The sequence below is a fragment of the Pseudoduganella sp. R-34 genome (genome assembly GCF_049904655.1).
Classification (GTDB): domain Bacteria; phylum Pseudomonadota; class Gammaproteobacteria; order Burkholderiales; family Burkholderiaceae_D; genus Rugamonas.
On the sequence record NZ_CP184573.1, the window covers coordinates 108881 to 165614 of the forward strand.

At 57.1% G+C, this 56734-nt stretch carries 54 protein-coding genes (2 of these 54 cut by a window edge); 15 read left to right on the top strand and 39 right to left on the bottom strand.

The window, feature by feature from the left end:
- Positions 1-257, bottom strand: the beginning of a protein-coding gene (gene dsr1, locus ACN9MW_RS31755) for an anti-phage defense-associated sirtuin Dsr1 (RefSeq protein ID WP_426172415.1). 3574 nt of this gene lie to the left of the window's left edge; only the first 257 of its 3831 coding nucleotides appear in the window; it begins with the start codon at positions 255-257; its stop codon lies beyond the left edge, outside the window.
- A gap of 243 nt (positions 258-500) precedes the next feature.
- Here dsr1 and ACN9MW_RS31760 point away from each other — a divergent pair, with 243 nt between their 5' ends.
- Positions 501-1901, top strand: a complete 1401-nt coding sequence (locus ACN9MW_RS31760) for an Eco57I restriction-modification methylase domain-containing protein (protein WP_426172416.1) — start codon at positions 501-503, stop codon at positions 1899-1901.
- Between the two features lie 526 nt (positions 1902-2427).
- Here the strand turns inward: ACN9MW_RS31760 and ACN9MW_RS31765 are convergent.
- Complete coding sequence (locus tag ACN9MW_RS31765) at positions 2428-2643, bottom strand: hypothetical protein (RefSeq protein ID WP_426172418.1); 216 nt, start codon at positions 2641-2643, stop codon at positions 2428-2430.
- Between the two features lie 347 nt (positions 2644-2990).
- Between ACN9MW_RS31765 and ACN9MW_RS31770 the strand changes: the two genes are divergently transcribed.
- Positions 2991-3134 carry a hypothetical protein gene (locus tag ACN9MW_RS31770; RefSeq protein WP_426172420.1) on the top strand — a complete coding sequence of 48 codons (144 nt, stop codon included), beginning with the start codon at positions 2991-2993 and terminating at the stop codon, positions 3132-3134.
- Positions 3135-3217: 83 nt separating this feature from the next.
- Here the strand turns inward: ACN9MW_RS31770 and ACN9MW_RS31775 are convergent, their stop codons facing one another.
- Positions 3218-3679, bottom strand: coding sequence for a hypothetical protein (locus tag ACN9MW_RS31775; protein ID WP_426172422.1), 462 nt, complete (start codon positions 3677-3679; stop codon positions 3218-3220).
- Between the two features lie 277 nt (positions 3680-3956).
- Between ACN9MW_RS31775 and ACN9MW_RS31780 the strand changes: the two genes are divergently transcribed.
- Together ACN9MW_RS31780 and ACN9MW_RS31785 are read left to right on the top strand one after the other, a co-directional pair.
- Positions 3957-9323, top strand: a complete 5367-nt coding sequence (locus ACN9MW_RS31780) for a hypothetical protein (protein WP_426172424.1) — start codon at positions 3957-3959, stop codon at positions 9321-9323.
- Positions 9324-9330: 7 nt separating this feature from the next.
- On the top strand, positions 9331-14523 hold the full coding sequence (locus ACN9MW_RS31785) for a hypothetical protein (RefSeq protein WP_426172426.1): 5193 nt from the start codon (positions 9331-9333) through the stop codon (positions 14521-14523).
- Positions 14524-14823: 300 nt separating this feature from the next.
- Here the strand turns inward: ACN9MW_RS31785 and ACN9MW_RS31790 are convergent, their stop codons facing one another.
- The 6 genes from ACN9MW_RS31790 to ACN9MW_RS31815 form a co-directional block, all read right to left on the bottom strand.
- Positions 14824-16044 (bottom strand): hypothetical protein, encoded by a 1221-nt coding sequence (locus ACN9MW_RS31790; RefSeq protein WP_426172428.1) that lies wholly within the window; start codon positions 16042-16044, stop codon positions 14824-14826.
- Positions 16045-16236: 192 nt separating this feature from the next.
- The gene (locus ACN9MW_RS31795; RefSeq protein WP_426172430.1) at positions 16237-16638 is read right to left on the bottom strand and encodes a hypothetical protein; all 402 of its coding nucleotides are present in this window, start codon (positions 16636-16638) and stop codon (positions 16237-16239) included.
- Positions 16639-16801: 163 nt separating this feature from the next.
- Positions 16802-17473, bottom strand: a complete 672-nt coding sequence (locus ACN9MW_RS31800) for a hypothetical protein (protein WP_426172431.1) — start codon at positions 17471-17473, stop codon at positions 16802-16804.
- Positions 17474-17684: 211 nt separating this feature from the next.
- Positions 17685-17918, bottom strand: coding sequence for a hypothetical protein (locus ACN9MW_RS31805; protein WP_426172433.1), 234 nt, complete (start codon positions 17916-17918; stop codon positions 17685-17687).
- Positions 17919-18240: 322 nt separating this feature from the next.
- Positions 18241-19155, bottom strand: a complete 915-nt coding sequence (locus ACN9MW_RS31810) for a hypothetical protein (RefSeq protein WP_426172434.1) — start codon at positions 19153-19155, stop codon at positions 18241-18243.
- A 131-nt stretch (positions 19156-19286) separates the two neighbouring features.
- Entirely contained in the window at positions 19287-20537 is a 1251-nt protein-coding gene (locus ACN9MW_RS31815) for a tyrosine-type recombinase/integrase (RefSeq protein WP_426172435.1), read from the bottom strand.
- A 1072-nt stretch (positions 20538-21609) separates the two neighbouring features.
- On the opposite strand from ACN9MW_RS31815, the gene ACN9MW_RS31820 reads away from it, so the two are divergent.
- From ACN9MW_RS31820 to ACN9MW_RS31840, 5 genes are read left to right on the top strand one after another with little or no spacing between them, the layout of a single operon-like run.
- On the top strand, positions 21610-22005 hold the full coding sequence (locus ACN9MW_RS31820; protein WP_426172436.1) for a hypothetical protein: 396 nt from the start codon (positions 21610-21612) through the stop codon (positions 22003-22005).
- Between the two features lie 22 nt (positions 22006-22027).
- Positions 22028-22747, top strand: a complete 720-nt coding sequence (locus ACN9MW_RS31825) for a conjugal transfer protein TraL (protein ID WP_426172438.1) — start codon at positions 22028-22030, stop codon at positions 22745-22747.
- Positions 22744-23298 carry a hypothetical protein gene (locus tag ACN9MW_RS31830; protein WP_426172440.1) on the top strand — a complete coding sequence of 185 codons (555 nt, stop codon included), beginning with the start codon at positions 22744-22746 and terminating at the stop codon, positions 23296-23298. The genes ACN9MW_RS31825 and ACN9MW_RS31830 overlap by 4 nt, the downstream gene beginning before the upstream one ends.
- Positions 23295-23939 (top strand): hypothetical protein, encoded by a 645-nt coding sequence (locus ACN9MW_RS31835; protein ID WP_426172441.1) that lies wholly within the window; start codon positions 23295-23297, stop codon positions 23937-23939. Before ACN9MW_RS31830 ends, ACN9MW_RS31835 begins: the two co-directional genes overlap by 4 nt.
- Positions 23896-24288, top strand: coding sequence for a hypothetical protein (locus ACN9MW_RS31840; protein ID WP_426172443.1), 393 nt, complete (start codon positions 23896-23898; stop codon positions 24286-24288). The genes ACN9MW_RS31835 and ACN9MW_RS31840 overlap by 44 nt, the downstream gene beginning before the upstream one ends.
- A gap of 215 nt (positions 24289-24503) precedes the next feature.
- Here the strand turns inward: ACN9MW_RS31840 and ACN9MW_RS31845 are convergent, their stop codons facing one another.
- Entirely contained in the window at positions 24504-24866 is a 363-nt protein-coding gene (locus ACN9MW_RS31845; protein WP_426172445.1) for a hypothetical protein, read from the bottom strand.
- A gap of 473 nt (positions 24867-25339) precedes the next feature.
- Here ACN9MW_RS31845 and ACN9MW_RS31850 point away from each other — a divergent pair, with 473 nt between their 5' ends.
- Complete coding sequence (locus tag ACN9MW_RS31850; RefSeq protein WP_426172447.1) at positions 25340-25585, top strand: helix-turn-helix domain-containing protein; 246 nt, start codon at positions 25340-25342, stop codon at positions 25583-25585.
- A gap of 128 nt (positions 25586-25713) precedes the next feature.
- Here ACN9MW_RS31850 and imuA read toward each other — a convergent pair whose 3' ends face one another.
- From imuA to ACN9MW_RS31870, 4 genes are all read right to left on the bottom strand, one after another.
- Positions 25714-26400, bottom strand: a complete 687-nt coding sequence (imuA, locus tag ACN9MW_RS31855; RefSeq protein WP_426172449.1) for a translesion DNA synthesis-associated protein ImuA — start codon at positions 26398-26400, stop codon at positions 25714-25716.
- A gap of 173 nt (positions 26401-26573) precedes the next feature.
- Entirely contained in the window at positions 26574-26825 is a 252-nt protein-coding gene (locus ACN9MW_RS31860) for a hypothetical protein (protein ID WP_426172450.1), read from the bottom strand.
- The gene (locus ACN9MW_RS31865) at positions 26818-27606 is read right to left on the bottom strand and encodes a hypothetical protein (protein WP_426172451.1); all 789 of its coding nucleotides are present in this window, start codon (positions 27604-27606) and stop codon (positions 26818-26820) included. Before ACN9MW_RS31865 ends, ACN9MW_RS31860 begins: the two co-directional genes overlap by 8 nt.
- A 74-nt stretch (positions 27607-27680) precedes the next feature.
- Entirely contained in the window at positions 27681-28196 is a 516-nt protein-coding gene (locus ACN9MW_RS31870; RefSeq protein WP_426172452.1) for a YfbU family protein, read from the bottom strand.
- Positions 28197-28400: 204 nt separating this feature from the next.
- Between ACN9MW_RS31870 and ACN9MW_RS31875 the strand changes: the two genes are divergently transcribed.
- The 3 genes from ACN9MW_RS31875 to ACN9MW_RS31885 are packed head-to-tail and all read left to right on the top strand — an operon-like array spanning position 28401 to position 29592.
- The gene (locus tag ACN9MW_RS31875) at positions 28401-28652 is read left to right on the top strand and encodes a hypothetical protein (protein ID WP_426172454.1); all 252 of its coding nucleotides are present in this window, start codon (positions 28401-28403) and stop codon (positions 28650-28652) included.
- A complete protein-coding gene (locus ACN9MW_RS31880; protein WP_426172455.1) occupies positions 28649-28900 on the top strand; it encodes a hypothetical protein in 252 nt (83 codons plus the stop codon). Before ACN9MW_RS31875 ends, ACN9MW_RS31880 begins: the two co-directional genes overlap by 4 nt.
- Positions 28897-29592, top strand: a complete 696-nt coding sequence (locus ACN9MW_RS31885) for a DUF7673 family protein (RefSeq protein ID WP_426172457.1) — start codon at positions 28897-28899, stop codon at positions 29590-29592. Before ACN9MW_RS31880 ends, ACN9MW_RS31885 begins: the two co-directional genes overlap by 4 nt.
- Positions 29593-29799: 207 nt before the next feature.
- On the opposite strand, the gene ACN9MW_RS31890 is transcribed toward ACN9MW_RS31885, so the two are convergent.
- Entirely contained in the window at positions 29800-29955 is a 156-nt protein-coding gene (locus ACN9MW_RS31890) for a hypothetical protein (protein WP_426172458.1), read from the bottom strand.
- Between the two features lie 271 nt (positions 29956-30226).
- A complete protein-coding gene (locus ACN9MW_RS31895) occupies positions 30227-30391 on the bottom strand; it encodes a hypothetical protein (RefSeq protein WP_426172460.1) in 165 nt (54 codons plus the stop codon).
- 297 nt (positions 30392-30688) lie between these two features.
- Between ACN9MW_RS31895 and ACN9MW_RS31900 the strand changes: the two genes are divergently transcribed.
- Positions 30689-31303: a hypothetical protein gene (locus ACN9MW_RS31900; protein WP_426172462.1), complete on the top strand. Its 615-nt coding sequence runs from the start codon at positions 30689-30691 to the stop codon at positions 31301-31303.
- 339 nt (positions 31304-31642) lie between these two features.
- On the opposite strand, the gene ACN9MW_RS31905 is transcribed toward ACN9MW_RS31900, so the two are convergent.
- From ACN9MW_RS31905 to ACN9MW_RS31985, 17 genes are all read right to left on the bottom strand, one after another.
- On the bottom strand, positions 31643-32569 hold the full coding sequence (locus ACN9MW_RS31905; RefSeq protein WP_426172464.1) for a hypothetical protein: 927 nt from the start codon (positions 32567-32569) through the stop codon (positions 31643-31645).
- A 188-nt stretch (positions 32570-32757) separates the two neighbouring features.
- Positions 32758-33084 carry a hypothetical protein gene (locus ACN9MW_RS31910; protein WP_426172466.1) on the bottom strand — a complete coding sequence of 109 codons (327 nt, stop codon included), beginning with the start codon at positions 33082-33084 and terminating at the stop codon, positions 32758-32760.
- A gap of 113 nt (positions 33085-33197) precedes the next feature.
- Complete coding sequence (locus tag ACN9MW_RS31915) at positions 33198-34274, bottom strand: CAP domain-containing protein (protein WP_426172468.1); 1077 nt, start codon at positions 34272-34274, stop codon at positions 33198-33200.
- A 243-nt stretch (positions 34275-34517) separates the two neighbouring features.
- Positions 34518-35006: a lytic transglycosylase domain-containing protein gene (locus ACN9MW_RS31920; protein ID WP_426172470.1), complete on the bottom strand. Its 489-nt coding sequence runs from the start codon at positions 35004-35006 to the stop codon at positions 34518-34520.
- 644 nt (positions 35007-35650) lie between these two features.
- Positions 35651-36928, bottom strand: coding sequence for a PulJ/GspJ family protein (locus ACN9MW_RS31925; RefSeq protein ID WP_426172471.1), 1278 nt, complete (start codon positions 36926-36928; stop codon positions 35651-35653).
- An 8-nt stretch (positions 36929-36936) separates the two neighbouring features.
- Positions 36937-37500 (bottom strand): type 4 pilus major pilin, encoded by a 564-nt coding sequence (locus tag ACN9MW_RS31930; protein ID WP_426172473.1) that lies wholly within the window; start codon positions 37498-37500, stop codon positions 36937-36939.
- A gap of 44 nt (positions 37501-37544) precedes the next feature.
- Positions 37545-38717 (bottom strand): type II secretion system F family protein, encoded by a 1173-nt coding sequence (locus ACN9MW_RS31935; protein ID WP_426172475.1) that lies wholly within the window; start codon positions 38715-38717, stop codon positions 37545-37547.
- An 11-nt stretch (positions 38718-38728) separates the two neighbouring features.
- The gene (locus tag ACN9MW_RS31940) at positions 38729-40543 is read right to left on the bottom strand and encodes a GspE/PulE family protein (RefSeq protein WP_426172476.1); all 1815 of its coding nucleotides are present in this window, start codon (positions 40541-40543) and stop codon (positions 38729-38731) included.
- A gap of 21 nt (positions 40544-40564) precedes the next feature.
- Entirely contained in the window at positions 40565-41173 is a 609-nt protein-coding gene (locus ACN9MW_RS31945) for a hypothetical protein (protein WP_426172478.1), read from the bottom strand.
- The gene (locus ACN9MW_RS31950; RefSeq protein WP_426172480.1) at positions 41163-42491 is read right to left on the bottom strand and encodes a hypothetical protein; all 1329 of its coding nucleotides are present in this window, start codon (positions 42489-42491) and stop codon (positions 41163-41165) included. Before ACN9MW_RS31950 ends, ACN9MW_RS31945 begins: the two co-directional genes overlap by 11 nt.
- Before the next feature lie 9 nt (positions 42492-42500).
- The gene (locus ACN9MW_RS31955; RefSeq protein WP_426172482.1) at positions 42501-44183 is read right to left on the bottom strand and encodes a type II secretion system protein GspD; all 1683 of its coding nucleotides are present in this window, start codon (positions 44181-44183) and stop codon (positions 42501-42503) included.
- Between the two features lie 12 nt (positions 44184-44195).
- Positions 44196-44969: a TcpQ domain-containing protein gene (locus ACN9MW_RS31960; RefSeq protein ID WP_426172483.1), complete on the bottom strand. Its 774-nt coding sequence runs from the start codon at positions 44967-44969 to the stop codon at positions 44196-44198.
- A 215-nt stretch (positions 44970-45184) separates the two neighbouring features.
- Positions 45185-46558, bottom strand: a complete 1374-nt coding sequence (locus tag ACN9MW_RS31965; RefSeq protein ID WP_426172485.1) for a TrbI/VirB10 family protein — start codon at positions 46556-46558, stop codon at positions 45185-45187.
- A 4-nt stretch (positions 46559-46562) separates the two neighbouring features.
- Positions 46563-47393, bottom strand: coding sequence for a TrbG/VirB9 family P-type conjugative transfer protein (locus tag ACN9MW_RS31970; protein ID WP_426172486.1), 831 nt, complete (start codon positions 47391-47393; stop codon positions 46563-46565).
- On the bottom strand, positions 47390-48073 hold the full coding sequence (locus ACN9MW_RS31975; RefSeq protein ID WP_426172488.1) for a type IV secretion system protein: 684 nt from the start codon (positions 48071-48073) through the stop codon (positions 47390-47392). Before ACN9MW_RS31975 ends, ACN9MW_RS31970 begins: the two co-directional genes overlap by 4 nt.
- A gap of 124 nt (positions 48074-48197) precedes the next feature.
- Positions 48198-49067: an OmpA family protein gene (locus tag ACN9MW_RS31980; protein WP_426172490.1), complete on the bottom strand. Its 870-nt coding sequence runs from the start codon at positions 49065-49067 to the stop codon at positions 48198-48200.
- 199 nt (positions 49068-49266) lie between these two features.
- Positions 49267-50466 (bottom strand): type IV secretion system protein, encoded by a 1200-nt coding sequence (locus ACN9MW_RS31985; RefSeq protein WP_426172492.1) that lies wholly within the window; start codon positions 50464-50466, stop codon positions 49267-49269.
- 59 nt (positions 50467-50525) lie between these two features.
- On the opposite strand from ACN9MW_RS31985, the gene ACN9MW_RS31990 reads away from it, so the two are divergent.
- Positions 50526-50738 (top strand): hypothetical protein, encoded by a 213-nt coding sequence (locus tag ACN9MW_RS31990; protein ID WP_426172493.1) that lies wholly within the window; start codon positions 50526-50528, stop codon positions 50736-50738.
- On the opposite strand, the gene ACN9MW_RS31995 is transcribed toward ACN9MW_RS31990, so the two are convergent.
- From ACN9MW_RS31995 to ACN9MW_RS32020, 6 genes are all read right to left on the bottom strand, one after another.
- Positions 50739-51479, bottom strand: a complete 741-nt coding sequence (locus tag ACN9MW_RS31995) for a hypothetical protein (RefSeq protein ID WP_426172494.1) — start codon at positions 51477-51479, stop codon at positions 50739-50741.
- A gap of 18 nt (positions 51480-51497) precedes the next feature.
- On the bottom strand, positions 51498-53990 hold the full coding sequence (locus tag ACN9MW_RS32000) for a VirB4 family type IV secretion system protein (protein WP_426172496.1): 2493 nt from the start codon (positions 53988-53990) through the stop codon (positions 51498-51500).
- A 6-nt stretch (positions 53991-53996) separates the two neighbouring features.
- On the bottom strand, positions 53997-54335 hold the full coding sequence (locus tag ACN9MW_RS32005; protein WP_426172497.1) for a VirB3 family type IV secretion system protein: 339 nt from the start codon (positions 54333-54335) through the stop codon (positions 53997-53999).
- A 4-nt stretch (positions 54336-54339) separates the two neighbouring features.
- Positions 54340-54723 (bottom strand): hypothetical protein, encoded by a 384-nt coding sequence (locus ACN9MW_RS32010; RefSeq protein ID WP_426172499.1) that lies wholly within the window; start codon positions 54721-54723, stop codon positions 54340-54342.
- Complete coding sequence (locus ACN9MW_RS32015; protein WP_426172500.1) at positions 54692-55678, bottom strand: ATPase, T2SS/T4P/T4SS family; 987 nt, start codon at positions 55676-55678, stop codon at positions 54692-54694. The genes ACN9MW_RS32010 and ACN9MW_RS32015 overlap by 32 nt, the downstream gene beginning before the upstream one ends.
- A gap of 208 nt (positions 55679-55886) precedes the next feature.
- Positions 55887-56734 carry the 3' portion of an ATP-dependent helicase gene (locus tag ACN9MW_RS32020; protein ID WP_426172501.1) on the bottom strand. It continues 982 nt past the right edge of the window, so 848 of the gene's 1830 nt are visible here — the last part of the coding sequence; the start codon falls outside the window, past its right edge; its stop codon occupies positions 55887-55889.

Genomic DNA, 56734 nt, shown 5'->3' on the forward strand with positions numbered 1-56734 from the left:
ACATCGCGACGTTGCCCTGGCAACCGACGTTCAAGGAGATCGAGCGTGGCATCGTACCGGCAGTTATCGAAAGCCACCTGCTCCAACTTGTCGAATTCTGCGCCGTTCAGCTTGTAGATGTCTGTCACGAGACCTTTGAAGTCCTTCAGTCCAGCGGGGTAAGAAATGCCCGCGCCGCAAAAGAACACCACCCTGCCTTCTTCGTGAGCTTGCAGGAGTTCGTCCGGGATGTCCGGACCGTCGACTACGAACTGCATCTTATTGCCTTTCTACGGGAGCTACCTTCAACAACGCCGTCGGAAGCGCGATGCCGGGGAGTTTGAACAATGAACTCCAAGTCACTTGGACTCAATGTTTGGAGCTGCATATGACAAATTGTCAGAAATTCTAGCAGCTTGATAGTTCAGCAAGCAATGCCTTGAACTGCAGCTTCGCGTGCCTTGCAATCGATGAGGTCTCATCCATCATTAACCATCTACGTATTCCAGAGAAATGACCCGATGTCCCAGTTCGAATCAAACTTCCTGTTTGCCAATGACGAAGTGCACGCCGCGCGAATCGACGCGATAGACCGACTTCATGCAGCTACCGCTTTGTACACATCCGAACCGGTAGTAGACCAACTGCTGGCCCGGTTGCGCTGGCCGGAGGGGAACGGTAAGCTTGCGGACACCAGCGCCGGTGATGGCCAGTTCCTTGGAAAGGCCTTGCAAAAGTTGCTGGCCGCCGGCCGCAGTGACCAGGAGCTTCTGGAGCTCCTCGAGGGATGGGAGATTCACCCTCATGCATGCGCACAGGCTCGCGCGCGCTTAACCGAAATACTGGTGGGCGCCGGTCGCAGCCGAGCGACCGCATCAACGCTGGCTGCGCGGATCGTACACAACTCGGATTTCCTGACCCAGGGCCCGACGTCTCCGCGCTACGATACGATCGTCGGAAATCCACCGTTCCTGCGCTGGACGAACGTCCCAGAGGTCCTGAGAGACGAGTATGCAAACCATGTTCCAGACTACGCCACCGGTTGCTTACTCCATAGTTTCTTGGATCGATGTAATCGGACGTTGAATGCGGGTGGCGAGATGGTACTGGTGTCTAACGACCGCTGGCTGTTCAATACCGGCGCCGCAAGGTTGCGGGCGGAGCTCGGACGTAGGCTGGGCATCCAGCACGTGGAGCGGCTGGATCCGAAGTCTTCTTTCTACCGACCCAAGAATAGGAAGGCCGGCACTCCGCCTCGCATCACGCCGATTGCTGTTCACCTCACAGACGGTGGTGGCCGCCAGCTCACGAGTGCCGCGATCTATCCCGACGCCGATCTCGCAAGCTACGAAGGACTGCCGCTGCTTGGAGATTTGGCAGAAGTTAGGCTTGCGCCTTGGCTCGGCCCCGAAGGGATCTTCTTTTTTTCGATGGAGGAGGCGCACGCCAAACATTTGCCGCTCGATTCGCTTGTGCCTGTCTTTGACACCGACGACACGAAGGATGGAATATTCCGGTACCCGACCAGGTATGCGATCCGCACCGATCCCAAAAAGGAGCCCTGCGATGCCATCATGTCCCACCTTAAGAGCCGTTACGGGAAAATGCCCGCTGGTGCCCGTATGAGCAAGCTTTGGATGCCGCCCGAAGCGCATTGGCATTGGGATTTGGATCAGCCGTCTTTGTTCCTCTCACGCATTGCTCAGTCGCCCTCACCGGTGCGGGTGCCGGCAGGAGTGCTCCCAATGAACCATCATCTCCGCATCGCCTGCCGCAACCGGGAGCTGCTGGAGAAAATCGCTCGCGCGATGAGCGGCGAACTGGCGGCTAAATGGTTCGCTGCCCACGGGTGCCCGCTCGAAGGCGGCTTCTGGTCAATGAGTGCGCCACTGCTTCGGAAGATGCCTTTGCAGCTCGACTAAACCGCGAATTTAAGTAGTCCACAAAACAATATAGAAATTGCATCGACGACTTCGCATGCGAAGGTGTGTACTTCATGTTCACTCGTACACACCGAACAAAATGCCAAATTCAATCCAATTGAGAGACGCGCACCTAGTCGTTGTCCCAATGCAGGACGGGACGAGCATCACTTTGTCTGAGAGAAAAGCGACCCATGGAAAGGGGCCGCTCTTGCGACACTTCAGGCTCACGAGGACAGCCGCGCACACAATAGCCATCCAACATCTGGACTTCACTGGTGCTCAGTACGAATTCTCGTTGAACATCACTGATGGAAAAGCCACGTTGGTCCGGCCCTGTCTGGCGGCGAATGAGGAGGGAGAACTCTTGATACGGGTACTCTGGAAGGCGCTTTTGGAAACCCAAGCTTTGACGTTTGGCCTGGCGGTTTGTAACGGTTAAGAGAGAGGCGACAAGCTTAGAGCCTGCCCGGAGGCGGAGGGGCAAAGCGAAGCGCGGATATTTCAGCGCGCTCAGCTGCTCGATCTATGGGCTACCCCAGATCATCCTCACTACCGGTTGGCCCATTTGCAGAGTGATCGATACGGACAGCTCAGAGCCGTCTGCGTAGCGCATGATGGTGGATCCGTCCTTCTCTTCTGTCGCTACATTCCCCTTCGAAGTCGCGACGATTTTGTCGGCGTCGTGCAGTTTGGCGCCGGCGTTCTTCCAGTCACGAAAAGTCTGTTCAGCTTGATACATTGTGCTCTACCGGTTCAAGTTTGTCGCGGCGCCGGCCAGGTTTGAGCCTCCGACACCGCCTCGCGAAATTTTGGATAGCAGAAGAGTACCAACCTTTCCAGATCGGGCAAGTTTGAAAGCGTCGTCAGAAGGCACCGTATTCGATGACTGGGTATCTCGCGAGGGTCCATCCAGCCAAGGGCCGTGGCGACTGACATGGGCGCCGCTGCGTGATCTCGCCGAGATCGTGGAGTCGACCAAGCGCTGACGGGCCGCTTCGACCAGTTGGAATGCGCGCGGCCGCGATCCGGACCGGGCTGCGCCGTCGGCGCTGCGCAAGGACAACCAGCTGCAGGGCGTAGGCGAGCGTGACTCAGACCAACATCGTCAAGTACATCGCAGACGAAGAGCCGTTGGGCGATCGCGCTCGAGGATCCGACGCCAGCGAGCGGCTGCGCATGGGAATAGCGGCCACAGTGCTTGGGCGGGCGCGCGATACCGTGACCTCGTAAGACCTACATCTACTCGGCACAATCACACCGGCGTTCACCAGGGTAGTGGCCGCAACTTCTGCTTCAAGTATGAGCGTGGCGATCTACTCGCAGCTCAGCGCCGTCGACTTGTTCATCTTCAATGTCGTGTCGTAATCGGCGCGGTCTTCCGGTTGGGTACCGCCACAACAAACGAAGGCGGTACGCGTGAGCATGACGTAGCAGACTTTCAGCGTACCTGCACGCACCGCAGCCGCGTCGTTCCGTTCGTTTTCTTCGGTCCAGCCGTCGACGGTGATCGTGCCGTCATTCTCCTGGCGCAGGATATTGAATGCGTCCGGGCTCATGCGAATGCTGGCTACACAGTGGTCGAGTTTGTCGTAGAGCGCCACCAGCCGTGGCGGGGCGCCGTTCGCGTTGGCGGCCGCCTTCTTACTAGCCAGTTCGCTTCGGTAAGCTGCGGTATCGGGACAATAGTCCGGGCCGCAACTGCAGGCGGCCATAGCCTGTCCAACCGCTGCAAGCCCCGATGCGCAAAGCGCTGCCACCATCAAGCACTTCATCATGATTCCTCCGTCCAAGTGATGGTACTTTCAGTATTAAATGCGCAGCCCTAGGCGTACCCGTATCCAATTTATCCTCCACTTTGGTTGACGAGTACACACCTTTCCGGTCCCGTCGTTGTTTTTATACCAGTGCGAATAATTACACGGAAGACATTTCCCACCCCGTGGTAAGCTAGCACTAATTGCAATCATTGCAATTTCTTTTGGTAAGCTTTCGCTTGCCCGCGATTCCTCCCGGTTTGTCAAATTTTGGTAGCGCTTTCTTTCGGAGAATGCGATGTCTAATTTCGAAGGGCAGTGGAACACGCATATTCAGGATATCGAAGAAGGCTGGCTGCGCGCGCGTCGGAGCAACCGCGTCAGCCTGCTGCCGGAGCTATGGTATGCGGAAGGTTATTCGCGCGAAATTGACCTGAAATTCGACGTCGCTCTGAAACCGAGAAATGTCGTCAAGCTCACGCTACATGCGCAGGACGAAGAAGATTTCGCGCCGACGCTGGCGGACGGGTGGTATACGTTGACAGAGCCGGACCTCGAGATCGACGAGCCGGCGCCCGTGTATTTCGACGGCTTGTCGCTGATGCCGGACAGGAAGGGACATATCGCTGTCCTCAAGAAAGCCCGGCGCGGCTTCGACTTCAGTTACACCATCACCTTGGCGATCAAAAGGGCCACGCTATCACCCGTGCTGGCCGAATCGAGCCTGCTGCGTTCGTCGCAGCGCGATCTGTCGTCCGCTGAAGTGGCCATTGAGTCGGAGTACTTCAGCGCCACTTGCGGACCGGATGCCATCGTCATCGCCGATACCGACTCCAAGGCGAAGCTTGAGATTCACTGCGAGGGGGCCCAGCCCGGCCGCGATGCGGTATGGATTGCGACGCTCAAAGTCGACAATCGGTTTGGGGCATCCAATGACGAGCAAGTTAGTGTCCAAGTCAACCATTCGCCGTTCGCCGTCGCGCAGATGCTAGCGCCGGACTTCGTCCCTGAGGCCGGCACCATCCTCGCCCAGTGGAGCAGCGATGACCCGGACGGTCAGCAATGGCGTTTCGGGGTTGAGTTGGTCAAACTGAATCTGCCTCCACAAGCGGTGGGCGAGGCCATGGTGCGCGGAAGCCGCTTTCGCCCGGCCGGCAGCGACAGCCCGCTGCCATCCGACAGGCCAGTTGGGTACCGCTTTTCCCGGCGCACCGAACTGACCGTGCGGCCATCGCGCCTTGACCGACGCTATACAGTTCATCCCGGCGATCTGCTGTCGGTGCTGCGCGACGCCGAACTTGAACGCATGGTAACCGAACTGGCCTATCCGCTCGAAGTGACTTATCAGCGCACCCCGGACCTGCAACGCACCGTGATCGTGTCGGAAGTGGGCAAGACGCTGGGCAAGCCAGGTGTCGCCTTGCCCGACCAGAACCCGGAAAGCGCTTTCAGTCCGATGCTCGCCCAGTACTACAATCAGGTAAAGCTTAATCTGTCCAAGACTGTCGTCTCCCAGCGCTTGCGTCATCTGGCTGCGCGTGCCAGTTTTCGCCACCGCGTGGCCCAGTTCCCGCTGGCCGACGCCAACTACCCGCTGCGCCGGCTAGATTTGCGCGAAGGCCTGTCAGCGCGCCTACGCAGCACAAGGGATGGCATCAAAGCGCACGCACCACCCATCTATCCGTTTGCGGACGGCGTGGTCCCGTCTCAGGACCAACTGGCCGGTCTCGATGGCTACCTGGCCGCCGCCCCTTCGGATGCGAAGCTTCCGGCCGGACTGTTGTATTCGGTCGAGTTCGCATCCGAGCTGGGGGCCATCCTGCGCACGCCCGTCACGCGCGACGTGCAGCTGATGGACATGACTCTGTCCGTGCTGGGGGCGAGCGGCGCCATGCAGGCCGCGTTCGACGAAGGAAGGACGGTGTTCGATGTGACGGTGGAAAATGGCCAACTGTCGCGCCTCGTAAAGACGCGCTACGGCCGCATCGCGGCCACGTGGAACAAGGCCCGTCATGTGGTGATCTACGAACGAAGTACCGCGCCGGGGGCGCAATTCCAGGCGGAACAATCGGACGAATGGTTCCCTGGTCGCCCGCTGCTGCGCAAGATGGAGGAGTTCGTGGAAATCCTCGAGCCAAACCGCCTGTTCGGCGCAGAAGCCAGCGCCAGCCAGAACCGCGCCGGTTGCCTGCATGCGTTCCACTTCGCCACTCGCACCATCTACGTCAACAGTGCGTGGGGCCGCGATGTGCCGTCGGGGTATGAAATTCCCCTCTACAATGAACTCGATACGAGTGGCTTTTACGTTAAGCCTTGGGTGGGGCCGGTCGCGAGAGGCGGCGGGGAGGAGCTGACACAGCACTGGCACCGGCAGCCGGAGCATTTGTATTTCTACACCAACACCGAGTCCGGCAAGGGCTCCGATACCGACCTGTGGTATGCGCAGGCACACATCGATTTCAACGGCCACCCGGACCTCGGCGCCATTGCCGGACCAGAACGGGTACCGGGCGATCGGATCATCGACCAGCGCTGGGTACCAAGCTACACCCTGGAAGCGGCCGCCAATCCTCGCTTCGCCATGGCGGTCGATGCTGACGGCACCTCGAACCTGATGCACGGGCGCGGTGCCGAAGAACTGGTCGCCAGCGTACGTACGATGCAGATCGAACGCACCATGGCCACGTCGCGGATCGATCTCAGCGCAAGCAGCGTGCTGGCCAAGCACACGGATGTCGCCACGCATGCCAGCAAGCTCTGGGAATCGGCCAAGGCCGCCGCCGAACTCAAGAGCATCGACTCCACCATTGGCTCGATCTTGAGTGACGCGAAAACGCTATGGAAAACCTTCGGCGCGGGAGGGAGCTGCGAGCAGCTGCGTGAGCAGCTCAAAGCGCGTGTCACGGCTGCGTTTGACGAGTCGCACAAACGCCTTGAGGACACCCCCTTGGCAGCCTTGCCGGCCACTCAGGCCGAGCTCACGAACAATATTACCGAGGGTTTCAAGCTGGTACAGCGCCTGCCCGATGCCGTGATCGACAACGCCTGCGAACAGGGCGATCGTGCCCTTAAAGAACTGCGTAGCTGGATGACGCAGCTCATCAGCGATGCCGGCCAGATAAAACTGCGCTGGCGCCAGATCGAAGAAAGCTATCTGGTCTTGCCGTTACGAACGATGCTACTCCGCGGTGTCACGGCATTGTCCGGCCCGATCTCGCTGCTCGATCGGATCATTGCGGACCTCGATCGGCTGGTGCTGGGAATCAACCATGACCAGAACGACTTCATGCAGGCGCTCGGCAACGTCAAGGCCGACGCAGATGAGCTTTTGGACAGTGTACCAGCCGCCGACTTTCAGCAAAAAGTACTTGCGTGCATCGCAGACGCCCTTACCAAGGTCACGACCCACGCCACCCAGCTGGAAACTACCCGCCCCCAAATCGACAAGCTGACATTCCCACAGCAGGTGCAGGGCCTGCAGCACTGGCGCCAGGAAACGCGGTTCTTGCTGCTGGCACCGGCCCGGCTGCTTAAGGACGCAGTCGCGACGCTGAAAAAAGCGCACACTGATGTGGCCGCCATCGATCCGGGCCAGTTCGATGCCATCAAAACGCTATTACGCGATGCCATGGCAGGCGCTGTCGATACGCTCGCCGACCAGGTCGGTACACTTATGGCCGGCATCACCCAATGGCTTGGCAAGCCTCGGGTTGAACTGGGCGGTCTGAGGGAGGATCTGAATGGCCAGCGGACCAGCCTCGCCAACGGCGCCTTTACTGCTGAAGTCCAAGACGCGTTCAAAAACGAACTGAGTGCCTATCAGACCCTGAAAACCGCCATCGACACCAATGTGGTTGATCTGAGCGCGCACGTGAAGGCGTTCGATGCCGCGCTCGAAGCTCTGCGCCTTCTGGCCGCGCGTCCACGACCCGACCAGCGCGCCGCCCTTGCCGTCGCAGCCAGTGCCAGTCTGGGCGACTTCACCGGCATGATCGATGCACGGGTCCACACGATGGCAAACGTCATCGGCGACATCAGCGAAGATGTCAAGGTGCGACTCGCGGCTGGTCAGGGCGCGGCCCTGGCGGAACTCGAGGCCAGAAAGGCCGAGGTGCTGGCAATGGTCAGCGAGCTTGAACATGACTGTACCGAATGGGACCGCTTCGCAGGACAACTGAAGGACAAGGTCGATGAGGTCGTTAGCGGACTGCGCGATGAATTCACGGCCCAAGCGGCGCGCCTGTTCGACCAGCAGACCGTCGAGAGCGCCATCGCGGTCCGGGACGCTGTAAACGAAATCATCAGGAAGGCCGAAGGAGGTGCGGACGCACTGCTGCAGAAGGCGTGCGCCAGCGTGGCACCTAAGGCCAGCCAAGCTATCAAGCTGGCACGACTGCTGACCGATCCGCCCCAGCTGCCCCAGCTCACCATCCGCACCGACCGACTCGAATGTGTCTTCGACGACCTGAAAGACCAGATCGAGACCTCACCTTTCGTGGCGCGTTTGCGCGAGCTCGATGCTGGCATCAAAGAACTGGGCCTGGCCCTGCCGTCACGCGCGCTGATGAAAAACATCGTTCCGGATGCCTTGCAGGGCATGGATTTTTCCAAGATTATCCGAAACGCCGCGCTCGACTTCGAGAATTTCTTCAAGAAATTTAAACTGCCCCAGATGCCCGAAGGCGCGATCCGAGTCAGCCACCATATCAACCCTAAGACCCGCAGTGCCAGCATCAAGGCCGACATCAACCATCAGTTCAGCACCACCGAGTCGCTGTTCGAAGTCATGGCACTGAGCATGGACGTCCGCAAGCCGAAACTCACGGCCAGCAGCAATGTCGAGATCGCCTCCAACGAGTCCGGAAAATCCCGCACCCAAGCCCAGTTCAGCGGCGACTGGATCCTCAATTTCGCCGGCCAGCCGTTGGTGACCTTCGTCGGCGCCAGCATCCAGTACAGCGACAGCGGCAGCTTCAAGTTCGACCTCGATCCGAAGAAGATCGAACCCCATGCGGCGCTCAAGTTCATCGGCGAGGTGATCCGCGCGCAAATGCCCGAGCTGCCCGAAAGCGTCGAGATCATCAAGAACAGCGAAGGCATGCCGGTCGGCGCCAGCATCGTGCAGAACCACGCTTTCGGCCCGCTGGAACTGGGTGCCCTATCGATTGGCGAAACGGTACTTGCCTCGGGGTTCGGTCTGCGGGTGGTCGACGGCAAGATGAAAATCGATGCCTCGTTCGGCATCGGGACGGTGTCTGCGCCCGTTTTCCTGCAGATCGGCCTGTACGGCGGCGGCGGGTGGCTGACCACGCACGCCTACATGGATTACGAGGAGGGCCAGATGCATCCCGGCTACGAGGCCTCGATCGGCGTGTCGCTTGGATCGACCAAAGCATTCTCCCTGGCCAGCGTTGCGCATGGCAACTATGCGCTGCGCTTGTTTATCGAGGCCACATTTTCGGAGCACGCCACTTCTTTCATCGCCGGCCTGCAGCTGGCAGGTTCAGCACGGGTCCTGGGCTACCTGAACGCTTACCTGAACTTGCTGGTTCAGGTAGAGCACGGTGGTGGGCAGATGCAAGGGCGCGGCCAACTGGACGTGTCGATCAAAGTTTGCTGGTGCTACACCGCGCGCATTTCGCGTACCGTTCAACAGACCATGTGAGGATACGATGCCATTTACCTTTTCTTGGATGTTGCACGGAAACGATGAGGGAGAACACGATGGTGGACGCCAGATCGCGGTCAACTGGGTTATGCCCTGGGACGCCACCCAATGCGATGGCGCTGGTGCGTTCGCGGCGGTTGGCAATCTGATGTGGCCCTGGCGCTTCGTCATCGAGCAATGGTGGGCGGTTGACGACTCCGGCCTGCACCCGGTGGCCACTACCGGCCACAGTACGGCGATTGACCGCCAAGGCGCCTACGCGCTGCTCGAAGCCGAGTTGCGCAGCAAATGCGTCAGCTGCCCGGATGTCTTTTCCACCGATATCAAGCACATGTGGCCCGGGGAGGGCGACGCAGTCCACCAGCCGCCGCCAGCGGAGTGGGGAAAATCCAGCCTGCCGCATGTGTTCGTGCCTTTGACGCACTTGCCGGCTATCCTTAGCCAGGATGTGCTGGGCATGGTTCGCCAATTCCAGTGCGAGGTCTTGGCCGGGAATGTAGTGTATGTGCCGCAGTTTCATATCGACGTCAACGGGAGGGCGGTGGTGTTCACGCCGGCGAACAGCGCCGCCACTGCACCGAAAATCGTGACCGTAGGCTACACGGCGGCCTACACCGACGGCCAGACCTTCGACGATGTGGCGTTTAGTGTAGTCAGCAATTTCGCAGACAACTCTGGTGCGGATGATGTGACGATAGGCGCCTCCTTCCATCCTTCAGAAGTCAGTGAAGTCGGCGCGCGCGTGATTCGGGCAGCGCTTGCCCTTTCGCCCATGGTTCTTCTGGGCAAGGTCGCCGGCGTGGAGGGCGTCGCCTGGCCCGCAAATGCAGCGCTGCCGCAGGCGATGCTCTCCCGCGCGCTTGGCCCGGGCCTGCTGCGCATGGAGGATGGCAAAAAAATCATGTTCTGGGAGCGCCTGCCTGGTGCTAGCGCCAGCACCGGCGACGACCTGTTCGACGCCTGGACTGAGGCCGATTCGCCCTTTGATCAGCTGAAAAGGTTCTATGACGATGGTGTGAAAGAAGGATCGAACACGCTGGCGCCACTGAAGCCGCTGTTCGAGGCGAACACCAGCAAAGACTTCGCGAAGGCAGCAGGCGTGCTGCTGGACCATGCTGCCGATGCTCGCGTCCTGATGCTTGCCTGGCTGGCAGCCACCGCCTTTCGCTATTCCCAGGCCAATCCGTCGCCGTTCTGGGTCCGGGAGCGCCGCTTTGCCGACTGGTACGCGCTGCTTGGCGATGTCATCGGTGAACATGAGGTGGCAGAATTGCTCATAGGCTGGTGGCGCTATTGGCTGGTCAGCAAATCGGGCTCAGCCGACCCGCGCGCCGGCCAGCTGCACACGATCATGGACGGCTGGATTCGCGGCGACACGGAGGCGAGCCAGCCTGCCAAACTGGGCGCATGCTGCGCCCATGCCATGGCGCTGCTGGCCAGCAGCGCACCGCCGTCGGCAGACCTGCCGACCGAGGTGATTGATGCGCGCATCGTCGCCCTGCACGAGCGTTTGCGCCTACCTGACGAAGCCGCGCCCGTGAGCCTAGCCGAAGACGCCGACCTGGCGGTCGTCGTAGCGACCGCCACGGGCAAGACAGCTCTGCAGGACGAGCAGCTGCGTGGCTATGCCATCGCCATGGCGGCAGGCTTTAAGGATCCCGACAGTGTGCTTGGCATTCAGTGGGTGACCGACTTGGCGTGCAAGATCAAGAACGGTGCCGGAAAATGGGTCTATTTTGGCACCGACGAGAAACCGCAGAGGATGCATGACACGGTCGGCGCCACCAGCGAGAAAGGGCGCAGCGTGGTGGCTTTCCAGTACAACGGCAGTGCACTCAGTGGTGCCATGCTGGCCGGCGGTGCCGACTCCGATGGCGTCGATGGACTGAAGTTCGGCTGGTACGAAGGCTGGCCGACGCCGCAACTGGCCTACGGCCTGCGCTACTGGGCGCGCGCCACGCCGGTCGGAAATGGCGGCAAGATCCTCGACCCCGACTGCAAGGGCTCCAACGATCGTAGCCTGAAAGATCCGGTTGCCAGCCTGTTCGATCACAGTGCCGGGCGCAGGTACCTGTGCCGGGTCGCGCCAGGGGCCATTACGATCAAACCGCCAAGCAATGCGTATGACATGGAAGGTGAAGCGCGGGGCTGGCACGAGCAAGCCGATCTAGCTAAGACTGATCGGGTGCGCGTCGCCGTGATCAGGCCGAAAGGCAGGGGCTGGCGCGCCAAAGCGCCGACAGCACTGGAGATGGAACTGGTGGCACCGGACGGCACGCCGAAAGTGATCGAACGCTGGCTCAATGCCGACATTGCCCAGCGCAAGGTGATTGCCTATGACGGCCAGCATTTGCGGGATCCTGCCTCGAAATCGCGTACTGACCATGAGTTGTTAGCCGACAGCAAGGCTTTGCTGGACGCCTTCAAGAATACCGAACGGGGTCCGCATGCAGTGCGGAAAGCCCGTCATCCTGCCGCGCGCGCCATCGGCGTGGAGGTGATCTTCTTTGATGGCACCATCAACAGACTTGTTCTCACCCCGGTCGTGAAGTGCCACACCGGGTATATGGAGCCCGGTAAGCTCATCTGCAAGGCGGATGCGGTATCAACCGCGACAGCCACCGGAGCGACTCTGACGTTGACGCTTGCGCCCGGCGCGAGCGCAAAGTTGAAATTCTGGACGCTGGCGCCCGAAGCCTTCTTTGCCGTCAACGCGAATCCGGTGGCACTGGCTCGGATGGCGAATTTCGCCTCCGCAAGCGCGGAGTTCAAAGCAGCCGACGGTACACCCTACCGTGCGTTCGGCGAACGCGAACACTGGTTCGAATGCGCACCCGATGCAAGCGATGTGGTCGACCGCACGCTCGCCGCGCTCGAGGCGGCCCAGGCCGCGCTTGCTTACGCGATCGATGGCAACGACGCGGTGGCGCGCATCGGCGTGGACGGTGGTGTCGACGCAACCTGGCTGAAGGGCTTCCTCGTCCAGCGCTACGACTGGCACTGGAGCGGTTACCCGCTGGCCTTGCCGCGCATGCTAAGGGGCCGGCCCACCTTGCTCGACTGGTCAGAGGCGTTCGCCGGTACCGATGCGCTGGTCGAGACGCGCGCGGAAACGCTTCAAACGGTGGCGCTCCCAGACTGGCGCTTTGGCCTGCCCAAGTTGCCCGCCGAGCTATGTCGCACCCGCTTGCCGGGGTTGCACGGGGCCCGCTTCGTCGCCTGCGTCCTGCGTCCCCTGCGCCGTTTTGATGCCTGGCTTGAGAATGCAGCACAAGTCGAAGATAAGGTATTGGCCACCGGCCGGCTGGTAGCCGCGCGGGTGAACTGGAGCGACCCTGCGCTTCGGCTGGCGCCGCCCACCGTCATGGCGGCGGTGCCGCTGGTGCGCACCTATGAAGCGGGCGAGAATGCCACGCGTTTGACCGGCAACGGCACTTTATTATGCCTCGAGGATGCCTTGTGCCGCACCGACGCACAGGCGCGCTTTGGCGGGGTCGGTGAAATCGTCGACGTGGATCTGGAAGAGACGCGCATCAACAATGTGTTCGAGATCGGACCCAATCCGATCATGCATGCTGGCCCGGTGTCTGCGGCCGAGGTGCCCTTGCAGCCCAAGGCACGGAGAACGGCGGGTGTCCCATTGCCCAAATTGGCACAGATGGATTTGCCGTATGTCGTGCACTACAACAAGGATGGCAGTGTGCTGTCTGATGAGACCGTGCCGATGGATTGGCGGCTGGAAGTGGATCGACCGTTCGGGCTGACCTTCGACGCTGATCGTAATCCCAAGGTCGCGCACACCGCCATTATCGTGCGCCCGGTAGGCGCCGAGGTGGCCACGTATTGGGTTATGGCCAAGGTGCGCCTCCGCCGCCTGCTCGACCCGGGAGAAGACTGGACCGCCAGCGGCAAGCTTCCCGGTGACGATGAGCACTGGTTGGTGGCACGGCGGCCTGACGGCGACGACCGCATTCCCTTCGACTTTGCTATCTGCGATGCGCCACAGACCGAATTCGCTCTTGACTTCGGCACCGGGCCTGGCTTCTCGCTGCCGGCGCGCGTCGGTGCCCGCCGCCTCCTGTGCAGCTGGCACAAGGGGCACTGGAAGGGCACCTCGGAAGCGCTGTGGGGCTTGCAGGTACTCGATCAGGTGCTCGCTGGCGACGGCCAGCAGTGGAAAACAGTCGAGCGCTATTCGCCGTATGAAACGGCTGCTGCGACCGGCGGGATGTCATTCAAGGATCCAGGGCCGGTCCTGCTGGCCCGGCTGCCTGAGGCAAGCGCCCAGCGCCTCCTGCTGAGTGATTATGGGCAGGCGCACTGGCTGACCTTCATCGGTACACCTTTCCGGCATACCTCCATCGCCAACGAAGACCTGACGATGAAGATGGACCACGACATGATCGAGCTCTGGCGCAGCGGCGTTGGGTACGGCGTGGAGCGGATCTCGCGCGACCTGCTTCTCAATCCCGTCACTGCGGGCGACCTGGGCGGGACGCCGGGTTCGGAGCGGGTGGCCGTCGAAAAGAATACCTTCCACCTGCTGCTGGTGTTCGAACGGGTCAACGATATCGCCGCGCCGCCCGAAGGGAATCCGCTCGGCCAACTGGCGGGGGTGTACAAGCCGACCCGCGCACCGATCACCGAGACGGAACCGTATCCGCCGCTGCGCTTCAAGGCGTTCATGAGGGGCTCGCGGATGCCGCAAGGAGCAGTAGGTTACATCTACAAATTCCAGAGCACGGTCTCTAGCGATCCCATAGACCAGCAGAACCCGGATAGCTGGGAAGCTCTGCTTGCCGGCATGTTCCCATCACACCAGGATGGCGAAGCGACTGTGCGGTGGCTGCCGGAGTTCGCCGGTCCGATCCTCACCGGCGAACCGGTTCCAGCCGCTGCGCTCAAAGGCAGCAAGATTCGCATCGACTTGGGCGCGAAGGGCAAGATAGTGCTGGAGGTTGAGCACGGGCGCGGCTGGAAACTCAAGAGCGGAAATGGCACGGGTTGGCAGGACGGCCTCAAAGGCGGCCCTTGCACGCTGGACGACGCTGCCGGCGAAGGCGGCGTTCTCGCGGTAGAAGGAGCCGGAGGGCGCTTGTTGGCCCGCCTGCACCACTGGAGTGGTGGGGTGCGCGGCAAGGCAGTTGCCTTCGACGACAACGGCGTGCGCGCCGAGGGCGAATGGAATCTAGTTTGAATTTACGGCGGAGAGCGTCAAGGCGAAAAATGTTGGCGTACTCAATGGCCGTGTGATCACGTGTGCCGGGGCGTCGGAGTACCACGATACGGTGCTGATCCGCCAATGCGATGATGCGGCAGTTGTTGGTTTTGATGGTGCGCTGCCTGCAGGGCAGGCGCCGGCATTTGATGAAGGACTGACCGCAGTCTATCGCGTTAAAGCGCCACGTCTGGACCCATAAACTTGCCACCGGAAGCACAATGCTTTTCTGAGCAGCGGCAAAGATATGCGTCATGCGCTTTCGCATTTTTCTTCAACCTACGCCTTACAGCTTGCCGATAGCCGCAGAGCATCCGCCCAGGCCGGTAGGTCTTTGAGGGACGCCGGCGCAGTTGCTGGAATTGCCTTATCGATCCAGCAGGTTGTGGAGTGGTTGACGTCTAAGGTATTGGCGCTGCGCTTGCTGCGTAGTTCGCTCGCCAACGCTGCTGCCTTCCCAGGTGCTGCGATTTTCCAGTAGCCGATCGCCATGATGTCCGAATAGGCCTCACGCCAAAGATTCGTTGACTGTCGCTTCGTGGCGGCCACATAGCTTCCAAGGTCGTTCACTGCCTTAGAGTCGACCGGCGCCAATGAGAATTTGTGCATCTCGCCGGAAGAACCTATGGCCGGAAGATCTCGCCCGACGTCAAGGCAATGACCCAGTTCGTGGAAGAGAACGCCAAAAATCCAGGTCTTGCGGTCGGCGTCACTTTTTGGCCCGAAATCTCGGGTCACCGACCATGGATCGATGCTCAGCTCACAATACCCTTGAGACAGGTTCATTGAAGCCGACGAGGAACCAGGTAGGTGCAACGTGGTGAGCTGGTAACTGTACTTAATGTCGCCCAGGAACACCCCGACGCCGTAGTTCTCTTTAGCGACCTTCTGAAACAAAGGAAAACCGTCTGGTGCTGCTTCGAATTCAGCAACATGCTTCGCGTGCCGACTTTCGCCAATCACTTCCACGACGTCTTTTACTCCGCGGGGTAGGTGCACCGCAGCAAGGACGCCGACGACAATTCCACTAGCTATCAAGAATAGTCGGTGAAAGCGGTTCTTGCGTCGTGAAGGTTGGCTGGCCGGCCTGCGATAGTGTTTGGCGCCCCAGAGACCGCCAAATAGTGCCACGGCAGCGGTAAACCACAACTGGTATGGGACTGGAACGGCGAGCATCATCCACCCCATGACGGACATGGCGCCGACGAGCAACCACACCAATGGCGCGAGCAGATCCCAGTTTCCTGGCGTCGGCTCCGGGCATTCGCTGGCCAGCGCCAGCAGTTCATTCAGGTCCGCGCCAGAAATATTTCGTTGATCTTTGAGGCACTGCATGTAGGAGTCGAGACGTGTTTGCCAGTCGCGCTGATTGTGCGATGCATCTTCGCGCAGTCGCGTCAGGAATTTCATGTCGGCAGAGCTACCAGGCCGTGTCGAAGCGGACAGCAATTCATCAATACGATCAAATAGTTTATTCACGGTTGGTTTGTATGAAGCCATGGTTCCACGATGATTGTTTGGACAAATTTAGTGTATCGGGTATTTCTTCGTCGTAAAGTCGAAAAGAGTTCTCCCGATCGTCTTTTTTTTCGACACCCTCTGGCGGCAGTTCACTTCAACTCCAGAAATGCAAAAAGGCCCAACACCTGTGAAGGTATCGGGCCGGGATTTCTTGAAGCGATGATGCAAGGGTCAAGCAGCAGCTGCAACTGGCTTTTTGTCTTGCAGGGCGAGGATGGTAACCGCGTATTCCATCCGCATGGCTTGCCGGATCAGGTGCTTTGCCTGTTGCTGATTTTCGAGAGATGAGTTGCGCAGGGAAGTCGGCGCCGCCATGCCAGGCTGCAGCTGTACGTCCAGGCTGAACGGATTACCTGCGATGCAAGCGTAGGCACATTGCGCACCGACGATGACTCGGGTAGAAACGTCCGAGGGCGTGAGGCCGGCCACCGCGACATCCAGCTGCGCAACAGCCTTGACCAGGTCGATGGAAGAAATGGACACGCCGGCGTTCTTCAGTAGCTGGACGGCCGCATCCCAGGACTGAACTAGGTGATCATGCGAAATTGAAGGGGGAGATCGAAGGGAATTCATGGGATCGCTTTCGATAGATTGGAGCGGCCCCAGCGGGGCCTGACCCCGCGGGTTGATTGATTGAACGCGCTGGTGACGCAAGTGCGCTGGTAAGTAGCAGTTTTAGTCTGACTATTTCGTCTTTTCGCGGTTCGGATGTAAGTGAAATCCGCTTTCACTGCGCTCAGTGGCCGACGTAGTCGACAAGAAATGCATTCATCAGTATTCGATAGAAGTGCATTTCATCGGCCGTGCCGCGTGCATTGAGGTCATGAAAGGTTTCCCATTCTTTGGCCTTCTCTTCATCAGAAAGCGCTTCCCACTCTTCTTTAGTGCCGTCGACGTCCGCTTCAACACCTGCTTCGGCGTCCAAGTGAAGCAGCACTTCGGGATCGTCCAATTCAGACCCGAAGTTCCCTCCGCGGAGATAACCTGCCAATTCGTAGACCGCTTCGTCGAAACTCATGACGTCAAGTTGGTAGCTATCCGCTTCGTCACTGCACATAGTCGAAACCAATGCTCGGTTTGAAGCATCGACGGCCAAGATCAGCATGCGATTGAGTTGGTCGCCGTCAAGGTATTGCGCCAGGTCGCGGTACTCGACTGGCACTGATTGCTGAAAATTGCGGACGATTTCCGGGAATGCGCGCGTGAGCAAATCTGTGTCCGCCCCGTACGGCAGCGAAAGAATCGCTGTACGGACATCGGCGACGTGCTTCCTATTCCAGACCCAGGTGCGGATTGCCTCGGCGATCGGTTCCAGGTAGTCGTCGCCGTCGATCTCTCGGCCGGTTTGACTGGCCTCGAAGGCCTGCACTGCTCGTCTTACGATTTCCGTAATGTCATTGGTTTGCATTTTTGTTGCCTTTTTCCGTGAGGTGTAATTCCGCAAATGCGGAGATGAATTCAAAGAGGGGGAACCACTCGCCGGCGCGCCGACGGCGCTGGTGAATAGTGAGTAGACAAGAACGGGTTGATGGAACGACAGCGCTAGGCCTTAAGTGATCGTGCCGACACTCTTTTCAAAGTGTCGGTGCCGGCGCCCAGGGCGATTCTGTAAGGCGTCTTTAAAGCTCTGTCGATCCGATCCATAGGTCGCCGAGGTAAAAGTCGGCTACCCCCGTATCGTCGATTAGTTCCTGGTTTGCTTCGACCGTTTCGAACAACGCAAGCGGTGTCCATGGCGCGGTTGCAGCGATTAGTGCCACGACCTTGCCGTCGTAATCGTGAATTTCCAGCGCGGTCAGTTCTCGCCCGACGAGGAAGTCCTCAGGGCAACCCTTTATTTGCGTGACAAGCATCGTGTTGCTCCTAAAACTGGTGTTGGAAGTGTGACCGAGAACTGGTCGCGTAAGTGCCAGCGCGTTCGATGTTTTCATCGGCATCTCGCTGTGACGGTTCCGGGATGCGGAGTGGAGAAAGAGGCGGGGCTGGAGTCAGCATCTTTCGATGCCACGCAGTGGGCTTCGAAAAGTGAGAATTTCTGAATCGGTGTTGGTACTTGCAGCTGCGGCAGGGCGCCAAGAAAAGTGCCGAATAATCGACAAGGGCAGTGTAGCACGATCGCGATTGGCATAGCAATTGAGCAGGGTCTCTTGGCGCTCGGAGTTTGGTAGTCCAGATCTAGCGCGATGTCTGAGCGTCATCCTGGGCTGGCGCCGGGTTCTCCATCAGGTGCAGCGTCAGCTTCTGGCTCATTTCGAAGACCTTCCGCAGTTCCGGAAACGGCGCAATGTGTCCAGAAGCCGGGAGGTTCGATTTTTGGAGAGCATGGATTCGTCCTGCGGCAGCCGCGTGGCGGAACGCACGTTCATCGCTTCCGACCCACGAATTTGGCTGCGGCGGATACCGAGTATTGAGACGGAAGTGCGTGTAGGCCACGTCTGCTTCCAATGCGTGATTAATAAATGGATTGGAGAGATTTTTCACTGCCCCGATATCGTGGGCTTCCCCGATCGGAATGCATCGCCCGTAGCTGCGGACATCGAAGTCGTCGCTGGAAGTGAGGACACTACTATCGAAAGTCATTGCCTCGTCCAAATTTTGCGTCCATTCGGGACGGTAGCCAACAAAGCCGTTAATGTCGCGTAGGAACTCGACGCGGGGCGGGCATTCGAATTCGACCCACAGCGTCGTGCCGACCCACGTTACGAACTCTTCGACCGTGCACTGAGCCTTTCGTGCCAATTCGCTGAACGTCCACGAAAATGTTCGGCGCTCCTCCCAGCGATAGTCTTCGTCTTCCAGATCGCCATATTCTTCGTCGTCATATTCGACGTTGCACTCCAAAATCTGACGAGTGAATTCGGCGATATAGGAATACGAGCGTTCACGTGTCGAAAACACGTGCGCGTTGCGCAAATTGTCGGTTAGGCCGTAATGGTCTGGGGCGTTGCAGTCAGACTCATCGCAATAGTCCCAGTAGACAGGGCCGATCACCGGATGCAGCGAGGCGACGACGACTCCTTTTGCTATGACGCGTCGGCAGACATACCGCGCTTCCCGCGTGGTGATTTTTTGGGCTTCAACTTTTTGCATCAGGTTCTCCGTCCGTTATGTTTGAATTCTCGCCGGCGCCAGGCGCCGAACTGACAGTGCGATGGTGGTGCCGGCGGCGAGGTGTTTGTCAGCGGGGAGCAAATGACTCGCGCCGCTGACATGTTTCACTGCTATCTGGCGGATACTTCTTTCCGCCCACCCTTCGCGATCTTCATCGCCTCCACTTCCATCGCTTCGGCATTGCCCTCGAGCGGCTTGATCCAGTCGTGTGCGTGACGCAGGCTGTGCATGTGCCAGAGGTGGTGGGCCTCCTTCGCGGTGATCTCGATGTCGAGCATGCTCAACTCGGTCACCAGCTGCATGCATTCGGTCATGCGCTCGGGCGGCACCGGCACCAGCAGCTGGTCGCCCAGCTTCGCTAGGCCGCTCGTGATGTTGATCTTGCAGCGGTCAGCCTCGTCCGGCGTCGCATTGCGGCCGAAAGAGCCGTAGTAGGCACCCGTGATGCTCGCACGGCTGTGGCCAAGCAACTCGCTGACCTGCTCGCGTTTGACGTTGAGGTCTTCCTTCGACATCTGCCCACCGGTGCCGCCCAAGGTCGGCGGTATCAGGTTGGCGATGAGGGCGGCGTTCTCCGCAAACTGGGCGCGCAGGCCGTGGCCGGTCACTCCAACCTCGTCGCGCGTGATGCCGATTTTCGCCATGAGCTTGTTGTAGCGGCCAATGCTGTACTCCAGCGTCGCCTTGGTGCCGCGCGTCGTATTTGGCCAGCCAAGGTGGCCCGATTTCGGGATGATCGCCTTGACCTGGTCCAGCACCTTCCGTTGCTGTTCCGTATCGATGTATACGTCGCGTGGGCGGCCGTTCTTCGCGTGGTATATCGCAAGCTTCTCGCCATGATCACTTTTCCAGGGGCGCAGCTGCACTACCTCCATGCGGCGCAGGCCGAATGCGAGTGACATTCGCAGCATCAGGCCGAATCGCATATCCAGTTCGTCGGCCTGGCGGATCTTTGCCGCCACGTCGATACCATTTTCCGTCCAGCTCTTGCTCACTTTCGTGACCTTTTGCACGCGCAGGTCGGCCACAGGAACATCCGGCAGGTAGTCAGGCAGGCTCTTCACTAGACCGGGCTTGCCGATCCAGCCTGCGAAGATGCGCAGCCGTGACAGGCGTTCTTGCATGGTGCTGACCGCCCGTCCGTTCCCGTGCCAATGAACGCACAGGGCTTTTACGTGCTTCTCACCGAGGTTCCTAGGGTCTTCCAGCCGGTAGCCAATACTTACCAGGTCGGCGAAGCATGTGCGCAGGGTCTGGCCGGCGCCGGTGGTCGTGCTGTGGCTCGCGACCTTGCCGTTAACGCGACGCGTGGCGTGCTCCGCCAAGATCGCGTTCAGCTTCGGGAACAGTGTGTCTGCCATGTCTCGAATCTCACTTCAAAATTTAACAATGCCGCAGGCGCCATACCGCTGGCCACGTCTTCCGTGGCCACTGATATGCCGCTGCGAGTCCTACTAACGCGGGGTGATGGGCCCGAACCTAAGAATACTAATTTCGCACTACCAGCCATCATCGCGACCTGGTAGAACGCCGACGCATTGCTGCTGCCGGTTACTCGACGTACTGCTGTCGAGCCTGGAACTCTTACGCGGTTTCTCGCGTAGCGCTTCCGCCCCTCTTATCGGGGCAGTTCAGGTGGCGCTAGCACCTGTCATTGTGTGAATCTCGCCCTTGGGCGGCGCGATATGCATGCCTGCCGATGTGCCAATCACACCGTGCATAGCAAGTGCCCCGAAATGGGCACATCGCTCGTATTGCTTCCTGTGGGGGAGGTTCGCGACCGTATTCGCGGTCACTGGAGACGTCGTTCTGGTTCAAGCCGACGTGGGCGTGGGAGTCATGCCTGTAAAGGCGTCTGACGATGCGTTGATGGTGGCCGGGGAGGCTGTAATTGCCCCTTTGGCGAAAGCGTTCACTGCGCGCTTAGTATTCCAAAGTAGCCGGTTATCGCTGGTAATACTGGCGTCTCTCGGCACTCACTGTTCCTGAGTATTTCTTTAGTGACGGAAGAAAAAACCTGGCTTCGCGTCCGCGAATGACCAGGTTCTCTGCCATGAAGATCCGCCCCTGAGGTGGGGCAGTGCGTGTTTGCCGCTCTTTCGCGGGCTGGTGAAATCTTCGCTTTCCACATCGGATAGCGAAGAGAAGAATTTGGTGCAAATGATGCCGAAGTTGTCGACGTGCAGATAGTAGACCGCCGGCGTGACGAAAGTCAACGGCTTTCAAGTCCTGTGAGAACTACCTGCTGATTCGAACGGGTATCGCAGGCACGCCTTCGTACGATTCGTACAGAACAGCTTTAGAACACTTTCAGATCAACTCTGAAACACGTCTAAAGCACTTACAGAACACTTTCAGAACATTTACAGAACACTTTTTGAACACGGTTAGAGCACGAGCCTGACAAGTTCGAAGAGTGGTAGAGGAATCGGAATGTCCGCACAGGGAGCTAATGCTGTCGACTTCGCCGGGCTGGCAGCAAAGGCGGAAGTTAGCCTGCAGAAAAGATTTGAGAGGCACCTAGAATCGATCGAGGAAACGCATCGGAGCGGCGTGCCGCACCAAAAGATAGTCGAACTCCTAAATGCCAATGGATTCGAACTTTCGCTTCAAACCTACCACGCTATGCTCCAAAGAGCTCGAAAGCGTCGGAACAAAAAGGCAAGTGCGGCACCGCTGGCCCTGCAGAAAGTTGCACATAAGCCGCTGTCAACTGGTCGGGGAGTTATCCCTGTTGTGACAGCCGCGGCGGCGGCACCGATCTTGCCGGCGCCGAAAGAACCAGCGAAAACGCTTCAACATGATTTAACAACGGTATCTCAATGGTAGGTCAATTCTAAGGAGAACAAACTTGGCAGCAATTCATTTCACACTTACGGGCAAAGGCGGCGTCGGCAAGTCCTGGATAACGGCCGCGCTCGCCAACTTCCTGAAGAAGTTGGAACCCGAACTTTTCGCGGCGGACACGGATCCGAGCAATCCAACGTTCGCCAGCATCAAGTACTTCGGAGCGAAGCACATCAACATCATGACGGAGACGATGAACGTCGACCGGAGCTACTTCGATGAATTGATCGAGAAGCTGGTATCGCACGATGGCAACTGCGTCGTCGATAATGGTTCCTCCTCGTTCCTTCCGATGATGGCATATATGCTGGAGAACGATGTGTTCCAGTTCCTCGAAAGCCAGGGCAAGCAAGTCTATGTCCATGCGGTCCTGGTCGGTGGCGAAGGCCTGGATGAGACGTTGCGTTGCATCGACACGCTGATCAAGGCGAACGTTCCTAACCTGGTTGTTTGGCTGAACGAGTTTTATGGCCCTGTCGTACGGAACGGCAAAGGCTTTACCGATAGCGAGGTGTTCAAAAAGAATGAGCCGAAGATCAAAGCCGTCATTCGCGTAGCCGGCCGTAGCCCTGACACGTTCGGGAAGGACCTGAAGGAAATGGGCACGCGAAAGCTGAGCTTCGAGGAAGCAATGAAGTCTCCTGACTTCAAGATGATGAGCCGTCAGCGCCTGGCGACGGTGTGCCGCGACATTGAGGACCAACTGGAAATGGCGGCATTTTGAGCGAGCCGATCGTCACCGATGCAGAGAAACAAAAACTCTGCGTCGAGATCTTTGCGTTGACCGGCCACAAGGTCGACGTGGACGATCCGCTAGTCGTGGCCGCCCTCTTCTACTCGGCCCGTCTGCGTGCGGCCGGCGAGGAGAACAAGGTGGCCGTGAATTCGATGCTCTCGGAGGTAGAGGTGCGCTTGCAGGGCACGGTCGACGCCGCGGTCGAACGGATGGAGACAAGCGCAAAGCGAAACGCGCTCTCAGTAGTCAGCGAGCTCAGGGACGGATTGCTGTTGGAAAAACGACAGGAGGCGCTGGCGTTGACGTCATCGAAGTCGGCCGCGGTTGACAATACTAAGCCAATTGTCGACGTGAATGAAACGCCAGGTCGTTCTGTTCGTACCACCGTGGGTGTCTTCTTCTTTATCGCTGCTACAGCGTTCTTGGCCGGTACTCTTTGGGGACGGATCGATCGAGGATTCGATCACGGACGCGTGCGGCCGGCGCAGACCGCCGCTGAAAAACTCCCCCAGAATCCTAACCAAGGCGACGCAAAGTGAAGTCCTTTCCGTCGTCAGGCGCGCGCTTTCTCACCGTGAAGGAACTGCAATCCAAAGGGTGGAGTCGTCGGATGGTCACACAGTACCTTGGGGAGCCTGATCATGTCGGCACGCGAATTCCCGGCCGCGCAGGCCGGCCGGGCAAGTTCTATTGCGCTGATCGCGTGCGCCGTGTTGAGGCGATGGAGCCGGCGCTGGCCGCGGAGTTCCAACTGGTCCGGGCATTCACACAGCGCAACGAACAGACGGCAAGCGCCAGGATGGCCAGCATGTTGGAGCTGATCCAGGATACCCAGCTCCCTGTCCTCGACCAATCGCTAGATGACCTGCTATTTGAAGTCCGGCGCTCGCTCGGCACGCCGGTAGCCGCCGATGTTGAATATCGACTTGCGGTGGAAAAACTGCTTGGTACATTTGCTTTAACGGTCGATGCCCTGGATTTGTTTTCCTGGCATGCCGGGGTTTGTGAGGCACGTATCCGGCTTAGAAATCGATTCCTGGTGCATGTGTCGCGGACCTATCCCCTGCTTGGTGAGGTCGCTCTTTCTTTGGTGGCCAACCTGCAGGTTGACCAATCCAAATTGAAGGGAGCAACACATGAACCGCATTCTTGTCTCCAACGAAACCGTATTTCAGATTGACTGGGCGGCAGCCGAACGTCGCGCTGCGATTGCAAAGGTTCGCCCGGTGAAAGCCCCCAAGCGCGGCGGCTCGATTTCTGGTTCCAACCCTGCTTCTGTCTGGATGACCGACGTATCTGCCGGCGACCGCCGCTCGGTCAAAGCATGGCTGAATGGCCACGGCGATGGCCGGGTGTTGCTGTGGCAGCTGAAGTCGCTGTTCGGAATTGTTCGCTGCGACGAGGCGCCAGATCCGGTCATGCGCAAGGCGATATCAAAAGCTGCGGCGCTGATGAAGCGCACGTTTGCTTCCGGCGCGCGTGCTACGGCTGGTGACCAGCACCCAGGTGCGGATGTCGTGGTTGTTTAAGCCCTCACGGCTCCATACCGCCAAAAAAGACGCGGATTTTCGTGGTGAAGGTCCGCAAAACGCGCAAATCAATCAAAGACTTACTCCGACCTGTGCGCTACATGCGGTGCAGCAGGCACGAGTCTTTGAGTGGGGTGCTCGATTCGACGAGCATCCCGTAAATCTCCACTAGATCGCCTCATGCGATCAAATTCCTTCCGATATCACTCGCAAAATTAGATCGGCTTAGGCCGCCTACCTGGAGGCGGCTGCACAACGATGCCTGTTTGGACGAGCCATTCCTGCCGGTATTCGACGATCTGTCCATGCTCGTTCCGAAAGCGCTCGATCCCACGAATGCGGACCCTGCCATTGCGCCAGTTTCCCATTTCGACATCTAGCATGACATCCCTGCGGAAGACTTTACCAGGTTCGTCGCTGGGCACGATGAAACGAGCGATCTTCATCAGGCGGTGTCGTCCCTGCGAGTCCGTATCTTTGACTTCCAAGTAGCCCGGCAGGGAAAGATCCAGGGCCTGATCCACGTAGCCCGTGATTTCCTCGATCCCGCAATGCCGCAGTTTGACCATCTTCTCCATGGTGCACCAAATTACTGTACATACATACAGTATAGCGACTGATGTCACCATGAACAATCTCGACCGCCCTTTGCCTGCTCCATGCGTTGATACCAAGCTAAATGACTTTTCTCGTTTGCAACATCGCTTTAACTGCTGTACCGTGCCGGACCCTGCGGTCGCCGTGACTATAGTCTGCTGACAGACTGTTGTCAGGGCTACAAAATGGTTTTGCAATTAAAGTCTGAGACATCTTAATAAAGTCTGAGACGCCCGAGTTTAGATCGCTGGCATCCGCTTGCAACGTACGACATTTCCACCATAACTCCGCGTGGTTTGTCTCAGACTTTGCGACACGACCTCCTTCCACGGAACTCGAAACAGCAGGTTGTCTCAGACTATTTGTGTCTCAGAACTTCTTCCATGGAGGAAGTTTCTCGCCAAACTGTCGCAGACATTAATTGCAAAGGACACGAACTGACAAAAAGCGCGGGATGGACCACAACAAGGCATTCGGACTGGTAATCAGAGAATCGAGGGACCGGCTTGGGCTTTCCCAGGAGGGCCTGGCATTTTTGGTATCGCTCGATCGCTCGTACATCTCGTTGCTCGAGCGAGGCAAGCGCTCAGCTAGCTTAAACACGATTGTCGTTCTCGCGCATGCCTTCGATTTAACCCCATCTGAACTGGTTCGGCAGCACGAGGCTTATACGGAGCCTAAGAAGAAGAAAAAGTCGTAGGCGCAACGCAGACACTTGCTCTTCTTCATCGTCGGTACGGGACGTCGCGGACCACCGGCAATTTCTGGCGATTTCGCTCGCGACCTTTCGAGAGTAGCACTAGGCACAGCCCCCGCAATGGCGAGACCTTAGACCAATGCCGGTAGGATGTGTTGCATTGTTGCCGGCACCGCAGGCTTCGACCAGTCCACACATGCGTGACGTTGCAGCAATCGCGGCGTAATCGGCAGGAATAATGGAGTCGCCCTGGAAGGGCCGCGGCGCTTCACAAACTCAATATTAATTCCAAGTGGAGCCGGCCGCATTGCCAAACGTAACGGCGCAGGCGAAGCGTCTTGTGCATTTGCTATTGGCCGCATAAGGCAGAGAAATGTATCGCCTGATTGTGCAGCCAGGTGCAGTCGACGCAGAGACTCACTACGGATGTGTTGTTGCCAAAGCAAAACTGCGCCACAGCTGGTACTCCTCAGAACTTGCTCAGCAGCCCATAAGCTGTCTCCGGGCTTCCCGGTATTAGGTATCCAGACCAACCGTTCAGGCGGGAGCTCCATTCCGAGGGTTTGTGGCATATATGGCGGTTGAATTAGCACGATGGGCCTATTCAAGGTGGACAGCGCCGGCTGCAGCAAACGCCATTCACCAATACCTGGTTGAGCCAGCAGTAGTTCGGTTAGCGTACCTGTTGGCCACCCGCCGCCTGGCAATTGCGTCGAGAGAACTGGGAATCCCGTGTCGATGCAAGCAGTACTGCTCTGGGCCATTTGGGAGGCGCGCCAGAGTGAAGGGTGTATTGGTTGTGGATCGAAAAGTGCCATGGCGATTTAGCTGTATTTATATACAGTATATCCAAGTATTGCCTGAGGCGCTTCTTTAAAGTCCTCCGGTGGCTGGAGGGCCGTTTACCATCTGCATTTTCCGTCAGGCAACTAGCTTTGGACGACGGCGAGACGAAAAAAAACGGCCCGCCGGCCGTTTCGTTGGAGAGGACTCAGCCTCGGTGCAATTTGTATTCCGGGATGCGGATTCGGGAACGGCCCAGCACCTTTTGCACGCCCCCCAGCTCCGAGAGCGGTTTGGCGTCCTTGTTCAGCCGGACGACCAGGACGTCACCGACTTTCAGCTGTTTTGTAGCCGATGCGTCTGAGGATAGGGTCTTGCCCTTGCGTTCGGCGCGACGCAATGCCGCCGCGGTCTTGTACAGCTTGACCGCCAGTGCGTCTTTTGCATTTTTGTCACTCATACCATTCCTCGAAAAAGGCGTTGTGCAGGTAGTTTACCAGAACCTGCCAGGAGCGGCTGTTTGGGGCCAGGTCAAAGCGCATTTCCCGGGCGCCGCCGTTGGCCTCCCACCACGCCGGATCAATCTCCTGGACGTCCTGCACCGAACGGCATTGGGCAAAGCGGTGATCCCCGCGAAACTCGACTGGCTGCACCGGGGCATCAAACCCGAATTTGGGCCACACTTGATAACCGACCAAGTCATCCTCTTCGTCGTCCTCTTCCTCGTCCGGGTCAGCGTCGCCACGTCCTTTGCCGGCGGCGTACCCCGTCACTTCCGCGAAGCCCAGCTGGAAAGCCGTGCACGCCTGCAAGGCGAACGCGACGGTGCACAGGCGCTCCGGCGCATCGGACCTCAACATGATGGTTTTCAGATAGAGGGCATCGATGCGCACTCCCGCGCCGATCACGTCTTTGTAAGCGCAGACATCGATGACGGTTTCCGGACGGGCGAAGTCGGTGAACGATTGCGCGTGCACTCCTGCCGGCGTGCCGTCCTCCTGCTCGGCGAGCGCGGCAATGTCGACGTTGGACTCGTCCGGCGCCATGAAGAGGCGGCCGACCTGGGTGGGCGACAGGAGCAGGCCATGGTCGCCAAAGTCCGGCAAGGACACTGGCCCCAGGGGGTCGTCCTGCATATCGTAAAGGTCCCCGCTGAAGAGCTTCGCGAGCTCCAGGCCCAGCAATTGGGCTTCCAGCGGCTGGACCACAGTGTGATAGAAGGCAGTCTGTTCAGGGGTCATCCGTGTGGCGGGGGTGTTGACGAATCGGTATCATACCCGGCCACACGACATCCGAACAGTCGCTCGGCTCCCCTTTACTTGGGGTGGCGCTTTGCCGTCAAGATCGTTTCGATCTGTTCCTTGCTCATTCCGTGTGGCTTATCCATGTTCTTCCAAGCAGCGATCATGCGTTGGTAGCCCGGCACAGTGCGGGAACTGGAGTTCAGCCCGACGCGCCCATCCAAGAGCTCTTCCCAGCGTCCTTGTTCGCCCAGGGCGCGGGTAAAGCGCAGAAGCGTGGATTCCTGTCCGTCGTTGCCATCAAACCCTTCGAAGGCGATGTCGGCCGAGGTCAGCGCGCCTTTGTCGACCAGCGCGTTAAAGCTAAACAGCAGCGCTCGATGAAGATCCAGCACCGTTACGACGAACTGCGCGTCGCTGTCTGGCATGACTGGGAACAGCCACTGGAAAGCCTCCCGGTACAGCCACTCGTGCCCGCCGCGCAGCTGCGCGGCCACGCGGGCATAGCCGGCGTCTTCCTCCAGCTTGGACAGGATTTCATATTGGTTCGCCAGGATCAGGCGTTCGGTGTCAGTCAGTTTCAGGTCCATCGTGGTGCTCCTTTGTTGTAGTTGAATCGATAAGGTGGGGGAAAAAAGGCGCGATTGCAATCACCGGCATTCAAATTCTTTTCTTCCATTAAGGGTGATTCTATTTAGTGAACGCGTGATTATTGGGCTAATCACGCGTCGGTAGACGGCTGCCCGATTCGGACGTAGAGTTTATGGATTGACATTCTCCAGGAGATTTAATCCATGCCCCTCAACGATGAAGGCTACGCCCATCTCACGACCCACACCGCTCAACTCATCGACAAGATCATGGTCGCCATGCAGGCACAACTAAAATCCAGTCCAGAGCGCGCCGACTATATCCGGGCCGCTTATCGCGGCCAGGCCGTCGGCGCACAAGTGCTCTGGCTGGAAGCCACCGAAGGGCTCAGCCATCCGCAGGATGCGGCGAACATCAATGAAAAGGTGCGTGCCTTTTACGAGGCAGAAAAATGAGCGGCAACCCATTGAACTACGCCCAGATTACGGCCGCCACCCGCGCAGTGATTCATCGCGAATCCGAGCGCTGCAAGCGCGAACTGAAGATGGATCGCAATTACGCCCATGTGGAAGACCACCAGAACATTGCCTATGGCTCCCTTGCGTTGTGGGAAGAATTGACCCTTGGCCGCGACAAGCAAGATGACCGTCTGCACCTAAATGGCATGATCGAGGCAATAGGCAGGCCGGAGGACAAGGGATGAGCCGCCCGGAAGAAAAGGTCGAAGTCACGAGCCACGTGCCAAAGCACCTGGTGGACGCCTTCATCGAGAACACGCGGGAGTTTTTCACGAAGGCCCGCGGCGGAACGACGACCGCGCAGCGCGCGGCGGAGGTGCGCGCCCAGGACCATGACGCCGGGCTCGATTCCCTGGTTGAGCTTTTTGACCTGGCCCGCAGCGACACCGGGCAGGCCGGTATCGTCGCCCGCTTCCTGGCCGGGCTGTACAACGGGATGGATTTTCCGTTCGACCTGACCGAGCTGCGCGGCCTCGACGGCGATCTGTTCGAACACTGCCTGGCCGTACTGCGCCTGGATAATCGACCCAAGGTCGAAATTCACCACTACCTGCCGAACGGCGAGCAGCGCATGAAGCAGCTGCTGCTGGACTGGGGTCTGATGACGCGTCCGGCCCCGCCGCCGGCTGCAGGGGAAGACTACAACGTCCAGTACGTGACCCATGGCTTCGCACCGGGCTACCGCGATGTCCGCATCCACGTGCGCTTTGAAGGCGATGCCGCTGACGCACCGGCGACGACGCTGTATCTTCCCGCGGAGGATTGCGCTCGCCTGACCGAGGACCTGCTCGACATCCATAAACGGGAATGGCAACTCGGCCGCCGGCCGCTCGACGCCAAGGCGGGCGAGCAGCGTCCTCGCTGGCTTCCAATGTAATTCAGGGCCATGGATCGGAACGTTACATAAAGCTCGCGCTGCGCGGCTGCCGAAGGTCGTGTCTATGGCCGAGCGAAGCTGCACTGCGCCTCGGCTAGGGTGCATGCGCAATCGGGCAGTTCGACACTGGCGAACCTGCAGTTTCGCCAGCATGCCGGCACTTGTCACAACCAATCTAACCTCGCCACAGCCACTGGAGGCATTGCATTACTTGCCCGCAGCCAATGCCATGACCGCTATCGACAGTGGGACCATGGACACCAGGGCGATGGCCAGGCCGGCGCCAAGCTGGTTGCGCTGGCACTTCTCCACCAGGTGCGCCAGCATGTGGACCAACGACTTCAGGGTTTTGATGTATTTCATTAGGTCTTTCTCCTTCAAGTTGTAAAAGTTCAGAGCCCCACTGGCACGCGGGTGAATCTGGCTGCCGCGACACTGCGTCAGCATTAGGTATAGCAGCCGAAATTGCTCCTACGGGACGAATTCTGCTCAAGTCAGACTTACATCGGCCCTCACGAAAATCCAGGACTTAAAAAAGAATCGGTGTGACAAAGGTTTTTCCAAATCGGGAACCAGCCTGCCGTTCGCAAAATTTTTTTTCGACGAGCCTATTGCCCGCGCGGAACCGCAACTCTTAATCCTCTCGGCGCCGGCTATGGAACATGCGGCCGGTTCCCAGAATGAGCGTAACAACTACCATCAAGAGGCCGAGCAGCAGCAGCCCGCCAACCTGGTTGTGTTGCAGTTGTTCGGCAGTGGTGCCCAGTTGTTCAATCAATTCGAGCAAAGTCAATTGCATGTTCATGTCCTTTATAGAGTCAGCACGCGACGTGCTGGTAGTTCAGTGTTGTGTCGCGACCGAAGTCGAGACCGTGGTAGTTCGTAGTTTTCTGGCGCCAGAACAATTCGATTAAACCAACTTGACCAAACGCTCCGCACCTCAGTTTTCTTAAACCTACCGCCATGAGGTTTTCCCACTTCGGCCCAGCATGCTGCTTTGACTTTTGCCCTCCCTCTTTCGCGGGTCAAGCACCTTGGCTGTCACCTGCAACGATTGGATGACTCATTGCGCACCCAGCGTCAAACAGCAGGTACCATGCCCGATCCGAAGATGTTGGTTGGCCGCATGGCCCTTGTTATCCAGGTCTGGACGAATACGGCCAACCCGATGCGGAGCGCCACCGAGGCCAACCACGTGCGCCACGAGCACGTCTCCAAGCGCCTTAGCGCCTCTCTGCCGGTCGATGGCAGATTCGCGACGCCCGGCAGCCGCAACAGGGCAACCACGGCGACGATGGACAGCCGCGTCACGCACTCCTCCAGCGGAAAACGACGGAATCGCCTCGAAGCAGCGCATCGACGCTTTGACGATCCATGCAGCAAAGTCAAACATAGTGCGTCCTTTCGAAATTGGCCTCGGACCGCGAAGATTCGTTCTTATTGTCGGCGCATTCGACTTATTCGACAGTGCAACCACGTCCCCAAGGCCACCTTTTGCGGCTTTTCGGCCATCGCTTTTACTTACGATGGCGTGCCAAATGACGGACTTTTCCTTTGTTTTCAACGGCTTCCCAGCATGGGCAACGATGTGGTTGATCATCACATCGTCAATGTGGATATTGGCATTTCTGTGTCGTTTGACGCTCCGGCGGCGGTCACTGTGCCCGAGATCATTTCCATTCAGCCGACACTACCTGCTCTGCCCCAATAGTGTGGGTGAATTTCGCGACCATCAGTAACCGGTATTCGGCGAAGTCGAAAGTCGGCACATGAGCATGGACGTAATGGATTTCTCTAATAGGTGGCCGTCTAAAGGAAAATCGCAGGAGACACTGAAACAGTGATTTTGAGATTGCGGGCCAAGCGGCCCTATAAACGAACGGTTGAAGTGACGGACATCAGCGCGACGCTTGAAAGCTGCCTCCAAACACGAAGCGTCAGCTCACTGCACCTTAGTTGTAGTAGTTCAGGACTTCAGTGCCGTGGGCGCCGGCTCCAACTGCCGCGCGCAAAGTGTCAGCTGGCAACCAGCACCCACGTTTTTCTTCAGCTACATTCCTACGCGGTCGAGATCCTTGAGGTTGGCCGAAATTACCCAGTCAGGATAGAGCAACGCATAGAGGTGGTGGATCGCCTTCATGACTACGCTCACGTACTCGATGGCTTCCGCTTCCGTCACTACGATTGCTTCGTGTTGGTGGACGAGCTTATTGCGCTTCTGACTCCCGTTGTCCAGCTCTTTCCAGTAGGGCGATTTCTCGCCAGCGTGCTTCTCTAACACTTCACGGTAGAGCCTCAGTAACGGTGGAGAGGGTAAATGCGCCAAGAGCACTTCAAGGTCCGGCTGTTTGCGCGCCAGGAACTCCTTTATAGCCAGTTCCGCCGCGATAGTTGCATCGATCCATTTGAAGCGGGGCGAACTCTCCTGGATTGCGCGATAGAGGTGGCGCATCGCGAGAAATGGCCGGAAGTCTTTATCGAGTCCTTCCTGAAGCGCGGCGCGCGTCTTGTCGTTGAGCGGCATCGAGTGCCTGAATCCCATCGCGCCGCCGATCAAGCCTGGAAATCGTTGGAAAGCGACTGAGTTGATTGACCACATTGGCTCGTGCCAGTCTGTGATCACGTCGTCGGCGATGTGGTCCAATCCAAGAAAATACTTGGCATGCTCCAGCACGCGTCTTGCCCTGTATTGCATAGCCTGCTTGATCGCTTCGATAGTGCCAGCAAGCTCCACCGGGTACGCATTCGCATACACTTTATCTGCATTCTTTAAGCATGACACTAACCCGTCTTCCACTTCGAACTCGGGTAGCAACACTTCTACTGTTTTGTTCGGGAAGTCGATGGTGACCGTTGACGGCGCGCCTGCAGTCGATCCCAAGACGAATGTTGCCGGACTGCTGGCCGTATTCGCATGCCAGTCTGTTTCGGTGACCTGGCGGATGTTGAAGCTGCATCGAATTGAAATTTTAATCATAGGTTTCTGGAGATAGCTGTTGATTTAAGTGCGAGAAACGGTCCTCTGTTTGTTGGTCCGCCGGCCTATTTACTGGAGCGAACTCAGGCCACGAATGGTCCTACTAGAGACGATTGAAAAAGGGCCCGAAGGCCCTTAACGTAGTTTTGGAGTATTTGCTCGGAACGAAGCCTTTGGTAAGTGCTCGATCAGTCCGGAAGGCGACCAACCAACGATTTTCCAGACATTAGGAAAAGGCTTTTACCGTTGACGTCCACGCATTCACGCGTCAAAACGAATTGGCCGTCTACTTGCACTTTGACTTCAAATCGATCGGCAGAACAGATGCGGTAAGACTTGGAATTCGCCCCCGTGTAAATTACGCTATCGGAGGTACCGTTGAACACGCAGCCACTTTTGCAGTTCTCGAAAGCGTAGGCGGAAACCGGCTGTTGTTGATTTTGCGCTCGAGCAATCGGAGCGCAGATCAGTGCGCTGACGACTGCTGCTATTACAAAGGCGTTATTCTTCCTCAAGATATTTCTCTTTCAGTATCAAAAAATTGGCGAGCACCGGCCAACAACGGTTCTGTTTCAAGGAACGGATATGTAAAAAAGGGCCCGAAGGCCCTGATAGTGGCTTCAAGAGATTAGCTTGGATCGCAGCCGTAAACGAGTTTGGCGTTCTGGGCCATGGTCGTGAAACTCCACACCTTCTCAAACGCTACGCCATTGTTCGTGCCGACGAAGCGAGCGGTGTACTTGGTGTTCAGCTTCAGCGGTTTGAATGGAATGATGTAAGCCGTGTTTTGGCGGGCATACGATGGATTCGGGTCGGTAGCAGCAGTGTTCAACTGACTGCTGACAGCAGTACCGCTTACCGCTTCGGTCAGCGTGAAGGTCGTCGTGGCCAGGGTGTTACCGGATTTCACTTGCATCGACACCGGATAGCCTGCGCAGGCGCCATTGTTGACCGGAATAGGATTTGGAGTCTCGCCTGCAAAGCCATAGAACACGTTGCTAGCATTGTCGACAGGCCAGACACCGATCCAGTTTGCACTAGGCTGCTGGCCTTGTGCACCTTGAGGGATACCGGTAGTGGCTACGAAAATATGGTGCAGGCCACCTTCGCCTTGGATACGCGTGGAGGATACACCGACGCCAACATCGCGACCAGCAGACAGCAAGCCAAAGCGGTGGTAAGGCGCGGAAAGCAGGTTCTCTATCGCCACTTTTCCCGGTGCACTTTGAACCCCGTCAACCTGAATGAAGCTAGCCAAGGCCTCGCCAACCGAGCTACCAGCGTATTTCGCGAAGCTCGCGCGGTCAGCTGGAGTGACGCCAGTGAAACCGGCCTTGGTCGGGTCTTCACTATGGCCAGCTGCGAAATAGTCGCCGGCGTCGAATTGGCCAGTCACATATTTGGCATGGTTAGTTGAGGACGTGTTCAAAGCGGCGCTCTCGGCGAGAAGACCTACGCCATATTGCGTGCGGGCGTCGTTCAAGGTGTTATATGCGTCGAGCGAAAGCGAGCTGGCCTGGTACGAAGGATTCGGCACAGTTGTTTGCAGCGCGTTTGGATCAACCACTGGCGGAACAGGAGTGGTTGGCGTGGTGTTGTTGCCATTCGATGGAGCGGTGTTGCTGGAGGAACCGCCACCGCCGCCACCGCAGCCAGTCAGTGCAGCGGTCAGAGCAACGGTAACGAGAGCGATCTTCTTATTCATACTGTCCATTTCCTTTTGGTAGCTTTAAGTTTGCGAATAATTTACTGGCCTGTTTCAGCACTTCTGAACTTCAAGGAGAGTCGCGTCTCGCTAGTGAGGAGTGCCGATGTGGTTACTGTAAGAGAGGAAATTGGCTGCGCAAGCCCACAATTTCGCGATTCTCAGAGAAAAAATTACACTCCGGCTCTTAATTGCCATTAAGAAATAACAAGTGTAATTATTGTAATTACATAAGTCAACATTTCAGCGAGTTAAACCGTCCTTTACGCGCTGCTGGTAGGCGTGCGACACGATACGCTGGACATAGCCTGCCTTAAACCCTGTGACGAAGTTGTTACTGAAGTAACAAGACAGAGCTGCCTGGAGCGCGACTTGCTCATTTCGTTGGCCTGATGACGCGCGCTCAAAACATTTCGCCAGAATCTGGCCACCTGCCGCAAGGTTTGGACACACCTGAAAAGCGTTTTCGATCGTCAAACCGTAGGCTTTGAAGTTCGTATAGTTGACTTGAGACAGTCCCGCACTGAAGACGATTCCTCGATCAACGAGAGCCTTCGCTGTAGCTACGGCTTCACCATAGTTGCGAGGTTGCCGCTCCAAGCGGGCCTTTCCCACTATCGCAATTGCGTAGGGGTTAAATGACGACTCCTTGGCCACGACCGAATACATCGTCCTTGGATGAACGAACGGTGCGCACTGGCTCACATAAGTGGAAAATTCGACGTAGTCCATGTTCGGAAAAAAATACGCGGCCTCGGCCGCGTACTCTTTGTGCGTAGAGTTAGAACATGTGGCATGGGTACTTGACCATGCCATTGCTGCAGCTACAAGACCCAATTTTTTCTTTAGAGAGCAAGGTGTCTGAAACGACTACCCCGTCTTGTTTGCACATACTGCGTGTGTAGTAATACCAACCGCTGCATTGATAACTGTTCTGAGTGTAGGTTGAGCAAACTGGTGCCGGCGGTTGCGGTGGCTCTGGTGGCATCTGGTTATTACACGTCGGGTAATTGGTAGCACCATTCGGGCAGGTACCCGTCGGAGGCGGGGGCGTAGCGACGCAGGACGGATTGCCCAAGGAATCATGGGCGAGATCACTACCAGCAGGGCAAGCGTAATCGTCCAGCACGCAATGTGCGATGCCCGAACCAAGCGTCGTCCAGTGCTTGCCCGCCCCGCACCCAGGCGGAGTTGGTACACCTCTGCACGAGTCGGCGGCAACGCCGGCATTGCAGTCGGCCTGGAACTGTGCCGACGAACGGACGTCTCCCGCCCTTTGCACCCACTGGCCAGCAGCCTGCACGCTGGTGCCAGCAACGACTGCCACCACGATCAGCCCTACAACCATCCATATTTTCTTCATCAACAGCCTCTTCTTAATATTTGCATTCGAGGTTAAGCACCGCCGAGATATTTTGAGCATTTCCGGAGGCTTCTCCGCCCGAATCGTCGCGTATTTTGATCAACACTTGCCACGCCCCACCGAGATCTACAGTCGTGACGAACATACTTTGCTTTGGCGGCGCGTTGGTTACGTCGATGGACGTCTGAGTCAGGCTGAAAGATCGATCTGGCGTACCACCGACATCACAAGTAGGCTTGTTGACGACATCGAGGTCACGGACCGCCACGCGCTGTTTGACAACGCTTTGTGGAAGCAGGCTTGTCGACTTCACGTACCGCCCGTTTTTGCAGATCAACTGCTCGCCAGTTGCGGTCGACGTTGCGACCTTTCCATCAGGCGCGCAACCGTCGGCGGGGTTCGCCCTTGCGCTGATGGCCTGCCAGGTTCCTCCGCTGCAAACCACCACTGCCGAAGTGGTACTCGCAATTGCATTTTCTTGAGAGCAGGCTGCCCCGACAGTTTTGACATCGGTATAGAAGAAGTCAGACTTTGTTTCGTTCTGGACGGTCAGCTTACCGCGCAGGTTAGGATCGCGTGTGTCATTGACTCGGACAAATTGCCCAAGGCCGCTTGACACGTACCCGAAACGCGCAGCGACGACGCCGGCAGGATTACCTGCAACCGGGTTCGCTCTTGACCAGGTTTTTCCGAGCCCGTTAACGGTGCCAGGATTGATGTTCAAGCTGAACCCGCCTGCCCCACCGAGCTTCTTCACGATAGTCGAGATCGAGGGGCCATCAGGATCAGTACTGCCGTTGGCTGTAATGGCCCTGTCGATATAGACCCATCCGACCACGTCACAACTGGTAACCTGAACAAGCTCGCAGCCGGCGGGTTCGCGCCAAATGCGTACTTGGTAATTGCCGGGCTGGCCGTTGCTGAAGACGGCTTGTGTCGGGAACGATGCACTGAGATAGCCCATCGCGATTAGGTCTGCAATCGCGGGAGCATAGGTCTGCCCTGGATTCACCCCCGCATTCAGCGTCTTGCCGTTGCGAGTAATCGCAGTGCCGGTCTGCAGCTCAGTGAACTTCTCAGATGCCATTGTCGATCCAGCAGCTGCAAGCGTCGCCAGGTTATCGGCCTCGATCTGCGCGAAAACCATTCGATTGGCTTGAACATTCATTTCAAGCCCAGCGGCGGCTATAACGGCCGAGATAATCAAAGCCAGCGTAAGTTCAAGAAGGGCAAAGCCCGCTTGGGAACGCAGGCCCTGCTTCATCGAGCTCGATCGGATATTCGGACGCATTGATTTCCTTAGCTACCAGTGCGGCCGTGATCCCAGACGATCGTGACTGGCGCCGCGGCGTCACAAGCAGTACCCAGCGTTGCGGTATTAATCTTGGCGTCGAGCGGTTTTACTACGGAACCGCCAACAGTGATGCGACGTGCCCCGGACATCGTGCCAAGCACCAATTCCATGCATGCGGAAGTTGGCACGTTTGCCCACGACTGCGAGGCGCAATCGCTGGTGCCAGTGCAGTTTACGGGTGTAGCAGTGATCGCGCCGCCGTAGGGATTGTTCGCAGTGTTGGTCCCTGCAATGCGCAAGGATGCAGGAATAACGCCAGACTGAACGGCCGCTGCTGTGGTTAAGCTCGGATACTCGTTATTGGCGCCGAAATTGGAACGAAGGCCGCCGCCGATCGCGTTAACGAGATTCTTCGCTTCACCTACGTCGACCTTCGACGAGTTGGTTTTAAACCAGCCCATCGCGGACATCACCATCAGCGCGACGATGATCAAGGCGACCGTCAGCGAAACCAGGAAGTCGCCGCGTTGCTTGCGATGGAACGAATTGCGTTTGATTGTTTTGTTCATAAAAGCTCCAAGCTAAGATTAAAGAATTTTGGTTGATGTACTAGTTAATGCGACCGCTCTTGCTGTTCCAACTTTCGCTGCATGATCGTTGTCGGATCGAGTTCCTTGTCCATGCTCCTCGTGATGCTGAGCTGGCCCAAATACAGGAAGACAGTCAGTGATGCCGCGAGAGAGATGAAAACCAAGTTCAACTTGAATGCCGACTTGCTTACCTGTTGGCGGATCTCTTTTGCTCCAACAGTCCCAATCTCAATCAACACCTCCTCAAACGAGGGGTTGTTTCGAGAAATCGTCGCCAGGCGGGCCGATACCCGTGGCGAAAGAATGCCGTTCGTGAACGCTACCGATGCCTCAAGCGGATAGATTTCGATGTAGTCAAGTATTCGCGTGACGTGATATCTGAGATACGGCGTGGATCGTGACTGGATCAACTCCAGTGCTTCGTTGAGCCTTTTGCCGGATTCCAAGAGGACAGCCAGCGCTGAGAGCAGCATTAGCGCTTGCGCGTCCCTATACATGGAAAGAGGCAAAAGATAAGGAGCGATCGGCGAAAGCCAGGTGGCGAGCTCAGGGTCAACTCGCTCCAAGCGAAGGCGCAGTTTCCCAATCCAACGAGGTAACCAATAGGCAAACGTCATACCAGCCACAACGGCTAGCACGAGGAAGTGGACACCGTAGCCGCCAATGAGATTAGCTATTACTCGCACCAACTCATTGAAAGGTGTCCACACTTCAGGCGGAGCAACCTTCTCGATAATCGGAATCGATTTTGAGCTTAGAACATAGGCGAAGAAGCCCAGCCCCGGGAGGAGAAGAAGTGGAGGAAGAACAGCGCGGTGAATTTCCTTCATCGCCTCACTTTGTTCCTCCACTGCCTTGACGAGGTCGCCCAGGATCTTGATTTGCTCCTTCTCCTTCGCAGAATCGGCCGCACCCAGCATGACGAGGTCACCAACCGGCATGGCTGTCGCAACCACTTCGCTCATTTTCTGAACCTGGCCGCTCTTGATGCGCCCTAGCATCATGCGCAGCGCAAATGCACGCGATCTGTCGCGAGTTTGCTTCGCATTTGCGATTGCGAGTTCCGCCATCAGAAAGGTCTTGGTAACCTCGCCGGCTTTAATTGACTTCGCCCAGTCGCCATAGAATTCGACGCGCTTCTTGCGAAAGTCGTAGAGCATTACGTATTCGTAAAGAGATTTGAGAATTTTCAGCATGTGCAATGCGGTTATTTAAATTGTTTCTCGAAGCCGTCGAACTGCCTGCATTCCCTCGGGTCGACGATTCCCAAAGCTGCTTTGTAGAGCGTGTGCTCGAGGATTGTCTTTCCCGTCATATCTGGCGACTCGATGTCACCATCGGAGAACGAACGATAGTGCTTGTGCGCCCCGATATCGTCTCCGACGGATGTGAGCTGTAGCCAAGTCTCATCAGGCATGAACATCTCCGCTACGCTGGTTCGGCCCCGAGTGCCTCGACCTTTGCAATGAGGACAGCCACCCGCACGACGGAAATAGAAGCGGTCTGCGGAGAGTCCAAAGTTTCTGCTGAGAATATCGAGAGTGGTTGAAATTTCCTTCGCCGGATCGACCTTCTTTGCCCGTTTTCTCACGGCGACGTCCTTGTGAGCTTCGGTCTCAGTGCCAGAGATCTTGCACTTCGGGCACAAGCGCGGTACCAGGCCCTGGTAGATCATCAGGTTCAGAACCTCTGGCCCAGTAATTTCTGCGCGCGTGAGCCCCCAAGACTTCTCTTCGGTAAGGCGGCGAGCGATACCGCTCAACTTATTCGCGTGCAACGTACTCACGACGAAGTGCCCCGTGGATTGAAACTGCATTGCAGCGGCCGCACTCGCAGCATCACGAATCTCACCGATCAGCACTCCGTCCAGGTCCGCACGAACGATACTGGAAACGTGAAGGTTAAACTCGCGAGAGCTTGCCTCTGGATCAGCGAGGTCGCGTTGGAATGGAATCTGATGCACACCTTCGAGCGGCAGTTCGATAGGGTCTTCGAGGCTGTAGATCGCTCCGACACCGTTTGACGGATGCGTTTCGATGAAGGTCTTTTGCGCCACAGTCTTACCAGAGCCGGTAACGCCACAGAACAGAACCAGGCCCTTCTCCTTCATGCCTGCTTCAACGAGCAATTCAATCTGCGAATCTGAGTAGCCGAGTTGGTCGAGCGGAATAGCAGTCTGATTGGCATCGTAAAGGCGAATGATGATTTTGGGGCCTTGGACGCCAATGATGGTCTGGAAACGCATGCCAACGACTGTGTTTCCGACCTGCAGAGGCGTCAGCATTGCGAAAATGTTCTCGCTACTTCCAAACATGGCCGCGCTGTTCGAATTCTCTTGTGCAGTTTCGCCGAATGCCCAACCGATAACCGCGTTTGCATGACTCTCGGTGTATATGCCTCCGTGCCCATCTGGCAAGGGCTCAAGCTCACCGTCGACGCGTATCAGGACGGACGAAGTGTTCCCGGAAGGCAGGACGTGCAGGTCGCTGGCGCCTTCTTGCCATGCCAATGAGATCCAGGTCTCGAATGTCTTCTTGTGCTCCGAGTTCGATGCTGATTGCCCTAGATAGGCGGGCCGCTTCTTGAAGTCTTCGACGAGTTTGCGAATGAGGTCCTCGGTACACATGCGGTCATTCGCAGCGACATCGAAGCCGCCAATGACCAGCTCGTTCCGAACCGATTGAACGGCCTTGGGCAAGTCTGCACTGTTTGATTTGCCATCGAAATAAAGCAGCGCGCGCTTTGGTCCAACTTCCAGGGCCATAATTGCGAACTCAAGGTGCTTTGGCAGCGCAACAAGGAATCCGTTGCCGACACCGGTCAGGATCGATGTGTACTCAGGGATCGCGCTCAGGCTTTCGACGATCGAATCATTGTCTGCCGGCTCGCCAGGGCCAGCAACAGAAGCAGGACCGGAGTGCAGTGTGAGTGATTGCGCAATCTCATGCTCGCGCCGAGATTCCGTCTTAACGCCTCCGACTTGGATTGGCTCGCTCGCCTGCCTTTTAAAGAAGCTGAACATCGTACTTATTCGAAACCCTTGTTAATTCAAATACTCGCCAACCGCCCAGACGAACTGTCTGTTGACGGTTTTCGCCGTCTTCTTTTGCTTCACTACTTCAGTCTTTGCCAGGTACAGTTTGCTTCCTGCGATACTTTCTACGGTCCAGCCTTTGATTGTGTCCCCAGCGGTGATGGTGATGCTCGAAACTGGCGAGGTCTGCACTTCAGCGATCTCCTTCCCTTTCAGGCCAATCACCGCGGCCAGGTAAGGCTTCGGTGGCGGAGGCGGTTTCACGGGCAGGAATGGTTTGACATCCTTGTCAGTGGTAATGGCGATAGCCTGGTCAGGCTTCAGCTCAGGAACGGGCCGCGGTTGAGCTTGTCCGATTGGGGTGACAACAGGGCCAGACGCCGAGACTTCTTTGTTAGCGCTTGCGGCAAGTGCGCTCGCTTGCTTTGCCGCTAGGTCAGCGATCGTCACCTCAGCGGACTTCACCACGGGAGCACTGGCCGATGGGACAAGCTGTCCTGGTGCGGACGATGGTTTCGGCGCCGAGGCCTGCCCTTTGTCATCAGCGTTGGTTTGAGCAGCAACTGACGCGCTGAGTTGAATGGCGAAAGCCAGCACAAGAGTCTTCTTACCGAACATACGTGTTTCCTTTGATAGTGACCGCCAGATTCTTTTCAGTTTCTGACGGCGTGTATTTCACGGTGAACGAAGTCCACCAGACGGCGGCCGGCGTCGACGCGACAACTTCCTGTACTAGTGCGAACGGTGCAGTTACGCTGATTGGGCGCGCCTTAAGCGTGCTGGTTGCTGGAAGCTGGCTCACATCGCCTTCTGTCGGCGTTGGCCAAGTTTTGAACTCTTTCTCTTCGTCTTGCTGCTGAACCTGCAGGCCGGCGTTGGTCCAAAGCTGATAGGTGTTGACGTAATCGATTGACACCCGGCTCATAGGAACAGCGGCAGCAAGCGAAGCGATACCGGATTGCTTCAATGGCGACTTCAACACCAGCTTTGCTTTGCCCAACCCGCTTTCAGGCATCAACTCGGCGCCTGGGAATGCCGCTAGCAGTTGAGAGGTGGTTCCGCCTTTACGGTCCCACGTGTAAATGCATTTACCTGGAGCGCATTCGGCTTGTTCGAGAAGCCAACCCGCTTGCATCACTTTGAGCGTACCGAACGTGGCAAGCGTACTGGCCAGCGAGTTGCGTTCCAGCCCCATGCGGCCGATGTTAGATGCGAGCAGGTCCTCATACGGGGGCAATGGGTCTTGAGCCGCCAGCTTTGCCAGGAGCGCCGCCTTTTCCGCTTGGCGATGGTGCTCATAGCTTGCGAAGCCGGAAAGAGCGATGCCGGCGACGGCGCCAACCGTTAGTAGCAGGTGCACAGGGTTAATCGGGACGGCACTGAGTCGATTGGACTTGGAAATGTGTTCGATAAACGCTTGCTCTTCAACGACCTGGCCGTTGAACTGACCGTTGTAGAAGGACACAGGATCATTGGTATATACCTTATGCCCATTGGCGCCCATCTTCCCGCCCAGCGCATTCTTCATCAGTTGCACAGCTTCGGACTGAGTTTTGACCTCGTCGGCGATTGGCAAACCGTTCTGAACGATGATCACGGCCACGCGATCCTCTTCACTGAGGCGCTCGCCGAGGCGCCACGCGAGGATTTGATTCACGTCACCGGGAAAGGCCTGCACAAATGCAACAGCCAGTGAATGCAGTCGTTTCTGCTTCGTCGGTTCATATTCATTGTTCGAATACAAGCCAATCGCACCGAGTACCTGTGAATCGGCCACGACCGAGTGAATGATCACCTTCTCCGCCTGTACCAACTTGGCTTCTTCGCGGACCTCTTTCGTGACTTTGGCGCCGGCGCCGAAGTTGTGCAGATGCTTCCACTTCAAGCCTACGACGAGGGCCGCCTTATCAGCGGCGATTGCGGTTAATGTCCTCATGTCTGTCGCTTAGATAACCACGGTGCGGATGAAGATGATGAAGTGTTCGCGCACGATCCCGACCTTCCGGGAACCGCCAAACAGAATCGGTGTATCCTCAGAAAGTGAACGCTTATCGCCAGTCGAAACGTCACGCGACAGGCCCGTTACCGAAAATACCTGACCAGGCTTCATCACCAACGATGTCTGTTCGCCGTTCGCGGAGACTTTGGTGGTTTGAACCTTTTGCTGATTCGCGCCCTGGCCGGAAGTAACGTCGGTCAGTCCAAGCAGATCCGAGAGCGACAGGCCAAACTTCAGTAGCACGGTGTTGTTCTTCTGGATCTGAGGCAGAACTTGGAACTGGTCGCCGGTCGTGACCTTGTCGGTTTTGATACCGGGCGCGCCGGCGCCAACCGCAGACGAGGCGCCAGGGGTGGTCTCGGAGATGAAGCTCTCGGTGCTCAAGCGGGATTTGCGGGCCCAGGTACCGTTCATTGCCATCATTGGAATAGTGCGGTGTTGGACGCTGGTGCCGCTTTGCTTGAGCATGTTGACGAAGGCCTGCGTGTTCGCGAATCGCTGGCTTGCGTCGCTGTTCCCTTCCAACACCTTAACGCCGATGTTGCCAGCGTTGATGCCGGTGAGCGTAGTTGGAGACGAGCTGCTTACGCCATAGATTTGCGACAACGAGTTGAACAGCACGGTCCAATTGGCTCCTCGTTCGTCCTGCTCGCTTGTCTGCACGGAATAAATGTCGAACTGGATCAGTGCTTGCTTTTGCATCAGTGCGTTCTCGCCCGTGATGAAGTCACGCACCTGCGCCAGCATTTCCTTCGAGCTCTTCACAATGAGCTGCTTCGAGCCATCCGCGCGGATTACTTCGGACCCTGGTACTCCACTAACAATTTGCTTGACGGTCTTTTCCAGGCTGGTAAAGGCATCCGTCGTACCGTCGTCGTTTACTGTCAGTTTGGAATCGGTCGACTGGGAACCAGTGGTTTGACCGCTACCGGTCACGCCCGAGTTCATGTCGTATTTCGACTTGCCGATGAACGCAGAGACTTCGAATGATTCGGTCATGTAGCGCATGATGACAACTGTGCCGTCACGGTATTCCCAGGCTAGGCCAAGGCGGTCGGTGAGGTGATTCAGGAAGCCTACCAACGGGCCTTTGTACTTGAGATCTGCGTTGTCGAGCATCAACGGTGATACCGCTGGTGCGATTGCCATTTCTTGCAATGGTTCGCCAGGGGCAACCGCAACTTTCGTCGTTGGGATCGCATTTACGGCAACCGTGCCGACGTCGCTTTGGATGCGGACCGGAATGTGGGTAGCATTGAACACACGGTTGGCGACGGTATTCAGTGAAACCGAGCGTGCCGCCTTGATGTCGTCGGTGGTCCAGCTGAAGTCTTCGCGGAAGACCGATGGGAGACGATCATCGGACGACACAGGGACGGTGCGCGAGCCAATGTATGTCGAGTTAGCGCGACGCATCACCGGCCGTTTCATCTGCTCCTGCGCCAACGCATCAGCATACTCGGCGCTGCCGGTCACCTTGCCCATGTCACCTTTCGGCAATTGGGAGTTCATCGCTTGTACGCGCGACAACACGTCGTTCTGCATCGATGCGGCTTCTTTTTTGAGTGCCGGCGAAGTGCAGCCGGATACCATCGCAAGTGCTGCGATTGCTACGATTTTCAGCTTCATACGGTCCCTAAATTAGTTGTATTCCGGACATGCCTCTGACTGCTCACCCAGCTTGGTAATGCGGATCACCGGGGGCGAGTTGTCGTAGACGCAGGCTTCCAGTGGGTTGCGGCCGTTCCGGATACCAGGTGTTTTGAGGGCTGCTTCGATTGCGTCCGTCAGGGAGCCGTAGTAAGTAGGCGTACCGTCGATCAGCACATGCGTGTCAGCATCCCACAGGATCCGGTATTCGCCGCCCTTGCCTTCTGTCGCAGCCTCTTTGGCCCAGCGCTCGAACGTCGCCGCCAGGCGCACATCGGTGGCGCGCACTTCCCATCTCATTTGCATCTGAGCCGATTCCTTCTTCTTGGAATCAGCGGTGTCTGCGGACAAAGACTTTTGCGAGTCACCGGCCGGACCGCCCAACTTGGCGTCGGCTTCGCCCAGGAGAAGGCTCAGTTCGTCAATGCGCGACTGAAGCGCCTTGGTGTCGATCTCTGGCTTTTCCGGAGGCGGCGGGAAACCACGCATTACCGTGATTTGCTTACCATTGAGCTGCGCGGCGATTTGGGTCGGGACGCCGTTCACGATGTAGCGTTGGCCGTCGGCCGTAGCGCCACGAATGATCAGGCCCGGGATCGCTTCAACGTAGGTATTTTTCCCGTCGTTATAGACTTCGAAGCGGCTCTTGTTTGTCGCGTCCACAACGTAGTAGTTGCTGTCGATTGGAGCCCCATGCGCGTGAACAGCTACCAGCTGCAGCGCGACTACAAATGACGTGGCGAGTTTCTTGATTAATTTGAGCATCGGACTGGTTCCAATTTTGTATTCAGAATGTTACGGACAACACCAGGTCACCCACACCCAAGAGCACCAGCTTTCTCCGACTAATTTGGATCGGAGCATTCGCCCGAAGCCCGAACTTCTATCCGGTCGTGTCGTAAAAAGCGGGTGCGTGTTTTCCAAATTTCTAGCTGAATCAGTGACTTAGGCGCGTGTTTGGTGATACAGGGGTGTGCGGTTTAACGGCGATAGGGATTCAGCGCCATGTCTTGTGTGGTCATGAAGATGAACTCCTGACCGAACTCGTTGGTCAGGGTCGGTGGAATGTTCTTGTTCCGGTTCATCAGCGTCTGGAGTACGTCACTTAAAGCCATGCCGGCCACCGAGCCGGTGGTCATGCTGCCGGCGCCGTTGTTGGTCGTGGTGACCGTACTGCGCTTATCACCGAGGAAGAACGACGAGGCGCCGATAATGAAACTGCTCGAGAACATCTTCCAGAAGTGGTTGTTGACATCTGCCTTCAGGCCGGATTTGCCCATCATGTCACTCGCGGATGCTCCGCCCAAAGAAACGGATGAACCATCCGGGAAGATCAACCGAGTCATCGCGATGAGGGTCCGCTCTTGGCCGACGACCACTTCATTGTTATAGACGCCGATCAACTTGCTTCCTCTCGGAATCAGGACGTACTTCATGTGGATACTGTCGTAGACGTCCGAGGTGACCTGCGCAGTAATCTTGCCTGGCATGTCGCTCGATACCTCCGGGAGCAGGACGCTGCGAATGGTCGTTCCTTCGAAAACCATGAACGACGCCGGCGCCAGTTGGGCGGTGGTAGTGCGAACGGTCGACCCACTTGCAGCCTGCGAATTCAAGAATTCCTGATTGGGATTCTTGCCAGATTGGCCAGTTGGCTGCCGTGCCATCGCTTCGAGTGCCTTGTTGGTGTCGTTGCGAAGACCCGCGCTCGCACTATCCTGCGCCGCGACAAGACGCGCCATCTCGTCCTGGAGCTGGGAGACGTTTGACTTCGCAGGAGAACTCGCGGACTCGCCAACCAAGGTGAAGGTACCCTGCGCTTCCAAAGGCGATGCTCGAACATCTTCTTCGCGTTTCTGCTTCGCGAGCAAGGCCTGGTTTTGCGCTTCCATTTCGGGTGACGTGCCGTGGCCGGTCAAAGGGTAGCCAGCCTGCGGCGCCATCGGAGTTGGCATCTGTCCAGCCGGGCCGCCAGCATAGCCGCCTGCAGCTCCTGGTGCCGGCGGTGTCGCCTTCGGATCAACCGGAGGCGGCGGTGTGGGTGCCTTCTTTGCATCGTCCTTCAGCTGGTCCAGCAGCGCGCTGGTATTGCTCACTTGGACCGCGCGATCAACCACTGCTTCTGGCTCGTCGGGCTTCTTCCTGGTAGCGCGGTTGTCAGGCATCATTACCCAAGCCAGGATGCCAACTGCGGCCAACGGAATGGCGACCTTCTGGATGTTGGCCAGGATGTTTTTCGGCGCGGTGCCTTTGGTGAGGTTCTGAGATTCCTCGACGAAGTTCGACTGGCCAGCGGACGCAGTCGTCGGCTCGCTCGGCTGGATCGGCGGAATGTTGAATGGGTCTTTAGCCATGGAATTAACGCCAGAAGGACTTATTGCCGTCACGCGATGCGACGCGGACTTCGGCAGGTCCGATCTTCAGGAGCAGGCTCTTAGCCACGCGCTCGACAATGATCAGGTTGTCCTTGATTTTGTAGTTGATCAGTGATGGATTGCCGGCCGCATCGAGAAGGAATACGGCAGGCGCGTCCTGGATGTTTGGAAGACGCAAGTAGGTAAACTTGCCGTCGTTGTAGACAGCGGTCGGTTTGAACGTTGCTTCACCTTGAATCTCATAATTGAAGTTGAGCGACGCCGGATCGGTATTCGGGGCGACGATCTGCGCATTCAGGCGATCAGTCTCGGCCGCCTCACGGGCTAGGTCGGCGTCCAGTCGCATCTTGATCTCCGCTTCACGATCTGGGAAGTCAAAGCTTACTTTTTGGAACAGCGGCTGCTGCTTGCCATCTTCGGCTTTGCCGGCAATCAGCTGGAACTGGTAAACGCGCTTGTTCGTTACCACGGTCATCGAAGTTTCGATGCCGTCGTGGCGTGGTTTGATATAGAGATTGCGCGGACCACCCGAAGCGCTCCATTCCAAGGTATCGCCAAGAACAGGCTTTTCCTTGAGGCCTTCGTCTTCACCGAGCTCTATGTGCGTATGCAATGTTGGACGGGTGAAGACGCGGAAGATGACGTCCGGAGAGTAGGTGTAGCGAACGATTCGATTCTCCCGCGCCACAGGAATAGCCTCCGCAGTCGGGTCAACGATTGATTTCTCCACCTTCTTTTTCACGGGAGCCGGGGCTGCTGCGGCCAGGCCGGTGTGTGCGGCCAGCAGAATTGCTACTAACTGGGCGGTCCTCATTTAGATTGAGCTTCCTCGGTAGGGTTGAAACTGGTGATGAACAGGCCGGCAGGGTTGCGCATGATCTGTTCACGAGTGGTTGGCTTCACGCGAGTGAATGTGATACGCATGGCGTAGTAGACGACTTTCGGCTCGCCGCCATCGCGAGTGATGGTCTTGAAGCGGAGGAAGGCGACGTTATCCTCAATGAAGTTGATGCTGACGTATTCATACGTACGAACCAGGTTTGGATTGCGCTTCAGCAGCACCAAAGGATTGTCTTTTGTGCGGAGGTCGCGGAGCTGCGCCGTCGCGTTGCCAATCGTCATTTCAGTCGACTCACGAATCGTGCCGTCGATCGTCTGCTGGTTGATGTCATATACACTGGAGGCCCACTTGTTCAGGAAGTAGCCAATTTCATCCTTATCGGGAGTCCAGTTGCCAACGGCGACGCCGTCTGTCGCCAGACGCCCACCCTGCTCGCTTCGAACAATTTGAGTCTCGACCGTCTTGAGCGGAAACAGCATCGACATGCCGATGCCCTGGGCGAGGTTGCCAGCGGCAAGAATGCAGGCAATCAGGAACATCCTGTTCCGCTCGATTTTTGGGGCAGCGCCGCGCTCAAAATGTTCGCGCGCCGTGTCAGAGGAGATTTCGCCAGGGGCGAAGTCTGGGACTTGGGAAAGATTGGACTTTTTCATGCCCTGATTTTCGAACGCGAGGCGGATCCGCAGCCCGCAAAATAGCCGACTTTTCGCGCCTGATTTGTATGGTCTGAGGAGCGAACCGTCGAAAAGAAAAACGCCGGCTAATGCCGGCGTTTTGTTAGATGATGTCGATTTCGACTCTTCGGTTCCGTTCTTTACCCTCCTTCGAGGAGTTCTCAGCGATAAAACCGCCCGAAGGTCTGAAACTCAAGGTGATCTTCTTTTGATCCACGCCGCGGCTGACGAGGTACTTGCCCGCTGCAGCGGCACGTTCCTTCGCCAGGCGCGCGCTCGCTGGACTGGCTTTCGAGCTGTCCGTGTAGCCGGTAATCGAGATCTCTGACGCATCCTTGCTCAAATCCATGATGGTTGATGCCAAGGCCGGCTTCGGTTCGAAGCTGGTGCTGTTGTCTTTGAATTGGATGCTAACCGAACTCACGGGCCGTGAACTTGTGACTTCGGCGTACCGCTGTTGGGCGGGCTGGGCTGTCTCGTGGGCCTGAGCGCTTGCCAGTAGCTTCCGCAGCGATGCCAGTTCCGCCTTCATGGACGCCAACTGGGCACGCATCTCTTCGTCACTTGCACCGGCAGGTTGAGCGGCACTTACGGCCCTGTCAACGGGCTGGACCCTGGCCGCGCTTGCGGTCGTGGTCATCGCTTGAACGTTGCCAATACGGGTCACCTTTGAGCTCGATGCGCCGGACATCACGGTGAACGAACGATAGGTGCCAGTCAACACGGCCGTTTGACCGAGAATGCGGAACTTGATCTCCGAGCGATTCTCGTCCAGGAACACGGGTGACTTGTACTCGATACCGCGGATCTGAACGACCGTGTTCCCGGTCATCTCAAATACTTGGACGATGCCGGATGCGGTGGCGTTTTCGACCTTGTAGTTGTACTCGATGGACTGGACCGGTGGTTCGGTGGCGCAGCTTGCTATGAGAGCTGCAGCGGAAACCATTGACACGATTCTCATGGGCTTCATGGTCATTCTCATTTTTTGATGTTCAGCGATTGGAAGATTTGTCGCCCCCAGACATTTGGGGGGACGTACACCGTCGATTTTCGGCCGCCTGCAATTTGGTTTCGCCTCGAATCTGCATGAATTCCGTCGACCACTTGGACCCAGAGGCCGGACACAGCCAAATGGGACTGGGTTCAGAAGCCCAGTCCCCCGTTCGGCTCTAGTTAAGATTGAGCGTCGGATACTTCAAAGGTGCCTCTGCAACTGCAGGCGTTTCGACGTTTTTGCTCGCACGGTCCTTAATTCGTGTTTGCGCGGCTTGTGACATGTTCTTTGCCTGGGTTGCAGTTCCACCGGCTTTGCTCGCTGCGCTGGCGGCGCCTTCACGTACGGCGGCTCCAGCCCCTTTGCTTGCGCCGATCGAGCCAGGAACCATTGCGCTTGCGATTTGCGGGACCTGCTGGATGAGCGAGTTTATCGACATCAGAATCACGGCAACCAACAGAAGTGAAGCCGAGGTTGGGGCCTCGATACCAGTGTAATTTGTGAAGTTGAACGAACTGAACAGAGTAGAAACTATCGTCGTGCATACTCCAAGAACACCGGTTACCACGGCCGAAGCTACCAGGAAGCCGAGCCATTTCGAAAAGTATTCCCGAGTCCATGGGGTTACCAAACCAGTGATAAATAGCGGCCCGAAAGCAACTGCAACTGCGCCTAGGAACGGACCCAGTAAAACTAGCCCAATGAGGTCAGTAAGGCCAACGAAGCAAAGTCCGACTATGCCGATTGCAAAGGCCACTGAGATCAACGCATCGAAGAATGCGAGTAAGGTGGTCCCAAGGTGAAAGATCGAAACAGTTTCGAAGAAGTTATCACAGGCATTGCTGATGGAACGCGCAATCATTTGCAGAATGACTGTGTACATGTCGGCAATCGCAGCAATCGGGTCTCCCCCTAAGTTTCGAATGTATCCAAGGAAGCCGGTCTTCCCTGCGAATTCAGGCATTAACGTTCCATAGTTCATAAGCAAGTATGAACACAGCACGACCGGCAGTCCGACATCGAACAGCACTTGCTTACCGGACGAGTTGCGCCCGCTAAGCAGCCCGATCGCCTCAACGATCAAATAGATGAGAGCCAACGAACCGGCAATGCTTAATGCTGGTGTCAGAATTTTGCTTGAGACTGCGTAGCCGGCATTTAGGAGTGCGTCGGTTATCGCGCCGTTAGTTTTGTTCTTGAGTACCTCAGCTGCCTTAGCTATGTTTTTAAAGAACTTGCCTGGCGGCTCGCCTTGTACTTTCTGAGTGTTTTCAGTCTGGGTTCCCTGGGCGAATGTGGGAATACAAGCTCCCAGCAAAGCAGCAATGAGGAATCCCATGATTACGGTTCGAAGGAAGCTGTAGTCCATTTTCACGCTGGCATTCGGAATTGGTTTGGTAAAATCAACCGATCTACTATTAGATAGGAGGCGTTATGACGATTAAAGTTGCAACCTTGTTACTATTGGCGGTCGTGCTGACTGCTTGCACCGATTCTTCACAAAAGGTCGAGGTTGGTTCTAAGGAAAACTTCGACAAGGGAGTAAAAGTCATGGCGGAGCAACAGCGGAAGTATGAGGAATCCGACAAGTTGCTGGACGCAGATGCAAAACCTAAAGAGAAAAATGAGAGCGCGCCTGCCAAGTGATCACTTGAGATTCGCGTCCGATTGCATCAGAGCTTTCTGGCGCTTGCTTATGACCTGCATTCCTTGCTCGAAAGTTGCCTTTTCAGTAGTCTGATCCATTTCCTGCTTCATCTGGTCTGCCCTGCCCTGCATCTGCAGGGCAGAGATCATCTGCTGATTTTGTCCGATCAGAACGTCGATGCCGGCACCCACACTTTGCATGGCCGACGTTTGCCCCGTCGAGGCCTGCAGTTGGTTTACGATTTGCTTGCGACGTTCCGCGACTTCTACCATGCTCCGGTCAATAGCCTGGTACTGCTGCGACAGCGCCATCGCCCGCGACCGGTTAATGTCCGATTTGGTCGTGAGGAACGTCTTCCAGTCCAAATTGGATGCGCCAACCTGCGCCTGCACTGATTCAGTCAGTCGTTTCGATCGGTCAATGACGCCCAACAATTGAGTACTGACGTTCGCGAGCTGCACATACAGCTTGTACTCTTCCTGCACCCCAGCCAGGTTGGCCAGGCCGCTGACCGACTGCAGTGATTTCCCCATGGCGATCAGCTGCTGCACCTGGGTGATGTAGGTGTGTGCGGTGTTGACTTCATTCTTGACGGCCGAAATCGCGCTAGAAGTATTCTGGATCAGGTTGGTCGGGTCGATGACGATATCGCCTACGCCGAAAAGCGCGTGCGCTGGGCCGGTCACAATGGCCGCGGCAAGGCTCAAGGTTCCCAGGATTCCCTTGATGTACTTTTTCATGATTGCTCCTTTCGAAAATTAGGTATCCATTACTTCGGCCAGGTAGTCGGCCTTCCAGTTGGGATTGTCGACGTTGTAATGGCGTTCAAAAATACGCTGCACGGTCTCCTCGGAGCGCAGATAGGCGAGAGTCTCCTTGTTGAGGCTGGTTCGCAGAATGCGCGATATCGCCCCCTCTCCAGACTCGGAGTTCTGCACCAACAGATACTCACGTTTTGGCCGCAGCTTCGCGATGAGGTCGACGTGGTGCTCCTCGAGCGCGAAGTTCTTCTTATAAGCGGCCCGGTGCGGTTCGATTTTCTCGTTGTAGCAGAACAGGAAGCTGAAGATGTTGTCCAGCAGCGTTGCGGCGATATCCGAGTCGGAGATCGATTCCGGGCTCTGGAGTGTCAGCCAAATGAACGCATTCTTCTTCCGGAAGGTCTTGAGCCAATCGTCGATCACCTCTTTAAAGCGTGGGTCAGCAAGTAAGAAGCTCGCCTCCTCGAGATAGATGAACGTTGGCGTGCCGTCCAGGGCCAGGTAGATCTTGCGGAAAGAGTAGTCGATGAACGCGCGCGCCAGGCGCTCGTACGACAAGATGTCCTTCATCTCCACGGTGGTCCAGTCACCAACGGAGAAGTCATCTTCCTCGTTGTCGAACATGCCGTATGGGCGGCCTTCGAGCCATTCACCCAATTCGTTTGTCAGGTGTTTCGGTAGCATTGCTGCCAATACGCTGAGACGCGGCATGATGCCGAGCCGTTCGTACTGGTCCACTACGCGAAGCAGAGTTTCGTCAATTTCCGTGCGGTCATCTGTGGTGGCCGAGTACCCGCCTTCGGCCAGGCGCCGGATGATAAATTCACGCACCCACAACGGGCCATCAGCATGACCGTCGACCAGGAACGAAAGCGGGTTGAGTTTGCCCTTTCCGTTCTTAACGTCGATATGAGCTCCGTCATGGAGATGGGTGAAAATTTTGCAGGATAGGTTTCTGTCGAAGATGCGGACATTCACCTTTCCGTAACGCAGGAACTGTGAAAGACAGAAGTTGACAAAGGTGGTCTTGCCGCCGCCGGTCGGCGCAATCACCAGCATATGCCCTACCTGGCCGACGTGCGGCGAGAATTGAGCCTTGCCACCATATCGGTTGGCAAACGTCGCGAAGTTCGGTACCGGCCGTTTGAAGACCAGTTCAGAGAAGTATGCGTGTGTGCTCGGCCCTTCGTTCATGGTGTAGAGCGGCGCACAGTCAGCGACGTTTTCGATCGACAGCAACTCGTAGCGCGTCTGCATTGCCCATTGCCCGGGCAGCATCGCTGCGAACGAAGGTAAAGCATTGATCCGCTCACGGACCAGGCCGAAGCCTTTATGCGCCAACTTCTGCGTGGCGAGGGTTACGTTTCGCTTCAGCTCGGTGTCGTTTGCGCCATACACAAACACTGTCATGTTGTGGTACGCGTAGCAGATACCCTCGGCGCCAATGCGCTCGAGCGCGTCGTTGCATTGCGCCAGGAGCTGGGCCTTGCCGGCTTTGGGCGTGGGTTCGGAGTTCGTCGCTTTGGCAATGGCGTGGCTCACTGCGCCGTATTGCGTCAAGTTGTAGTATTCCACGGCTTCGTTGATCTGGGCGGTGCTTTCCTCGGAATTGAGGAAACGTACGATCTGGCAGATCGTCAGCTCCATGTCCATGGCCGCGAGGGATTCAAACAGCAGCGGAGTCGTATACTCCGGCCACTTCACAACACCTAGTGCCGCTGCATAGACCGTCCGCGTGTTGCCAGTGAACTGAATCGTTTCGGGTCCACAAGCGACATAGTTTGCGGGCGCCCAAGAGTCGAGCATGGAACGCTTTGGTTTCCGATAGGTGATTGGATCGCTCGCACGATTGAGCAGTGTCGCTAAGGCTGAATCGAAGCCAGTCTCTTTGGTCAACCGGAATGTCGAGAGAGGAACCGAGCTAACGAAGCCGGCGAGGATTCGTTCAAAGGTGTGGATGTTCTCACGCAGGACGCCCTGGTCGCGGGCAAAGGCCACGCGCCCGGAAATCGACTCCTTCACGGCGCCGATAAATGCGGACGATAACGATCCGCCCTTGTCGGACTGGATGCGCTGCATGCGATCGAGGAATTTGCTAGTGCCCGAATCGCCGGTGAACAGCATGTAGAGGGTGTAAGTGATGGAGTAGTGCTTGCCCTCACGGAAACTCTGGGAGTATGCGTCGTCCAGCGCGGCCGCGGTCTGGTTCTGGAACTCCCCTTCCGCGTAGGTGAAGTCGCGGCGTTTATCGACGATCCACCAAGCGGTTATCCGCTTGTCGAGCTGTTTGATCGTATCTTCGAAGCGAGAGGTGACCGCAGAGACCTTTACATTGCTCAGATTGTCCGGGTCTACCCCTTGGTACTTGAACGCGGCCAGGAGCGACCCGTCCTTGTTCAACACCAGCTCTGGAGTGATGAAGTCGATCCAGGGGCAAAGGGCTTGAAGCGGATGCGTATGCTCCTCTTCGCGAAATTTGATGTTTAACATGGGTGGCTAGATTCGAAGGCCGCGACCGACTTTAGCTGGCCGCTCAAAGGATTCAGGCAATGTCTCGCGCGCATCAGGGTGATACGACGTGGACAAGATGGAGTACTTCGCGTACATCGCGAAAATGCGCGGATCCTTACGGTAGATCCACCGCAGGACGGAGTGCGCAAGCGCACCAATACCAAGCGGAATGAGCGCCCACAACCAGCTTTTGGAAATGCCGGAGTTTCCAATGAGGATGAACGCTAGTACAGCAGGCCCCCAGATCACGCCCATTGCGGTGGACGATATGCCATTGCTGAGTCTTGGCTTTTGTAAGGCCTGGTTGACGCTCGATTCGCGCATGAGGTTACAGCACGCAGCTGGTGGTCAGGCCGGAATTCACGATCAGGGTCGTGCCGCCGATGACGATCGCGCAAGCGGTACCGACGGTGATCACCACGTCGTGCAGCTTCGAAACCTTGAACACGTGTTCGATCGCCCACATGGTGATAGCGACCAGGGCCGCAGTACCGACGATGGCCTTGAAGTACTGGGCGATGTAGCAGAAGAATCCGGCGCCGGCGTTGCCGCCGGACTGTGCAAATGCGACTTCAGGCAGCATGACGATGGCCAGGCCTACAGCGGCTTTCAGGGCTGCTTTTTTGTTGGTGCTGCTTGCGCTATAGGTTGCGATTGCGGACTGCTTCAGCGCGTGCGCCTTACGCAAGGTTTTCGAGAACATATTTGCCATTTACTACTCCTTTTACGAGGCTGATTTCTTCTACACGACGTACGACGCGGGCAACCCCGTCGACGACATTGATACTTCGATTAACGAATACAACAAGTTTCACCGCCTTGGCGATGTACTCGCGAGCGAGTTCTGCGGAAATTGAGGCGTTATCTGGAAGCGACATTTGGTAAAGCATTTCCAGTGCCCCTAACGATTCGAGGGCGGAGTCGCCGTGAATCGTGGAAATCGAACCTGGGTGACCTGAATTGAAAGCGCGGATAAGGTCGTAAGTTTCATCGCCTCGCGTTTCGCCGAGCAGCAGACGGTCAGGCCGCGAGCGCATGGCGAGCTTCACCATGTCGCGGGCAGTGATGTTGAGGTCGGCATTGGTGAGGAGCGGAACGAAGTTGGGAATGTCGACGTGGATCTCGCGCGAGTCCTCGATCGACATTATCCGTTCATGCTTCGGAATCAGGTTCAGCAGGGCGCCGAGCAACGTGGTCTTCCCAGAGCCGGTGCCTCCACCGACGATCGTGTTGAGCCGCTGATGAATTAGTAGGTCAACGAGCAGGTCGGCCTGCTTCCCGGTGAGGGCTCCCCACTCGATCAGCTGGTCCAGAGTTGGGCGTTCATCCTTATCGAGGTGCTTTCGGATGGTGATGAATGAACCCGATGGACTAACGGGCGCCAGGGCACCGGCGATTCGGAAGTCGTCAATGCTCGCGTAGATGATCGCGTCGCCTGTGTTCTTGCGCAGATCCTTGCCCGCGTACTTCGCCACCGCCTTTAACGTAGTCTCAATGGAGGATTCAGAGAGCAACTCGCCCTTGTAGTTAATCACGCTCCCCTCTTCCACAAACACGTGGCCACCGGGGTTAATCATGATCTCCGTGACCTTCTTGTCATTGAGCCATTGGTCCAACGGCTTCAAGTTCATGCGAAGGAGGTTTACGACGACGTTGACGTTTAGCATTGGACGTTGACTAGTTTGGGTTTCGCCAGAAGTGCCCGATGATCCACGATGCAAGGCCACAAATCGCGCTGAAACGCCGAGGAAACCAAGCCGCTTTTACAAAACAAAAAGGGCACCACATTGGCGCCCTCTGGTTTGGGGTAACATTTTGTGTCGCAACGCAGTTCCCGTATGTTGCTGATTTATTGCGGAAAATCCGTCCTTCGCATCAGCTTTTGGCACCGCGTTTTGGTGCTTCTAGCAGCCTCGACTCATATGCGAACAAGCTTGGCTTTTTATCCTTGGTCGCCGAGACCCAGAGCATTTCCTTCGCCCGAGTCATGGCAACAAACATCAGCCGACGCTCCTCCTCGAGTGAACTCTTCTCCGAGGGGAAGGCACCGTGCTGCACACCGACAATCCATACCCTGTCAAACTCAAGGCCCTTCGATCCGTGTGCGGTTAGCAGCCAAACCACGTTCTTCCGTTGTTCGCCGGTTTCGACGGCAGCCCTTTCTTCCTGCTTGGCTTTCTGTTCTGCGCTTCTCAGGTCGGACAGGTGCTTGGCCAGGTTCTTCTGCTTGGGGTCAAATAAGTCGGCGGCCGTCTGCAGGACGTAATCGCTATTCGGCTTTTGGATTGTCTCCAGCAGCCATTCATGAACACCCATGTGGAGCAGGCTATTGAAGCCTTGCTGCAGCAAAGATGCCCATTCGTTGTACTTCTTCGCGAAGTTGCGCCAGGTTTTCACCCCGGCTTCTGACACGTTGCTGCCCTCAAAATCCTTTGGGCTGCCGATTCGGATCGAGGAGCCGAACAAGCGTCGGATCTCTCGCGAGTCGCCTTCGCTCATTCCAGTCCAGGCCAAAGCCATATCGATGTCGTTGGCGCTCACCTTGATCAGGGCACGCAGCACCGCGCCGAAGGTCTGAACTTCCACGTAATCGAAAAGGCTTTTGCCATCAGACTTCCGGAAGGGAATGTCGCGCATCATCAGGGCCCGCTGGATGTCGATCAGCTCCCGGTTGGTATGGGCGATCACAGCGAACTCGGCGCCCTCCCCGAGAGCCTGTGCCG

Excerpts from the sequence above, each read along its gene's own strand:
- ACN9MW_RS31760 (WP_426172416.1), top strand. The coding sequence starts at position 501 with ATGTCCCAGTTCGAATCAAACTTCCTGTTTGCCAATGACGAAGTGCAC.
- ACN9MW_RS31765 (WP_426172418.1), bottom strand. The coding sequence starts at position 2,643 with ATGTATCAAGCTGAACAGACTTTTCGTGACTGGAAGAACGCCGGCGCC.
- ACN9MW_RS31775 (WP_426172422.1), bottom strand. The coding sequence starts at position 3,679 with ATGATGAAGTGCTTGATGGTGGCAGCGCTTTGCGCATCGGGGCTTGCA.
- ACN9MW_RS31780 (WP_426172424.1), top strand. The coding sequence starts at position 3,957 with ATGTCTAATTTCGAAGGGCAGTGGAACACGCATATTCAGGATATCGAA.
- ACN9MW_RS31785 (WP_426172426.1), top strand. The coding sequence starts at position 9,331 with ATGCCATTTACCTTTTCTTGGATGTTGCACGGAAACGATGAGGGAGAA.
- ACN9MW_RS31790 (WP_426172428.1), bottom strand. The coding sequence starts at position 16,044 with ATGGCTTCATACAAACCAACCGTGAATAAACTATTTGATCGTATTGAT.
- ACN9MW_RS31795 (WP_426172430.1), bottom strand. The coding sequence starts at position 16,638 with ATGAATTCCCTTCGATCTCCCCCTTCAATTTCGCATGATCACCTAGTT.
- ACN9MW_RS31800 (WP_426172431.1), bottom strand. The coding sequence starts at position 17,473 with ATGCAAACCAATGACATTACGGAAATCGTAAGACGAGCAGTGCAGGCC.
- ACN9MW_RS31805 (WP_426172433.1), bottom strand. The coding sequence starts at position 17,918 with ATGCTTGTCACGCAAATAAAGGGTTGCCCTGAGGACTTCCTCGTCGGG.
- ACN9MW_RS31810 (WP_426172434.1), bottom strand. The coding sequence starts at position 19,155 with ATGCAAAAAGTTGAAGCCCAAAAAATCACCACGCGGGAAGCGCGGTAT.
- ACN9MW_RS31815 (WP_426172435.1), bottom strand. The coding sequence starts at position 20,537 with ATGGCAGACACACTGTTCCCGAAGCTGAACGCGATCTTGGCGGAGCAC.
- ACN9MW_RS31820 (WP_426172436.1), top strand. The coding sequence starts at position 21,610 with ATGTCCGCACAGGGAGCTAATGCTGTCGACTTCGCCGGGCTGGCAGCA.
- ACN9MW_RS31840 (WP_426172443.1), top strand. The coding sequence starts at position 23,896 with ATGAACCGCATTCTTGTCTCCAACGAAACCGTATTTCAGATTGACTGG.
- ACN9MW_RS31845 (WP_426172445.1), bottom strand. The coding sequence starts at position 24,866 with ATGGAGAAGATGGTCAAACTGCGGCATTGCGGGATCGAGGAAATCACG.
- ACN9MW_RS31850 (WP_426172447.1), top strand. The coding sequence starts at position 25,340 with ATGGACCACAACAAGGCATTCGGACTGGTAATCAGAGAATCGAGGGAC.
- imuA (WP_426172449.1), bottom strand. The coding sequence starts at position 26,400 with ATGGCACTTTTCGATCCACAACCAATACACCCTTCACTCTGGCGCGCC.
- ACN9MW_RS31860 (WP_426172450.1), bottom strand. The coding sequence starts at position 26,825 with ATGAGTGACAAAAATGCAAAAGACGCACTGGCGGTCAAGCTGTACAAG.
- ACN9MW_RS31865 (WP_426172451.1), bottom strand. The coding sequence starts at position 27,606 with ATGACCCCTGAACAGACTGCCTTCTATCACACTGTGGTCCAGCCGCTG.
- ACN9MW_RS31870 (WP_426172452.1), bottom strand. The coding sequence starts at position 28,196 with ATGGACCTGAAACTGACTGACACCGAACGCCTGATCCTGGCGAACCAA.
- ACN9MW_RS31875 (WP_426172454.1), top strand. The coding sequence starts at position 28,401 with ATGCCCCTCAACGATGAAGGCTACGCCCATCTCACGACCCACACCGCT.
- ACN9MW_RS31880 (WP_426172455.1), top strand. The coding sequence starts at position 28,649 with ATGAGCGGCAACCCATTGAACTACGCCCAGATTACGGCCGCCACCCGC.
- ACN9MW_RS31885 (WP_426172457.1), top strand. The coding sequence starts at position 28,897 with ATGAGCCGCCCGGAAGAAAAGGTCGAAGTCACGAGCCACGTGCCAAAG.
- ACN9MW_RS31890 (WP_426172458.1), bottom strand. The coding sequence starts at position 29,955 with ATGAAATACATCAAAACCCTGAAGTCGTTGGTCCACATGCTGGCGCAC.
- ACN9MW_RS31895 (WP_426172460.1), bottom strand. The coding sequence starts at position 30,391 with ATGCAATTGACTTTGCTCGAATTGATTGAACAACTGGGCACCACTGCC.
- ACN9MW_RS31900 (WP_426172462.1), top strand. The coding sequence starts at position 30,689 with ATGCCCGATCCGAAGATGTTGGTTGGCCGCATGGCCCTTGTTATCCAG.
- ACN9MW_RS31905 (WP_426172464.1), bottom strand. The coding sequence starts at position 32,569 with ATGATTAAAATTTCAATTCGATGCAGCTTCAACATCCGCCAGGTCACC.
- ACN9MW_RS31915 (WP_426172468.1), bottom strand. The coding sequence starts at position 34,274 with ATGAATAAGAAGATCGCTCTCGTTACCGTTGCTCTGACCGCTGCACTG.
- ACN9MW_RS31920 (WP_426172470.1), bottom strand. The coding sequence starts at position 35,006 with ATGGACTACGTCGAATTTTCCACTTATGTGAGCCAGTGCGCACCGTTC.
- ACN9MW_RS31925 (WP_426172471.1), bottom strand. The coding sequence starts at position 36,928 with ATGCGTCCGAATATCCGATCGAGCTCGATGAAGCAGGGCCTGCGTTCC.
- ACN9MW_RS31930 (WP_426172473.1), bottom strand. The coding sequence starts at position 37,500 with ATGAACAAAACAATCAAACGCAATTCGTTCCATCGCAAGCAACGCGGC.
- ACN9MW_RS31935 (WP_426172475.1), bottom strand. The coding sequence starts at position 38,717 with ATGCTGAAAATTCTCAAATCTCTTTACGAATACGTAATGCTCTACGAC.
- ACN9MW_RS31940 (WP_426172476.1), bottom strand. The coding sequence starts at position 40,543 with ATGTTCAGCTTCTTTAAAAGGCAGGCGAGCGAGCCAATCCAAGTCGGA.
- ACN9MW_RS31945 (WP_426172478.1), bottom strand. The coding sequence starts at position 41,173 with ATGTTCGGTAAGAAGACTCTTGTGCTGGCTTTCGCCATTCAACTCAGC.
- ACN9MW_RS31950 (WP_426172480.1), bottom strand. The coding sequence starts at position 42,491 with ATGAGGACATTAACCGCAATCGCCGCTGATAAGGCGGCCCTCGTCGTA.
- ACN9MW_RS31955 (WP_426172482.1), bottom strand. The coding sequence starts at position 44,183 with ATGAAGCTGAAAATCGTAGCAATCGCAGCACTTGCGATGGTATCCGGC.
- ACN9MW_RS31960 (WP_426172483.1), bottom strand. The coding sequence starts at position 44,969 with ATGCTCAAATTAATCAAGAAACTCGCCACGTCATTTGTAGTCGCGCTG.
- ACN9MW_RS31965 (WP_426172485.1), bottom strand. The coding sequence starts at position 46,558 with ATGGCTAAAGACCCATTCAACATTCCGCCGATCCAGCCGAGCGAGCCG.
- ACN9MW_RS31970 (WP_426172486.1), bottom strand. The coding sequence starts at position 47,393 with ATGAGGACCGCCCAGTTAGTAGCAATTCTGCTGGCCGCACACACCGGC.
- ACN9MW_RS31975 (WP_426172488.1), bottom strand. The coding sequence starts at position 48,073 with ATGAAAAAGTCCAATCTTTCCCAAGTCCCAGACTTCGCCCCTGGCGAA.
- ACN9MW_RS31980 (WP_426172490.1), bottom strand. The coding sequence starts at position 49,067 with ATGAAGCCCATGAGAATCGTGTCAATGGTTTCCGCTGCAGCTCTCATA.
- ACN9MW_RS31990 (WP_426172493.1), top strand. The coding sequence starts at position 50,526 with ATGACGATTAAAGTTGCAACCTTGTTACTATTGGCGGTCGTGCTGACT.
- ACN9MW_RS31995 (WP_426172494.1), bottom strand. The coding sequence starts at position 51,479 with ATGAAAAAGTACATCAAGGGAATCCTGGGAACCTTGAGCCTTGCCGCG.
- ACN9MW_RS32000 (WP_426172496.1), bottom strand. The coding sequence starts at position 53,990 with ATGTTAAACATCAAATTTCGCGAAGAGGAGCATACGCATCCGCTTCAA.
- ACN9MW_RS32005 (WP_426172497.1), bottom strand. The coding sequence starts at position 54,335 with ATGCGCGAATCGAGCGTCAACCAGGCCTTACAAAAGCCAAGACTCAGC.
- ACN9MW_RS32010 (WP_426172499.1), bottom strand. The coding sequence starts at position 54,723 with ATGGCAAATATGTTCTCGAAAACCTTGCGTAAGGCGCACGCGCTGAAG.
- ACN9MW_RS32015 (WP_426172500.1), bottom strand. The coding sequence starts at position 55,678 with ATGCTAAACGTCAACGTCGTCGTAAACCTCCTTCGCATGAACTTGAAG.